The 49,921-nt window shown below is 31.7% G+C and carries 48 protein-coding genes and 2 pseudogenes; 21 read left to right on the top strand and 29 right to left on the bottom strand.

The features are described from left to right. From OU788_RS04925 to trxA, 5 genes and pseudogenes are all read right to left on the bottom strand, one after another. Positions 1–509: pseudogene (locus OU788_RS04925) on the bottom strand (hypothetical protein); the annotation flags it as partial. Between the two features lie 116 nt (positions 510–625). After that, complete coding sequence (locus tag OU788_RS04920) at positions 626–1,963, bottom strand: deoxyguanosinetriphosphate triphosphohydrolase (protein WP_274634123.1); 1,338 nt, start codon at positions 1,961–1,963, stop codon at positions 626–628. Positions 1,964–2,143: 180 nt separating this feature from the next. Continuing rightward, positions 2,144–4,453, bottom strand: a complete 2,310-nt coding sequence (locus OU788_RS04915) for a ribonucleoside-diphosphate reductase subunit alpha (RefSeq protein ID WP_446751477.1) — start codon at positions 4,451–4,453, stop codon at positions 2,144–2,146. Between the two features lie 173 nt (positions 4,454–4,626). Further along, positions 4,627–5,598 carry a ribonucleotide-diphosphate reductase subunit beta gene (locus tag OU788_RS04910; RefSeq protein ID WP_274634122.1) on the bottom strand — a complete coding sequence of 324 codons (972 nt, stop codon included), beginning with the start codon at positions 5,596–5,598 and terminating at the stop codon, positions 4,627–4,629. Between the two features lie 311 nt (positions 5,599–5,909). Next, complete coding sequence (gene trxA / locus OU788_RS04905) at positions 5,910–6,269, bottom strand: thioredoxin (RefSeq protein WP_274634121.1); 360 nt, start codon at positions 6,267–6,269, stop codon at positions 5,910–5,912. Positions 6,270–6,408: 139 nt separating this feature from the next. On the opposite strand from trxA, the gene OU788_RS04900 reads away from it, so the two are divergent. The 5 genes from OU788_RS04900 to OU788_RS04880 all read left to right on the top strand — a co-directional run bounded on the left by OU788_RS04900 (position 6,409) and on the right by OU788_RS04880 (position 13,288). Next, the gene (locus OU788_RS04900; protein WP_274634120.1) at positions 6,409–8,568 is read left to right on the top strand and encodes a prolyl oligopeptidase family serine peptidase; all 2,160 of its coding nucleotides are present in this window, start codon (positions 6,409–6,411) and stop codon (positions 8,566–8,568) included. Positions 8,569–8,680: 112 nt separating this feature from the next. After that, complete coding sequence (locus OU788_RS04895) at positions 8,681–10,759, top strand: M13 family metallopeptidase (protein WP_274634119.1); 2,079 nt, start codon at positions 8,681–8,683, stop codon at positions 10,757–10,759. Between the two features lie 136 nt (positions 10,760–10,895). Then, positions 10,896–11,309 carry an ATP-dependent zinc protease family protein gene (locus tag OU788_RS04890; protein ID WP_274634118.1) on the top strand — a complete coding sequence of 138 codons (414 nt, stop codon included), beginning with the start codon at positions 10,896–10,898 and terminating at the stop codon, positions 11,307–11,309. A gap of 107 nt (positions 11,310–11,416) precedes the next feature. Next, positions 11,417–12,289, top strand: a complete 873-nt coding sequence (gene rimK, locus OU788_RS04885; protein ID WP_274634117.1) for a 30S ribosomal protein S6--L-glutamate ligase — start codon at positions 11,417–11,419, stop codon at positions 12,287–12,289. 63 nt (positions 12,290–12,352) lie between these two features. Next, on the top strand, positions 12,353–13,288 hold the full coding sequence (locus OU788_RS04880) for an ABC transporter ATP-binding protein (RefSeq protein WP_274634116.1): 936 nt from the start codon (positions 12,353–12,355) through the stop codon (positions 13,286–13,288). 186 nt (positions 13,289–13,474) lie between these two features. On the opposite strand, the gene OU788_RS04875 is transcribed toward OU788_RS04880, so the two are convergent. Next, entirely contained in the window at positions 13,475–13,924 is a 450-nt protein-coding gene (locus OU788_RS04875; protein ID WP_274634115.1) for a 3-oxoacyl-ACP synthase, read from the bottom strand. Between the two features lie 25 nt (positions 13,925–13,949). Next, on the bottom strand, positions 13,950–15,059 hold the full coding sequence (locus OU788_RS04870) for an NAD(P)/FAD-dependent oxidoreductase (protein WP_274634125.1): 1,110 nt from the start codon (positions 15,057–15,059) through the stop codon (positions 13,950–13,952). A 138-nt stretch (positions 15,060–15,197) separates the two neighbouring features. On the opposite strand from OU788_RS04870, the gene OU788_RS04865 reads away from it, so the two are divergent. The 5 genes from OU788_RS04865 (at position 15,198) to dcm (ending at position 20,184) form a co-directional block, all read left to right on the top strand. Further along, the gene (locus OU788_RS04865; protein ID WP_274634114.1) at positions 15,198–15,611 is read left to right on the top strand and encodes a hypothetical protein; all 414 of its coding nucleotides are present in this window, start codon (positions 15,198–15,200) and stop codon (positions 15,609–15,611) included. 101 nt (positions 15,612–15,712) lie between these two features. Next, positions 15,713–16,648, top strand: coding sequence for a hypothetical protein (locus tag OU788_RS04860; RefSeq protein WP_274634113.1), 936 nt, complete (start codon positions 15,713–15,715; stop codon positions 16,646–16,648). A gap of 284 nt (positions 16,649–16,932) precedes the next feature. After that, the gene (locus OU788_RS04855; protein WP_274634112.1) at positions 16,933–17,688 is read left to right on the top strand and encodes an SDR family NAD(P)-dependent oxidoreductase; all 756 of its coding nucleotides are present in this window, start codon (positions 16,933–16,935) and stop codon (positions 17,686–17,688) included. Between the two features lie 3 nt (positions 17,689–17,691). After that, positions 17,692–18,831: an ATP-binding protein gene (locus OU788_RS04850; protein ID WP_274634111.1), complete on the top strand. Its 1,140-nt coding sequence runs from the start codon at positions 17,692–17,694 to the stop codon at positions 18,829–18,831. An 81-nt stretch (positions 18,832–18,912) separates the two neighbouring features. Next, entirely contained in the window at positions 18,913–20,184 is a 1,272-nt protein-coding gene (gene dcm, locus OU788_RS04845) for a DNA (cytosine-5-)-methyltransferase (protein WP_274634110.1), read from the top strand. Here the strand turns inward: dcm and OU788_RS04840 are convergent. The 3 genes from OU788_RS04840 to OU788_RS04830 form a co-directional block, all read right to left on the bottom strand. Continuing rightward, positions 20,130–20,840, bottom strand: coding sequence for a PmeII family type II restriction endonuclease (locus OU788_RS04840; protein ID WP_274634109.1), 711 nt, complete (start codon positions 20,838–20,840; stop codon positions 20,130–20,132). The genes dcm and OU788_RS04840 overlap by 55 nt on opposite strands. Positions 20,841–20,879: 39 nt before the next feature. Beyond that, positions 20,880–21,611 (bottom strand): sulfite exporter TauE/SafE family protein, encoded by a 732-nt coding sequence (locus tag OU788_RS04835; protein WP_274634108.1) that lies wholly within the window; start codon positions 21,609–21,611, stop codon positions 20,880–20,882. 290 nt (positions 21,612–21,901) lie between these two features. Beyond that, positions 21,902–22,243 (bottom strand): hypothetical protein, encoded by a 342-nt coding sequence (locus OU788_RS04830; RefSeq protein WP_342454907.1) that lies wholly within the window; start codon positions 22,241–22,243, stop codon positions 21,902–21,904. A gap of 343 nt (positions 22,244–22,586) precedes the next feature. Between OU788_RS04830 and OU788_RS04825 the strand changes: the two genes are divergently transcribed. Next, a complete protein-coding gene (locus tag OU788_RS04825; RefSeq protein ID WP_274634107.1) occupies positions 22,587–22,967 on the top strand; it encodes an ankyrin repeat domain-containing protein in 381 nt (126 codons plus the stop codon). A 79-nt stretch (positions 22,968–23,046) separates the two neighbouring features. Here the strand turns inward: OU788_RS04825 and amaB are convergent, their stop codons facing one another. Continuing rightward, positions 23,047–24,588 carry an L-piperidine-6-carboxylate dehydrogenase gene (amaB, locus tag OU788_RS04820; protein ID WP_274634106.1) on the bottom strand — a complete coding sequence of 514 codons (1,542 nt, stop codon included), beginning with the start codon at positions 24,586–24,588 and terminating at the stop codon, positions 23,047–23,049. Between the two features lie 111 nt (positions 24,589–24,699). On the opposite strand from amaB, the gene OU788_RS04815 reads away from it, so the two are divergent. Continuing rightward, positions 24,700–25,752 carry an isoaspartyl peptidase/L-asparaginase family protein gene (locus OU788_RS04815; protein WP_274634105.1) on the top strand — a complete coding sequence of 351 codons (1,053 nt, stop codon included), beginning with the start codon at positions 24,700–24,702 and terminating at the stop codon, positions 25,750–25,752. Here the strand turns inward: OU788_RS04815 and OU788_RS04810 are convergent. From OU788_RS04810 to OU788_RS04795, 4 genes are read right to left on the bottom strand one after another with little or no spacing between them, the layout of a single operon-like run. Further along, complete coding sequence (locus OU788_RS04810) at positions 25,749–27,125, bottom strand: outer membrane beta-barrel protein (RefSeq protein WP_274634104.1); 1,377 nt, start codon at positions 27,123–27,125, stop codon at positions 25,749–25,751. The two genes, OU788_RS04815 and OU788_RS04810, sit on opposite strands and share 4 nt — an antisense overlap. Continuing rightward, positions 27,126–27,626 carry an RNA polymerase sigma factor gene (locus OU788_RS04805; RefSeq protein WP_342454908.1) on the bottom strand — a complete coding sequence of 167 codons (501 nt, stop codon included), beginning with the start codon at positions 27,624–27,626 and terminating at the stop codon, positions 27,126–27,128. A gap of 43 nt (positions 27,627–27,669) precedes the next feature. Continuing rightward, positions 27,670–28,074, bottom strand: a complete 405-nt coding sequence (locus tag OU788_RS04800) for a hypothetical protein (RefSeq protein WP_274634103.1) — start codon at positions 28,072–28,074, stop codon at positions 27,670–27,672. 22 nt (positions 28,075–28,096) lie between these two features. After that, entirely contained in the window at positions 28,097–28,792 is a 696-nt protein-coding gene (locus OU788_RS04795) for a hypothetical protein (protein WP_274634102.1), read from the bottom strand. 75 nt (positions 28,793–28,867) lie between these two features. Between OU788_RS04795 and OU788_RS04790 the strand changes: the two genes are divergently transcribed. From OU788_RS04790 to OU788_RS04780, 3 genes are all read left to right on the top strand, one after another. Then, entirely contained in the window at positions 28,868–29,842 is a 975-nt protein-coding gene (locus OU788_RS04790) for a LuxE/PaaK family acyltransferase (RefSeq protein WP_274634101.1), read from the top strand. A gap of 128 nt (positions 29,843–29,970) precedes the next feature. Then, positions 29,971–31,617, top strand: coding sequence for a glycerol-3-phosphate dehydrogenase/oxidase (locus OU788_RS04785; RefSeq protein ID WP_274634100.1), 1,647 nt, complete (start codon positions 29,971–29,973; stop codon positions 31,615–31,617). A gap of 88 nt (positions 31,618–31,705) precedes the next feature. Next, positions 31,706–32,197 (top strand): hypothetical protein, encoded by a 492-nt coding sequence (locus OU788_RS04780; RefSeq protein ID WP_274634099.1) that lies wholly within the window; start codon positions 31,706–31,708, stop codon positions 32,195–32,197. 79 nt (positions 32,198–32,276) lie between these two features. Here the strand turns inward: OU788_RS04780 and OU788_RS04775 are convergent, their stop codons facing one another. The 3 genes from OU788_RS04775 to OU788_RS04765 all read right to left on the bottom strand — a co-directional run bounded on the left by OU788_RS04775 (position 32,277) and on the right by OU788_RS04765 (position 35,519). Beyond that, positions 32,277–33,545: an MFS transporter gene (locus tag OU788_RS04775; protein ID WP_274634098.1), complete on the bottom strand. Its 1,269-nt coding sequence runs from the start codon at positions 33,543–33,545 to the stop codon at positions 32,277–32,279. A 3-nt stretch (positions 33,546–33,548) separates the two neighbouring features. Beyond that, a complete protein-coding gene (locus OU788_RS04770; RefSeq protein ID WP_274634097.1) occupies positions 33,549–34,208 on the bottom strand; it encodes a hypothetical protein in 660 nt (219 codons plus the stop codon). Positions 34,209–34,523: 315 nt separating this feature from the next. Next, positions 34,524–35,519, bottom strand: coding sequence for an NAD(P)H-dependent glycerol-3-phosphate dehydrogenase (locus OU788_RS04765; protein ID WP_274634096.1), 996 nt, complete (start codon positions 35,517–35,519; stop codon positions 34,524–34,526). A gap of 97 nt (positions 35,520–35,616) precedes the next feature. Here OU788_RS04765 and dut point away from each other — a divergent pair, with 97 nt between their 5' ends. Then, positions 35,617–36,048 carry a dUTP diphosphatase gene (gene dut, locus OU788_RS04760; RefSeq protein WP_274634095.1) on the top strand — a complete coding sequence of 144 codons (432 nt, stop codon included), beginning with the start codon at positions 35,617–35,619 and terminating at the stop codon, positions 36,046–36,048. Positions 36,049–36,150: 102 nt separating this feature from the next. Here dut and recA read toward each other — a convergent pair whose 3' ends face one another. Continuing rightward, positions 36,151–37,158 carry a recombinase RecA gene (gene recA / locus OU788_RS04755; RefSeq protein WP_028891613.1) on the bottom strand — a complete coding sequence of 336 codons (1,008 nt, stop codon included), beginning with the start codon at positions 37,156–37,158 and terminating at the stop codon, positions 36,151–36,153. 116 nt (positions 37,159–37,274) lie between these two features. On the opposite strand from recA, the gene OU788_RS04750 reads away from it, so the two are divergent. Then, a complete protein-coding gene (locus OU788_RS04750; protein ID WP_274634094.1) occupies positions 37,275–37,850 on the top strand; it encodes a pseudouridine synthase in 576 nt (191 codons plus the stop codon). Between the two features lie 164 nt (positions 37,851–38,014). On the opposite strand, the gene OU788_RS04745 is transcribed toward OU788_RS04750, so the two are convergent. The 4 genes from OU788_RS04745 to OU788_RS04730 all read right to left on the bottom strand — a co-directional run bounded on the left by OU788_RS04745 (position 38,015) and on the right by OU788_RS04730 (position 40,808). Continuing rightward, complete coding sequence (locus OU788_RS04745) at positions 38,015–38,455, bottom strand: GNAT family N-acetyltransferase (protein WP_274634093.1); 441 nt, start codon at positions 38,453–38,455, stop codon at positions 38,015–38,017. After that, on the bottom strand, positions 38,455–38,886 hold the full coding sequence (gene rpiB, locus OU788_RS04740) for a ribose 5-phosphate isomerase B (protein WP_274634092.1): 432 nt from the start codon (positions 38,884–38,886) through the stop codon (positions 38,455–38,457). Before rpiB ends, OU788_RS04745 begins: the two co-directional genes overlap by 1 nt. 765 nt (positions 38,887–39,651) lie before the next feature. Further along, the gene (locus OU788_RS04735) at positions 39,652–39,819 is read right to left on the bottom strand and encodes a hypothetical protein (protein WP_170141618.1); all 168 of its coding nucleotides are present in this window, start codon (positions 39,817–39,819) and stop codon (positions 39,652–39,654) included. Positions 39,820–39,887: 68 nt separating this feature from the next. After that, positions 39,888–40,808: a diacylglycerol/lipid kinase family protein gene (locus tag OU788_RS04730; RefSeq protein WP_274634091.1), complete on the bottom strand. Its 921-nt coding sequence runs from the start codon at positions 40,806–40,808 to the stop codon at positions 39,888–39,890. Positions 40,809–40,926: 118 nt separating this feature from the next. Between OU788_RS04730 and rnr the strand changes: the two genes are divergently transcribed. From rnr to tatA, 3 genes are all read left to right on the top strand, one after another. Next, positions 40,927–43,122 carry a ribonuclease R gene (gene rnr / locus OU788_RS04725; protein ID WP_274634090.1) on the top strand — a complete coding sequence of 732 codons (2,196 nt, stop codon included), beginning with the start codon at positions 40,927–40,929 and terminating at the stop codon, positions 43,120–43,122. 121 nt (positions 43,123–43,243) lie between these two features. Next, complete coding sequence (locus OU788_RS04720) at positions 43,244–43,888, top strand: head GIN domain-containing protein (protein WP_274634089.1); 645 nt, start codon at positions 43,244–43,246, stop codon at positions 43,886–43,888. 33 nt (positions 43,889–43,921) lie between these two features. Beyond that, positions 43,922–44,116, top strand: a complete 195-nt coding sequence (gene tatA / locus OU788_RS04715) for a twin-arginine translocase TatA/TatE family subunit (protein ID WP_274634088.1) — start codon at positions 43,922–43,924, stop codon at positions 44,114–44,116. Between the two features lie 56 nt (positions 44,117–44,172). On the opposite strand, the gene OU788_RS04710 is transcribed toward tatA, so the two are convergent. Both OU788_RS04710 and OU788_RS04705 read right to left on the bottom strand, forming a co-directional pair. Then, positions 44,173–44,490, bottom strand: coding sequence for a heavy metal-binding domain-containing protein (locus OU788_RS04710; RefSeq protein WP_274634087.1), 318 nt, complete (start codon positions 44,488–44,490; stop codon positions 44,173–44,175). Between the two features lie 2 nt (positions 44,491–44,492). Beyond that, positions 44,493–45,419: an SPFH domain-containing protein gene (locus tag OU788_RS04705; RefSeq protein WP_274634086.1), complete on the bottom strand. Its 927-nt coding sequence runs from the start codon at positions 45,417–45,419 to the stop codon at positions 44,493–44,495. Positions 45,420–45,534: 115 nt separating this feature from the next. On the opposite strand from OU788_RS04705, the gene OU788_RS04700 reads away from it, so the two are divergent. Further along, positions 45,535–45,933, top strand: a complete 399-nt coding sequence (locus OU788_RS04700; protein ID WP_274634085.1) for a DoxX family membrane protein — start codon at positions 45,535–45,537, stop codon at positions 45,931–45,933. A gap of 143 nt (positions 45,934–46,076) precedes the next feature. Here OU788_RS04700 and OU788_RS04695 read toward each other — a convergent pair whose 3' ends face one another. From OU788_RS04695 to OU788_RS04680, 4 genes and pseudogenes are all read right to left on the bottom strand, one after another. Continuing rightward, entirely contained in the window at positions 46,077–46,934 is an 858-nt protein-coding gene (locus tag OU788_RS04695; RefSeq protein ID WP_274634084.1) for a class I SAM-dependent methyltransferase, read from the bottom strand. 119 nt (positions 46,935–47,053) lie between these two features. Beyond that, positions 47,054–48,933: pseudogene (mnmG, locus tag OU788_RS04690) on the bottom strand (tRNA uridine-5-carboxymethylaminomethyl(34) synthesis enzyme MnmG). A gap of 29 nt (positions 48,934–48,962) precedes the next feature. Next, on the bottom strand, positions 48,963–49,379 hold the full coding sequence (gene ybeY / locus OU788_RS04685; protein ID WP_274634083.1) for an rRNA maturation RNase YbeY: 417 nt from the start codon (positions 49,377–49,379) through the stop codon (positions 48,963–48,965). 2 nt (positions 49,380–49,381) lie between these two features. Continuing rightward, a partial coding sequence (locus OU788_RS04680; RefSeq protein WP_274634082.1) for a hypothetical protein occupies positions 49,382–49,921 on the bottom strand: 540 nt, incomplete at its 5' end.

The raw sequence follows: 49,921 nt of genomic DNA, 5'->3' as shown, positions 1-49,921 counted from the left end.
AAATTTTGAGGGATTCCTACTCGAACCCATCTTGACGCTGAATTAGAAATTTTGGTATTTTTCCATAAACCACCACTTACTCCTCCTGCGAAAACAGTTTCGTTAGTAGTGTCGTTCGGGTCAAAAATTAACGCTCTCGTTCTTCCTCCAACATTATCTGGTCCTCGTTCTACCCAAGCATTATCAGCATCACCAGGAACTTTACGTCCTATTCTACGTTTATTTAGCTCTTCTTGAAGTTGATAAACGTTTTCTTTATGAGTTCTTCCCGTATTAGGGTTTATTTCACTCAAATACTTTTGTTCAAAATAAGCATTGGGAGGTAATCCTTGTGACTTTCTCTTCTTTTTTAGAAGTTCTCCCGTTTTTTGAAAAGGGTGATTTTGTAAAAATTCTGCATGCTGTTTTCTTAGTTTATCAATCTCTGTTTCATTGATGTCTGTAACCTTAAAAACAACACCACATATAGCTATTATTAAAAAGCTAAAAAAAAATATTTTTTTATTCATAATAAAGTGGTTAATGACTAGTATAACAGGCAGTTTTTACTTTACCCTAACTGTTTTTAACAATAATATGTTAAACCCGTTAAATTTCAATCAAAAAACCAACTATTTAACATTTTCTAACTAACATTTCCCATTAATTTTCTGTGTAATCGAATAGCATATCCGTCAGACAAGCCTGCAATGTAACTACACACTTGCATAATTCTGTCATATAAATTTTCTCTCTCTTGTTGATATTCCTCTGGAAGTAAGTTCAATACCAACTTATCGTAGTTTGACTGTTTGTTTTCAAACTTATTGTTGAGTGCAGTTACAAAAACATCTAGTAAATCAGCAATGATTTTATAGCCAGCTACCTCTTTTTCAACTACTTCTTTACTTCGATAAATTTTATCAACACTTATTTTGATGATATCGTTAATCTGTGCTTCGTATTTACACTTGTCTAACAAACCTTTATCAAAAGTTCCGTTTAAAATAGCCTCTTCGTTATCTAAAAAGATGGTAACAGCTTCATTTATTAACACGCCAATTGCTAAAGCACGCAAATAACTTACACGATCTTTTGGATGTTGTAATGAATGGTATTTTTTACTATCAATCGTATCTTTTACCAACTTAATCATGTATTCTAAGGCATAATCTTCTTCAATTAAGCCAAGATTTATTCCATCTTCAAAATCAATAATTGTGTAGCAAATATCATCCGCAGCTTCTACCAAATACGCTAATGGATGACGGTAATAAGAAATTCCTTCAGATTCTTTTTTTAACAAACCTAAATCTTCAGCAATCTCAGAAAAAGCAGGTTTTTCCGACTGAAAGAAACCGTATTTTTTATCGACAATATGTTTGGTTGGTTTCTTTGGAAGACTCTCTTTTGGATACTTTAAAAACGCTCCTAAGGTTGCATACGACAAACGTAAACCTCCTTCAATACCTTCTCTGCTTTCTGTAAGGATTTTAAATCCGTTGGCATTCCCTTCAAAATCAATCAAATCTTGATATTCTAAATCGGTTAGTTGCTCTTTATATTGAAGTCCTTTACCTGTTTTAAAATACTCTCCAATGGCCTTTTCTCCTGAATGACCGAATGGCGGATTCCCAATATCGTGCATTACCGATGCCGCAGCTACAATCGCTCCAAAATCGTTAAAGGTATATCCTAACTCTTTTAAATTTGGATGGCGCTCTAATAGCTCCTTTCCTACTCTACGACCTAAAGTTCTACCTACAACAGAAACCTCTAAACTATGCGTTAAACGTGTATGAACGAAATCAGTTTTAGATAGCGGAATTACCTGTGTTTTATCTTGTAAGCTACGAAAAGCCGATGAAAAGATAATTCTATCAAAATCTACCTCAAAACCTAAACGGGTTTCGTCTTGTTTTGCACGTTCACGTTTTTGGGTATCACCAAAACGTTTTAAAGAAAGGAGTTGTTCCCAGTTCATTATCAAATAAATTTTTTCGAAAATACAAAAAAGAGAAGCCTTTCGACTTCTCTTTATCACTTTTAATTTTGCTTCGACTGCGCTCAGCAATCTTTAATGAATAATTAAAACTAATTCTTAAGATCCACACATTAAACAATCGTCTGGTCCCTCAGCGTTTTTAGAAGCTTCTACCATCGCTTATTTAGAAGCTTCTACCATCGCTTTAAATTCATCTGTACTCATTGGCTTGTCTTCTTCTTTCTTTTCTACATTTAACGTGAATTGCTTCGCGTTTACTGCAGATTTTGTACGTAAATAGTACATTCCTGTTTTTAATCCAGATTTCCAAGCGTAGAAGTGCATTGACGTTAACTTAGCAAAGTCTGGATCTTGCATAAATAAGTTTAACGATTGAGATTGATCGATAAAATATCCTCTATGACGTGCCATATCAATAATATCTTTCATACTCATTTCCCAAACCGTTTTATATAAATCTTTTAAATCTTGTGGAATAGCATCAATATGTTGGATAGATCCGTTTGCACGCATGATATCTTCTTTCATATTATTATCCCATAAATCTAACTCTACTAAATCTTCTAATAAGTGTTTGTTTACCACAATAAACTCACCTGATAATACTCTACGAGTATAAATGTTAGAAGTATATGGTTCGAATGCTTCGTTGTTTCCTAAAATTTGAGAAGTAGATGCTGTTGGCATTGGCGCTACTAATAATGAGTTACGAACTCCGTGTTTTTTCACTTCTTTACGCAACTTCGCCCAATCCCAACGACCACTTAATTCATCATCGTTAATTCCCCACATATTGTGTTGGAATTCTCCTTGCGACATTGGTGATCCTTCAAATGTTGAATAAGCTCCTTTTGCTTTTGCAACTTCCATAGATGAAGTAACTGCTGCAAAATATAAGGTTTCAAAAATTTCTTGGTTTAATTTCTTAGCTTCTTCTGAAGTAAATGGTAAACGTAACATGATAAAAGCATCTGCTAACCCTTGAATTCCTAATCCTACCGGACGGTGACGGAAGTTTGAGTTTTCAGCTTCTTTTACTGGGTAGTAGTTACGATCGATTACAGTATCTAAATTACGTGTAACTTTTTTAGTTACTTCAAATAATTTTTGGTGATCGAAGAATTTGTTTCCGTTTTCATCCTCTGCAACAAACATTGGAATTGCAATCGATGCTAAGTTACATACTGCTACCTCATCTTCCGCAGTATATTCCATAATCTCAGTACATAAATTTGAAGAACGGATGGTTCCTAAATTCTTTTGATTTGATTTACGGTTTGCTGCATCTTTATATAACATGTACGGAGTACCTGTTTCAATTTGTGATTCTAAGATTTTCTCCCATAAATCACGTGCTTTGATCGTTTTTCTACCTTTACCAGCAGCCTCATATCCTGTATACAAACGCTCAAACTCTTCACCATAAGTGTCATATAAATGAGGACATTCGTGTGGACACATTAACGTCCATTCACCATCTTCCTGCACACGTTTCATGAATAAATCAGATATCCACATAGCATAGAATAAATCACGCGCACGCATTTCTTCTTTACCGTGGTTCTTCTTTAAGTCTAAGAAGTCATAAATATCAGCATGCCAAGGCTCTAAATACATTGCAAAAGAACCTTTACGCTTTCCTCCTCCTTGATCTACATAACGAGCAGTATCGTTAAAAACACGTAACATTGGTACAATACCATTTGATGTTCCGTTAGTACCTGCAATGTATGATCCTGTTGCACGAATATTGTGAATAGATAAACCTATACCTCCTGCAGATTGAGAAATCTTAGCTGTTTGTTTTAACGTATCATAGATTCCATCAATACTATCGTCTTGCATTTGTAATAAGAAACAAGATGACATTTGTGGTTTTGGCGTACCTGAGTTAAATAAGGTTGGTGTTGCATGGGTAAAATATTTTTTACTCATCAATTCGTATGTAGCAATTGCCTCATCAATATCTTCTTTATGAATACCAATAGCAACACGCATTAACATTTGTTGTGGACGCTCAACAATGTTTCCGTTTAACTTTAATAAATAAGAACGCTCTAATGTTTTAAAACCAAAATAATCGTAGTTAAAATCACGACTGTAAATAATTGTTGAATCTAATTTATCCGCATTATCCATGATGATTTTATATACATCATCAGCTAATAATGGCGCTGTCATTGTTTCAGAAAATGACTTCTTAGTATTTTTATGTAAGTTAGATACGGCAATTCTTGCTGCTAGTTTTGCATAATCTGGATGCGCGGTTGTCATTGTTGCAGCTACTTCAGCCGCTAAATTATCTAATTCAGAAGTAGTTACCCCATCATACAATCCCTCAATAACACGCATTGCTACTTTAACCGGATCAACGATATTGTTTAATCCGTAACACATTTTTCTAACCCTTGCTGTGATTTTATCGAACATCACAGGCTCTTTTCTGCCGTCTCTTTTTACTACATACATATTGATATTGGTTTTTAGTTGGTTAATAGCGTCGCCAAAACATCCTTAGTTAGGCAACTTGTAAAATGTTAATTTTAATTTGTTTCTTGTTGAAACGATATATAAGCTAAAGCACGTTTACTGTGCTTTAGCTGAGTAATACTGCATATAGGGGAACAGCAGCTTATTGGTTCCTAAAAATCTGCATCAAAGCTGATGCTTCCTGTACCTCCTGATTTTACTCCGGCTTTTTGGTACTCTGATACTCTTTTTTCGAAGAAATTAGTTTTTCCTTCCAAAGAAATCATTTCCATGAAATCAAATGGGTTAGTAGACTCGTACTCTTTTTCACATCCGAATTCTAAAAGTAATCTATCGGTAACATACTCTAAATACTGAGTCATTAACGTTGCGTTCATACCAATTAAACTTACTGGAAGTGATTCAGTAATAAACTCTCTTTCAATATCTAAAGCAGAAATAATGATTTCTTTAATTCTTTCTTTTGGCACCTTGTTTACTAAGTGATTGTTGTGTAAGTGTACCGCAAAATCACAGTGCATACCTTCATCACGAGAAATTAACTCGTTAGAGAAGGTTAACCCAGGTAATAACCCTCGTTTCTTTAGCCAGAAAATTGAACAGAATGATCCTGAGAAGAAAATTCCTTCTACCGCAGCAAAAGCAATTAAACGCTCAGCAAACGAATCAGATTCGATCCATTTTAATGCCCAGTCAGCTTTCTTTTTAATGGCAGGAAAAACATCAATTGCCTTAAACAACCTGTCTTTCTCCTCTTCATCTTTAATGTAGGTATCAATTAATAATGAATAGGTTTCAGAATGAATATTTTCCATCATGATTTGAAAACCATAAAAGAACTTTGCTTCTGAATACTGAACTTCATTTACAAAGTTTTCTGCTAAATTTTCATTTACAATTCCGTCAGATGCTGCAAAAAATGCTAAAACGTGCTTAATAAAGTAACGCTCATCATCTGTTAACTTGGTGTTCCAGTCGTTTAAATCTGAATGTAAATCAATTTCTTCTGCAGTCCAAAAACAAGCTTGTTGCTTTTTATACCACTCCCATAAATCGTTATGTTGGATTGGAAAAATTACAAATCTGTCTTTATTTTCTTGTAAAATTGGTTCAATAGATGCCATGCTTTTTTTAGCTCTTTTAGTGTGTTATTTTTTTCTCGCTTTGAGGGAGAAACAAAGATTGAAAAAATTGCTAAAAATTGAAAGCTTTACTTATTCACAAATCCCTTGAAGTTTTTAACAAAATGGATTTTTTTGCTGATTTTAACAAAACCAACTCCTGTCATAAAAAACTTAAAAACAAACACTTAAAAACCAAAAAATCGCTTAAACAGTGATACTCACTGAGTTTCTTGTTTGGTGTTTACACATAAAAAAAGTGATGCTAATTGCATCACTTTTTAACTTCTCCTTTTAGTGTAAAAAAGAAGGGCTTATTTTTCAACCTTTAATACATCTGCAATTATTTGTTCTATCTGTTTTTTTGGCAACGCTCCATGAGCCATTTGTGGGTCTTCTCCTACTGGACAAAATAACATTGATGGAATGCTTCTAATACCAAAAGCAGCTGATAATTCTTGATCAGCTTCTGTATCTATTTTATAAATATTGATTTTTCCTTCGTACTCATTACTCAACTCTTCTAAAACAGGAGCCAAAGCTTTACATGGCCCGCACCAATCGGCATAAAAATCAATAATTGCTGGAATTTCTCCTTCAAACTTCCACTCTTTATTCTCTTCATAATTAAAAACCTTCTTAAAGAATGTTTCCTTATTTAAATTCTCTGTCATGTTTATCTATTATATTTATGTAAAGGTAGTCGTTTTTATTTCAATAACTTTCAGTGGCATTTTTGTTAAATTCATCTTAAAAAGAATTGTTGTCATCGTTTTTCTTCTAAATTTGATCCAATTAACCAATTTTTAAATCATGAAAAGAATCCTTCTTCCCATTATTTGTGCAGGAGCTATTTTAGTTTCTTGTAAAGAAGAAAAACAATCTAAAAACGATATTAGTGTGAATTACCCTGAAACAGCTAAAAAACCTGTGATAGATGAATACTTTGGTACCAAAGTAACTGACAACTACCGTTGGTTAGAAGATGATAGAAGTGCTGAAACTGAAGCTTGGGTAAAAGCTGAAAATGAAGTTACCTTCGATTATTTAAGTAAAATTCCTTACCGCGAACAATTAAAAGAACGTTTATCTGAATTATGGAACTACGAAAAAGTAGGAACGCCATTTAAAGAAGGAGATTATACTTATTTCTATAAAAATGACGGATTACAAAACCAATACGTTATCTATAGAAAAGATAAAGACGGGAAAGAAGAAGTTTTCTTAGATCCTAACACTTTTGCTGAAGACGGAACTACATCATTAGGGTCAATCAGTTTTACTAAAGATGGAAAAACAGTAGCTTACGCTATTTCTGAAGGAGGAAGTGATTGGAGAAAGGTAATTGTAATGGATGCTGAAACTAAAGAAATTAAAGGAGATACTTTAGTTGATGTAAAATTCTCTGGAATTGCTTGGAAAGGAAACGAAGGTTTCTACTATTCTAGCTACGATAAACCAAAAGGAAGTGAGTTATCAGCAAAAACTGATCAACATAAATTATATTATCACAAATTAGGAACTCCTCAAAGTTCTGATGAAGTTATTTTTGGAGCTACTCCAGAACAAAAGCACCGTTATGTAGGTGGTTACTTAACTGAAGACAATAAATACCTATTAATTTCTGCTTCAACTTCAACTTCTGGAAACAAGTTATTCATCAAAGATTTAACGGATCCAAATAGCAAGTTAACCCCTATCATTGATAATTTTGATAGCGATACTGGTGTAATAGACAGTAGAGGAAGTAAATTATATTTAGTTACTAACTTAAACGCTCCTAACAAAAAGATTGTTACTGTTGATGCTTCAAACCCAACACCTGAAAACTGGGTAGACTTTATTCCTGAAACAGGAAATGTATTATCTCCTTCAACTGGAGGTGGATATTTCTTTGCGAAATATATGGTAGATGCTGTTTCTAAAGTAGTACAATACGATTTTGACGGAAAATTAATCCGTGAGGTTAAATTACCAGGCGTAGGAACTGCTGGTGGTTTCGGTGGAAAAACTGAGGCTAAAGAGTTATATTTCTCTTTCACAAACTACAACACGCCAAGTTCTTCTTACAAATTCAATCCAGAAGACGGAACGTATGAATTATACTGGAAACCTGCTATTTCTTTCAACGCAGATGATTATGAAAGCAAGCAAGTATTCTACACTTCAAAAGACGGAACAAAAGTTCCTATGATTATTACTTATAAAAAAGGACTAGAGTTAAATGGTAAAAACCCTACTATTTTATATGGTTATGGTGGATTCAACATTTCTTTAACTCCAAGTTTTAGTATTGCTAATGCTGTTTGGATGGAGCAAGGTGGTGTATACGCTGTACCAAACTTACGTGGTGGTGGAGAGTACGGTAAAAAATGGCACGATGCAGGTACGCAGTTAAAAAAGCAAAACGTATTTGATGATTTTATTGCTGCTGCTGAATACCTAATTAAAGAAAACTATACTTCTTCTGATTATTTAGCAATTAGAGGTGGTTCAAACGGAGGATTATTAGTAGGAGCTACGATGACACAACGTCCTGATTTAATGAAAGTAGCGTTACCTGCTGTTGGAGTATTAGATATGTTACGTTACCACACCTTTACAGCTGGAGCTGGTTGGGCTTATGACTACGGAACTTCTGAACAAAGTGAAGAAATGTTTAACTACTTAAAAGGATATTCACCAGTACACAACGTAAAAGAAGGTGTTCAATATCCTGCAACAATGGTAACTACAGGTGATCATGACGATCGTGTAGTACCTGCACATAGTTTTAAATTTGCTGCTGAATTACAAGACAAGCAACAAGGAAATAACCCTGTATTAATCAGAATTGAAACAAATGCGGGTCACGGTGCAGGAACTCCTGTAGCTAAAACTATTGAGCAATATGCTGATATTTTCGGATTCACTTTATTCAATATGGGGTTTGAATCGTTACCAAATGCTCAAAAATCAGAAATAAAGAGTTAAAAACTGTAACACTTTTATAAAAACACACTCTTATTAGAGTAAATTTACTACCTCGAGGAAAAAACCTCGAGGTAGTTTGTTAAATAAAAGATTCATTTAAAAACCACAAAAAATGAAAACCATTCACAAAATGTTGTTTACAACTGCAGTTGCTTCTTTAGGAGTTGTGGCTTGTAAAACAGACAAAAAGCCTGAAGAAAAAGTACAGGCAATTGTTTTAGAAAACATGGATACTTCGGTACAACCAACAGACGATTTCTTTAGATATGTAAACGGTTCTTGGGTTGATAAAACTGAAATTCCAGCTGATGAAACTTCTTGGGGAGGATTCAATCAATTAAGAAAAACCACTACCAAAGATGTCTTAGCCATCTTAAACAAAGCGATTGAAGAAGGAAACTTCGAAAAAATAAAAGATGCTGAAGGAAACGAAATAGATTCTGATCAAGAAAAAGCGGTAAACTACTACGAAACTATCATGGATACCGTAGCTAGAAACAACGCTGGTAAAGCACCTTTACAACCTTTTCTTCAAAAAATTGAGGAAATTAAAGACTTAAACGACGTACAAACATATATTACCAACATGGCTCCTTACGGTGGTGGTGGTTTTTACGGTTTTGGGGTATTTAACGACCTTAAAAACAGTAGCATGAATGCTGGTTATATGGGCGCTGGTGGACTTGGTTTATCTAGAGACTACTACGTAGACGAAAAAGTAAAAGACAAACTTGAAAAATATCAAGTGTTTGTAGCAAAAATGTTACAAGAATTTGGTGATGATGAAGCAACAGCTAAGAAAAATGCAGCAACTATTGTCGCTTTTGAAAAAAGTTTAGCTGAGCCAATGATGACTAAAGAAGAGCGTAGAGATACTCGTAAAATGTACAACCCCATGACTATTGCTGAATTAGCTGAATTAGCTCCAGTAATTGATTGGGAAGCGCATTTAAAAGGAATTGGTGTTGAAAATATCGAAAAAGTTATCGTTACCGATCCTAAATACTTCAAAGCTATGAACGAAGTATTAAAAAATGCTCCTATTGAAGATGTTAAATTAGTATTACGTTGGAATGCAATTAACAACTCATTAGGTTTATTATCTACCGATTTAGAAAAAGCTAATTGGGAGTTTTATAGCAAAGAAATGCGTGGAGCTAAACAACAAAAACCAAGAAATGAGCGTGCTTTAGCTAATTTAAACGGTGCAATAGGTGAAGCTTTAGGTAAATTATATGTTGACGAGAAATTCCCGCCAGAAGCAAAGCAAAAAGCTAAGGAAATGATTGATAACGTAATGTTAGGTTTTGAAAAACGTATTGCGCAATTACCTTGGATGAGTGCTGAGACTAAAGAAAAAGCTTTAGAAAAATTAAGCAAATTAACTGTTAAAATTGCATATCCTGATAAGTGGAAAGATTACACTACTTTACAAGTAAAAGGATTAGAGCAAGGAGGTACATACTTTGACAACGCCGTTAACGTTCGTAAATGGAACTTTGAAAAAGATATAGCTAAATTAGGTAAAGAAGTAGATAGAACTGAATGGGGAATGTCTCCTCAAACAGTAAATGCTTACTTTAACCCGGTAAACAATGAAATCGTTTTCCCAGCAGCAATTTTACAACCTCCTTTCTATAACTACAAAGCTGATGAAGCTGTAAACTATGGAGGAATTGGAGCAGTTATTGGTCACGAAATTTCACACAGTTTTGATGATTCTGGTGCTCGTTTCGACGGTGATGGAAACTTAAAAAATTGGTGGACTGAAGAAGATTCAGAAAAATTTAAAGAAGCTGGTTCTAAATTAATCAAACAATTTAGTGACATTGTTGCTATTGACAGTATGAACTTAAATGGTGAATTTACCTTAGGTGAAAACATTGGTGATTTAGGTGGTGTACAAGCTGCTTATGAAGGATTACAAATTTTCTTAGAAAAAAATGGTCGTCCTGAAAACATTGATGGGTATACTCCTGAGCAACGTTTCTTCCTTTCTTGGGCAACAATTTGGAGAACTAAAGTACGTGATGAGGCTTTAAAAAACCAAATCATGACAGATCCACATGCTCCTGGAAAATACAGAGCCTACATGCCTCTTAAAAATGTTGATGCTTTCTATGAAGCATTTGATGTGAAAGAAGGAGATAACATGTACTTAAAACCAGAAGATCGCGTTAGAATTTGGTAAATTCAACAAAAAAAATAAGTACCTTTAAACCAGTGTGTAAGCACTGGTTTTTTTTTTTATTTTTAATAAATAGATAATTTGGTATTGCGTATTTCAAAAAATAGTAAGTAATTCGCCTTCCTTAACTTTTTATCTTATGAAACTAATAGGAAGAGTTGAAAAAATATCCTTTTTAAACTGGGAAATTGAAGATTTGCCTGCTAAAATAGATACAGGTGCCTATACTTCTGCGATACATTGTAAGCATATTAAAGAAAAAGATGGCGTGTTAGAATTTATATTATTGTGTCCGAAAACAGAAAAATACAATAATAAATTGCTACAAACCAACAAGTATCAAGTTAAAAGTATACGGAGCTCAAACGGTAAAAAACAAAAAAGATATGTGGTATCAACATCTGTTGTTTTTTTCGATAAAAAATATAAAATAAAGCTATCTTTATCTGATAGAGGTAAAATGACCTATCCAGTTTTAATTGGTAGAAAATTTTTAAATAAAAAATTTATCGTTGATGTTTCACAAAAAAACATCACGTCAAAAGAAAAATAAAATGAAACCTGCGTAATTTAAATAATCATTAAATAAAATATTTGCTTGATTATTTTCATTAAGAAAGGTTATATTATGACTATTAAAAAAACAGTAAAAACAAACACATGAAAATTGTTGTTCTTTCTAGAAACTCAAAATTATATTCAACAAAACGTTTAGTAGAAGCAGGAGAAAAAAGAGGTCATCAAATGCTAGTATTAGATCATACAAAATGTGATTTAATTATTGAAAAAAGAAAACCAGCTATTGTATACAACCATGAGCTTATAACTGATGTAGATGCTATTATACCTCGTATCGGAGCCTCAGTTACTTTTTATGGTACTGCTGTAGTACGTCAATTTGAAATGATGAAAGTTTTTTCGGTTGTAGAGTCACAAGCCTTAGTAAGATCTAGAGATAAATTAAGCAGTTTACAAGTGTTATCTAGAGCAAATTTAGGGTTGCCAAAAACTGTTTTTACCAATTATTCTAAAGACACTTCTGAAATTATAAAAAAAGTAGGAGGTGCTCCTTTAATCATTAAATTACTAGAAGGAACACAAGGATTAGGAGTTGTATTAGCTGAAACAAAAAAAGCTGCTGAATCGGTTTTAGAGGCGTTTAACGGCCTTCAAGCTCGTGTAATCGTTCAAGAATACATTAAAGAAGCAAAAGGAGCTGATATTCGTGCATTTGTAGTTGATGGTGTGGTTGTAGGTGCTATGAAACGTCAAGGTAAAGAAGGTGAATTTAGATCGAATTTACACAGAGGTGGAACCGCTGAAATCATAGAATTAACTGATGAAGAAGAAAACGCTGCTTTAAAAGCTGCTAAAGCAATGCGATTAGGTGTTGCGGGTGTAGATATGTTACAGTCAGATAGAGGTCCGTTAATCTTAGAAGTAAACTCTTCTCCTGGTTTAGAAGGTATTGAAAAAGCCACAGGAAAAGATATCGCCAAAAGTATTATTCGCTTTGTTGAAAGAAGCGCTTAAAAATATAAACCGATACGAAAGTGTCGGTTTTTTGTTTCCTGCTAATCCGTTACTTTTGCATTTATGCTACAAGTAAACAATATTTCATTTACCTATCCTTCAAAAGAAAAAACCTTAGAAAACATCCATTTCACCTTACAAAAAGGAGAACATTTGTGTGTTATGGGTGAAAGTGGTTGCGGAAAATCAACTCTTTTAAAAATCGTTTATGGTTTGTTAGATGTTGATAAAGGAGATTTATTTTGGAATGATACTCAAATTTTAGGCCCAGAACATCACTTGGTTCCTGGAATGGAATTTTTCAAGTACGTAGCACAAGATTTTGATTTAATGCCGTTTACCTCTGTAAGTGAAAACATTAAAAAATTCCTCTCACGATTTTACCCTAAAGAAGCAGAAGAAAGAACTCAAGAACTTTTAGAAGTTATTGAAATGACAGAGCTTGCCAACGAAAAGGTAAAAAATTTAAGTGGTGGTCAGCAACAACGAGTATCTATTGCTAGAGCATTAGCCAAAGAACCTGAGTTGTTATTGTTAGATGAACCTTTTAGTCAGATAGATAATTTCAAAAAAAACTCGTTACGTAGACGATTATTCGCTTACCTAAAAAAGAAAAACATCGCTTGTATAGTAGCTACCCACGACGGAAACGATGCTTTATCTTTTGCCGACAACATGATGGTAATCCGAAATCATCAAGTACTTGCATATGGCAGTCCTTCTAACTTATACCAACATCCTAAAGAAAAATATGTGGCTTCGTTATTTGATGATGTAAATGAAATTTCAATTAACAATCAAACCATGTTGTTATACCCAAATCAACTACAAATTGTTGATGAGCCTTCCAATTTAAAAGGAACTGTGGTAAAATCTTATTTTAAAGGAGGATATTGGTTGATAGAAGTAGTTTACGATAACCAATCGATTTTTATAAATCATCAAGAAAATATTGAGGAAAAAACAACAGCCTTTTTTAAATTAAAAAAGGCTGTTTAAACCAATAATAACTATCTCATAATTATTACTCAACTATCTTAAAATAAATTTGTTTCTTAAAAAAATACACTCTTACCGTATTAAACACCAAAAGATAAAAGTGTATTGTAGTTTCTCTTTCTATTCTTGGTTATAACAACCTTTCCTGCATATAAAACAATTAGGTTTTAATTTACCCTACTTTTTTTAGAAAATTTTTTTAATCGTGTTTTTCGCTCCATTAAAATCGAAGCTTTCTCCTACTTTTTTTCCTAAAATTAGCTTTCCAATAGGTGAAGAAGGTGAGATAGCGAAGTATTTTTTATTATCAACCGTTAGTAAACCTACACTCATACTGATAAAATAATTTGTAGTAGAAGTTTCCACCACGCTGCCCAAACAAGCTGCTTCTGAAGTAATATCTATTTTCAATTTTGCTAAAACTTCTTTCATTTGAGCTATTCCACTAAGTTGTTGACTTGCTTTTTCCATTTCTAACTGAAGCATTGCCCGTCCTGTTTCATGTTTATCTCCAGCAGAACTTTTTATTTCAGATTGCAAGCTTTTTTGATGAGAAGCTATTGTTTCTTCCACCGTTTGTAAACGCTTATCTACATACGACTCACATTGTTTATATAATTCTTCTTTTATACTCATTCTTTTTATTTCAGATGAAATAGTGTTAATCTAAAAGTTCCGCAAGCTCCTTCCCTACCAAACTACCTATAGCAACTCCCATTCCTCCTAAACGAACACCACAAAATACATTGTTAGAAAGCTGCTTTATAATCGCTTTTTTCTGATTTCCAACTCCCATTATTCCACTCCATCTATGCTCTATTTTAACTTCTGTATTTGGTAAAATAGTTGTTTTTAAAATTTCTTCTAATTTGTTTTGGATAATTGCTGTTTGCCCAAAATCAGTAGTTTCTTCACCTTTAAAATCGAGATTTCTACCACCTCCAAACAAAATTCTATTATCAATATTTCTAAAATAATAATAACCTTTATCTAAATGAAAAGTTCCTTTGATGTGTAAATTTTTAATCGGCTTTGTAATTAATACCTGTGCTCTAGCGGGTTGCACGTTTTCATTCAACAGTTGATTGGCAAATCCGTTAGTTGCAAAAAATAATTTTTTAGTGTTAAATGTAATTTGGTTGGTTTCAACCTCAACTTGTTCGTTGTTTTCAATAAAATTTTTAACCTGAATATTGTTTACGATTTTAATTCCTGAAGACACTACTTTTTCTAACAATTTAGCAGCCATTTTTCCAGTATCTAGCTGTCCTTCAAACTGATTAGTTATATACTGTTGATGAATGTTTTGAAAACCAAACTTATTGTCATCAACCTTAAAAACTTCCGAAGAAAATAAGGGTTTTAATAATTCATTTATCTTCGATTTCTGTGCTAAACACGATTCGTACAATTCTGTAGTTAAAAATAATTCGTATCCTTTATTTTGCTGAAAATCGATGTTTTTATCACCTAAAGTTGTTCGTAACAACTGTAATCCTTCCCAACGTTTTTTTACCAAACTAACAACTTCTTCTTCAGTATGTGTGTTTAAATCATCTATGAGTTCAGATAAACTTCCAAAGCAGGCAAAACCAGCATTTTTAGTGCTAGCTCCTTGAGGTAACATTCCTTTTTCTAGAATTAGAATTTTTGCTTTTGGATGCATTTTTCGCAACTGTAATGCACAATTCAATCCTACAATTCCACTACCAACTACAGTAAAATCTACAGTTGTAAACCACTCTTTTAGCTCCCAATAACTGAAATTCAACATCATATAAATCTGATTATATTTGTGACTTGGCACATTCCTTGAATGTCTAAATTTAAACATTAAAAAAGTAATTCTATGAAACTAATCGGAATCTTAATTTTAGCTTTTAGTCTAACACAATGCGCAAGTGTAAAAATGGAAAATAATCATCCTTTTAAAATAGAATCAGCAAGTTATTCTCACGTTACAGGAGGTGTAAAAGGCAGCTATAATTCTACTAATTTAATTATCAATTTTACTGCTAAAGAGCCTGTTGATTTTCAAAAAGTATATTTTCAAAACAGAATAACTAATGCAGTAATAGAGCAACATAACGATAAACAATATATTGCTGCACGTTATAAAACCTCATCAGATGAAGATAGAAAAGACTTGATTTTACATGCAGATCCTAAAGAGGAATTTGGTAATACACCTAATGATCTTACAGAAAAATTTCCTTTTGAATTGAAAGAAAATGAAGCGATGGTTTCGTATACAATTGGTGATAAAATTCACTATGTAAAAGTGGAAAATATCGAAAAGAAAAAAAAGATTTTTATGCAGTAAATCTGTTAAACGTAACTATCAAAAACACCTCTTTTGGAGGTGTTTTTTATTTTTGGCACGTAATTTGGAAACTCATAAGCATAACCATAAAACGAAAGCTTATGAAACGTATAAAATTACTTTTATTACTACTTGTTGGTAGCGTAACACTTACTTCATGTGTTGTAAGAAATGAAATTGTACATGATGGATTTGGAGATGATGGTTTTTCATTACGTCAATATATTTCGAGTTATGATTTATGGTATGTAGATTATCACAAAACAACAGGTACAGGCGATGTTCCATTTTTATCAAGAGCGTTTACCATTTCCTTTTTAAACGGAACCATGTATGCAAACAACAATATTGTTGATATCGGTCATACAGGAAACGGTTTAGGAATTGCAGTTGGAAGCTACGGAACTTATGGAACTGTATTAGAAACTCGACACGATATAGATGGATATTTTGAATTTGAGGTAGTACAACTTTCAGATAATAGAATTCGAATTGATGATTTATCACAAAATGTGAGTTACTATTTGGTTGGATACCAAAGAAATGAATTTGATTATGACATGTTGTTCTATGATAATATTGAATACTTTTTACAAGAGTATATAGCCTGGGAAAAAACTGGAGAATCTGTAGCAGGAATTAACAACCCTTTTGATTATGAAAATTACTTACAGTTTACTCCAGAAAATGATGTAACATTCTATTCATCTCACGATCCTTTTGGCACAAATGTTGCTAATATTAATTGGAATTTTAAGGGAAGTTATGTAGTTCGTAATGTTCAAGGCGAACAGAACTTAAAATATTTAACACTTAATTATGATAACGGAGATACTGAAGAATTTGACTTAACCGTTATTAATGATGGTGAGATAGAACTGTATCAAGTAAATTCTCAAAGAACCTATGTTTTTTCTGGTAGAGGATTTATACAATACAAAAAAGGTGAAAGTACCACTAGTACTAAACCAGCTGTAAGGAATAGCGGTAGAAAACGTACTAAGATAGAAAGAGAAACATTTCCGAAAAGGAAGTAAAAATAAAGTTTGGTTAGTTGATTTTTGGTTGGTGTAGTAGCCAACTAAAAGGATCGCGTTTTTTCATTTTATACCAGTTCTTAATTGAAATTACACTAAATAAAAAGTAGGTATTTTTTGTTTAGACGAGAAAGAAAATCAAGGCATAGCCATAGCTATGGTTTTATTTTATTTTGAAGTATAAACGGAAAAGAATAATTTTTTATCGTATAATTTTAATGGAGAAGTGGTATTAATAGTTGCTTAACATAAAAAAGGTTACCTTTATACAAAACAAAAAAACCATGCAACAAACTGCTTTAATTACAGGAGCAACCTCAGGTATTGGTAAGGCAACCGCTCAACTTTTTGCTAAAAATAACATCAACTTAATTATTTGTGGCCGACGTATTGAAAAGCTTCAACAACTTCAACAAGAACTATCTCAGTTTACTAAAGTACATATACTTCAATTCGATGTTCGTTATAACGATGAAGTTAAAAAAGCAATCAACAGTTTACCTAATGAATTTAAACATATAGACATTCTTATTAACAATGCCGGTAATGCGCACGGACTAGACAGCTTCCAAAATGGAAATATAGACGATTGGGATGCTATGATTGACGGAAACGTAAAAGGACTTTTATACGTTTCAAAAGCTGTGATTCCTCAAATGGTTGAACGCAACAACGGGTTTATCTTAAATATCGGTTCTATTGCAGGAAAAGATGTATATCCTAACGGAAATGTGTATTGTGCTTCAAAGTTCGCTGTAAACGCTTTAAATAAAGGAATGCGCATCGATTTAAACCAACATAACATTCGTGTGTGTGCCATTCATCCAGGTTTGGTAGAAACTGAATTTTCTGATGTTCGTTTTAAAGGAGACACTGAAAGAGCCAAAACCGTATACCAAGGTTACAAAGCACTACAACCTGAAGATATAGCAGATATTATTCATTTTGTTGTTACACGCCCATATCACGTTAATATTGAAGATTTAATCGTATATCCTACAGCACAAGCTAGCGCAACTATTGTGAATAAAAATGCTTAAGTCGTGATTAACAAACGTCTTTTAATTAAAAACTTACTGTCTCATAACGATGAGAATAGTTTTTATGATAAAAAACAAAAGTTATCCTTAGGCTCTAAAGAAGGAAAAGCTAAATTTATAAAACACATTTGTGCACTTTCAAACTCCAATCCAAACAATAACTCATACATTGTTATTGGTATTGAAGATGAAGAAAACACCATTATTGGTGTAGATTTTTACGACGATAGCAAAATTCAAAATCTGGTTAACGCTTATTTAAATAATCCTCCTAAAATAGAATATGAAAACGTTCCTTTTCCTCGTTTGCAGCGTCATAAAGTAATAGGGTTGGTAACTATATATCCTAACAACTCTATTACGTCTTTGGCAAAAAACGCATGGAAATATAGTAAAGGAGCAGTGTTTTACCGTAGAGGAAGTAACTCAATACCTGTAGAAGGTAGTTTTAAACTTAGAAACAACAATAAAGCAATTGTTGAAGCTATTGAAAAAAATGCCAATAACAATATTAAACTCACACTTGACGGTGTTTTCGATTTTATCAACCGACATAAACCAGAATACAATCCGAGATACAAAGTATTTAATGAGCAATTCGTATTGTGTTGGGCAGGAAAAAGAAAACTAATTAACAACGAAGAGTTTTTTACACGAGTAGATATTGAATTAGTCAACGAACAAGTTCGTTTATTTTTTTCTTCGTTAGATGATGTACAAATCAGTTATAACGAGCAATCATTTATTATTACCGAATACATTGTATTAGGTATTGATAAAACCGAAAAACGTTATCCATTAGAAAAAACCATCATCAATTTTAAAGACAACGGAAAACACGATATTATTACCGAGTTTTTGTTTAAACCACCACAATACGATAAAAATATTTTACAGCATATTTACAATAATAACAACTGTATTGTCGCAAAAATTATAAAAAATAAACCGCTTTCGGTTACTGAACATGAAGATGTATTCAGGCTTCCTACCTCCTACTTAATTTGCTATTTAAACGGATTTTTAAACGCTCCGTTACAACTTAAAAAGGCAAAAAACTATATTAAAAATCTAGAAGATAAAACCACCTATATCAAATACAAAGAAGCGATGCGTGTGCTAAGGAAAGTGAAGTATAGTTAAGAATGTAAAAGATTATTTCTCACTGTTTTTTTATGTAGATTTTTATCTTAAATTTGTAACCAATGTATAAGGTTATATAATATGGTTACAAAAGGTTATTATTCAATTTCAGAAGCAGCAGATGTATTGGGTAAAAGTAAAGAAACTTTACGAAGATGGGATAGAGAAGGAAAATTAAATGCTGTTCGCGAACCTATGAGTAACTATCGTGTTTATAAAAAAGAAGAGATTAACGCTCTTATAGAACCGCTGATTACTGAAATAGATGAAAGTATTGATAATACTGAAGAACCTCTTAAAGAATATAAAGTACTAGAGTTATTTGCTGGAGCTGGTGGTTTAGCAATCGGTTTAGAACAATCAGGAATAAAATGTGTAGCTCTTAATGAAATTGATAAATGGGCCTGTGAAACCTTAAGAAAAAACAGACCTCACTGGAATGTTTTAGAAGGTGATATTAAATCTTTCAATTTTGAAAGCTATAAAAATAAGGTTGAAATTGTTACAGGAGGATTTCCTTGTCAAGCTTTTAGCTATGCCGGAAAAAAATTAGGGTTAGAAGATGCTAGAGGAACTTTGTTTTACGAATTTGCAAGAGTTGTTCAAGAAGTTAATCCTTTAATTTGTATTGGTGAAAATGTAAAAGGATTACTTTCTCATGATAAAGGAAAAACACTACAAGGAATGATTTCTATCTTAGATGAAATTGGATATAATGTAGTGCCTGTTCAAGTTTTAAAAGCAATTAATTATAACGTTCCGCAAAAAAGAGAACGATTAATTTTGGTTGGTGTAAGAAAAGATATAAATATTAATTACGAATACCCTACTCCCTACAATACCATTTACAATTTATCAGACGCCCTAAAAAAAGGACGATTATATGATAAAGACGTACCTAAGTCTCCTGGTTCAAAATATCCTGAACATAAAAAAGAAGTATTAGATTTAGTTCCTCAAAAAGGTTATTGGAGAGATTTACCTATAGATATTCAAAAAGAATATATGGGTAAAAGCTTTTATTTAGGAGGAGGAAAAACCGGAATGGCAAGAAGAATTGGTTGGGATGAACCTTGCTTAACCCTTACTTGTAGCCCCGCACAAAAACAAACCGAACGTTGCCACCCAGAAGAAACGCGTCCATTTACAGTTAGAGAATATGCTCGTATACAAACTTTTCCTGACAGTTGGGAGTTTGCAGGTTCTGTTTCTCAACAATACAAACAAATTGGAAATGCTGTACCTTGCAATTTGGGTAAAGAAATAGGCTATTCTATAATTAAGTTTTTAAATAAATACTATTCAAAATCGAACAAATCAGATGCTTCAATTTCTTTAGCTAACGCCATATAACCTTGTTTGAAAAAACCTTCTGTATCTAAATTTAAAGTCATCAAATCTAAGTTTGAAACTAACTTATTGTAAAAGTTTGGAAAGCCTGTAAGTCTATGCCAAAACTCTTCACCAATAATTACAGGAAACAATTCATCTATTTTTCGATAATGTTGACTTAATTGATCTTCTTCTCCATAAAGAACACCTAGTATTAAATCTGAATTATTTAAATCCATTGAATTCGTTCTTGCCAAATTAGTTACCGTAGTGAATTTTTTAAGCAAAGGACTCACATCTTCAGAATTAATTGTGTTTGGCCCTGATTTAAGCTGACACCATTTTCGTCGTCCATCAACTTTATCTGTAAACTCAATATCCATTCCTTTGATTAAAGAACCTTCTGCCAAATTTAACTCGACAAACATGTTTTGAATTCTTGTTCCAAATGAGGTATTAATAGAAGTTCCCAAAACTCTAGGATAGTACAATGCTTTAGCAATTCCTATTGCAGTAAAATCATTCTCAAGTATTTTTGATAAATACTTAACTACAATAGGGTTTATCTTGTATGATTTAAGTTTAGAGTGTGTTTTTAAAGAGCTAATTTTATGATTTTCAAATATTTTCTCTTCAAAATACGCTGTAATAACTTCTAAAAGTTCTTTTTCATTCATTTTCAAATATACTTTAATTTCTATGAGTTTTAAAACATACTACCTCAACACCAACTGAACAATCGTTACTATCCCAATCAATAAAATAAAAGACAACGACAAGGTTCTAAATTTAGACTGTGGTATATAGGCTAGTATTTTCTTTCCGATGAATGTACCTACTATACCGATGACAAATAAAAAAGGCACATATTTTAAGTCATGATCATGAATATAGCCGTTTTGGTAATACACAAAAGTTCTTGAAAAATCGATCATAAAATCAATAAAAGCAGAAGTTGCTATAAACACACTCTTTTCTAAATTAAAAGCTGCCATAGTTAACCCTCTTATAGCTCCTCCTGTACCTAATAATCCTGCTGAAAACCCTGAGAGAGTGCCACCTACAATGGCATTTTTTCTGTTAGGAGAAAAAGAAAATTTACTTCTAATCAGGAAAAAAGCACTAAACGCTACTAAAAAAATACCTAAAAATATTTCTAAATACGTACTGTTTAAATATTTTGATAATACACCTCCTAAGATTACAAAAATCACAGAAGGAACTCCTATGTTTATCAACAACTTCTTATCTAATCCTTTTTTGAATAAAAAGATTTTACTCACATTACTCGATAAGTGAAAAATAGCAGTTAAACCTAACACAGAATAAAAATCGAAATAAAAATTTCCTAACGGAACAAAGAAAACAGAAGAACCAAATCCACCAATTGTTCCAATAATTTCAGCTACTAAAGCTAGTAGTAAAAAAATAAAGTTAATATCTTTCATTTGTACCTTTTAAGTAACGAAGGTACTTGGTTTTATATTAAGAATCAATCTATGTTTTGAGGTAAAAAATAACCCTTGAAATTATCAAGGGTTAGAATTTTATTGCGTTTTTTTACTTTCCTCCATTTAAGGTTTCTTGCCAATCTTTAAGCTCTTGCCATTTTCCTTCTGAAGCTAGCTGAGCTTGTTTTGGCCATGAATCTGGTTTATGAATTTTATAACGATTTCCTCCACTATTTAATACCTCTTGGCATTTTTCTACAGAGGTTTCTCCTAATATTTTCCAAGTGTCAATTCCAAAATTGTGAAAAAGACTTTAGACTTTCTATTTTTGGTCCAATACCTTCAACTATTTTCAAGTCGTTTTCTTTTATCTTTTTACCAAAAATTTTCTTGACTAGTGCGCTGTCAAAAGAAGTTTCTATACCTGTTCTTGCTAGTTTTAAATCTGTTTCAAGATTTGAGTTATTCTCTCTACAAGTTCGTAAACTAGCCTCTAGTTTAGCAATCTTATTTTTCAAAAGAACAATCTCGTCGTTTTTTATGTTTTTGCTGGATAGCTTTCCAATTAAATAGCCTAAAAAAGCAGTAATAAGTCCTACTATTAATGGAATTAAAAGACACAAATTCATAGTTTCTGGTTTAAGTTTATTTTAGTTAGTTATTATTTTTTTTCATAAAATATTTCTTCTTGCACCTTTCCATTTGTATTGTACTGCTTCTCACAACATAAATACCAACATAACAAAGTACCTATTGTAATGGTTAAAAAAACACCGAATAAATATGTTGACCGTTTACTCATCAATCCCTTTAATTTATTGATTGTTAATTTATTAAAAATAATTTAAATCTATTAAGAGATTTTTAAGAGCTTATCTTAAATAATTGTTAAGTGTATGTTTTTGATGAAACGTTATGTTTTAATAGGCGTCTTTTAGCTGTAACCTAATCTTAAAATAAAAACATAACATCATGAAAAAATTTGTATTAACTGCTTTAGCAATCGCCTTATCTTTTGGAACTATTACTGCATCAACTTCTTTTGAAGCTCCTGTAAAAACGACTATTGAAAGTCCTGATGTAAGTACTTTTTGTAAATTAATTAGAGCTGGAAATTTTGAAGCTGTAAAAGCAATGGCTGATAATGGAACAGATATTAACAGAAAGTCTGTAGGATTAACTCCTTTAATGTTTGCTGCTAGATATAACAAAGCAGATATTGTTCAATTATTAATTGATAGCGGAGCTAAATTAAAAGTAAAATCAGAAAGAGGATATACTGCCTTAGAATATGCTAAAATGTCAAAAGCACACGAAGCCTATAAAATTATTGCTGCTGCTTTAGAAAAATAGTATAACCACCAACTTAGTTAAAAACAAAAAGTCTCATCAAAATGATGTGACTTTTTTATATTTTGAAAACTGTGTTTTCTTATAAATCGAACTTAATTCCTTGTGCTAAAGGTAACTCATCAGAATAGTTTACGGTGTTTGTCTGACGACGCATGTATACTTTCCAAGCATCAGATCCAGACTCACGTCCACCACCTGTTTCTTTTTCACCTCCAAATGCTCCACCAATTTCAGCACCAGAAGTACCAATATTAACGTTAGCAATACCACAATCAGATCCTGCGAATGATAAGAATTTTTCAGCTTCTTTCATTTCACTTGTCATAATTGAAGAAGATAATCCTTGCGCTACTCCATTTTGTAATTCAATAGCATTTTCAACATCTCCTGAATACTTCATTAAGTATAAGATAGGAGCAAATGTTTCATGCTGAACGATTTCATAATGGTTTTCAGCTTCAATAATTGCTGGTTTAACGTAACAACCACTTTCATATCCTTCTCCTTCTAAAACGCCTCCTTCTACTAATACTTTACCTCCTTCAGCTTTTGCTTTTTCAATAGCAGCTAAATACGTATTTACAGAGTCTTTATCAATTAATGGTCCAACGTGATTATTTTCATCTAATGGATTTCCAATCTTAATTTGACCATAGGCTCCAACAATAGCATCTCTTACTTTATCATATACAGATTCGTGGATGATTAAACGACGTGTAGATGTACAACGTTGACCACAAGTACCTACAGCTCCAAATACAGCACCTGGAACCACTACTTTTAAATCAGCAGTTGGAGTAATGATAATTGCATTGTTTCCTCCTAATTCTAATAATGATTTACCGAAACGCTCAGCAACTTTAGTACCAACAATACGTCCCATTCTTGTAGAACCAGTAGCAGATACTAAAGGAATACGAGTATCTTCAGTAATGTATTCACCAACTTTATAATCTCCATTAACAATACAAGAAATTCCTTCTGGTAAATTGTTAGCTTTTAAAACCTCAGCTATAATATTTTGACAAGCTACAGAACATAAAGGAGCTTTTTCAGATCCTTTCCACACACATACGTTACCACAAATCCAAGCTAATGCTGTGTTCCAAGACCAAACAGCAACAGGGAAGTTAAATGCTGAAATAATACCAACTACTCCTAATGGATGCCATTGCTCTCTCATTACATGTCCTGGTCTTTCTGATGGAATTACTTGTCCGTTTAACTGACGAGATAAACCTACAGCAAAATCACAGATATCAATCATCTCTTGAACCTCACCTAAACCTTCTTGGTAAGATTTTCCCATTTCATAAGAAACTAATTTACCTAACGGTTCTTTTAATTCTCTTAATTTGTTTCCAAATTGACGAACGATTTCTCCTCTTTGCGGTGCAGGTACAGATCTCCACTCTTTAAAAGCTGCAGTAGCAGTGTCCATCACCTTATCATAATCTTCACGAGTACTTGCTACTACCTTACCAATTAACTTACCATCAACTGGTGAATAACTTTCAATAATTTCTCCGTTTGCGAAGTTTACTGAACCTGTTGAAGTTCCGTTGTTTATATCTTTTAAGCCTAATTGAACTAAAGCTTCTTTAATACCAAAATCTGCCATGTTTTATATTGTAATTTTAGTTTTTTAAATTTAAAGCTCAAAACTACGAATAATTTTACAATTAATAAATTAAACAAAAACAACTCTGTTTGTTTAAAAATTAACAAAATCATGAAAAATATTTTCTACTGTCTTGCTTTAATCTTCCTACTATTTTCTTGTAATCAACCTAAAACAACTTCCAAAGAACAAAATAATACTCCTACAAACGAGTTTGCAATTATTATTCATGGTGGGGCTGGTACAATTCTGAAAAAAAACATGACTCCTGAAAAAGAAGCTGCTTATAAAGCTAAATTAGAAGAAGCTGTAAGAACGGGGTATGAAATTTTAAAAAATGGAGGCTCTAGTGGAGATGCTGTTGTAAAAACTATTCAGGTAATGGAAGAATCTCCCTTATTTAATGCAGGAAAAGGAGCTGTGTTTACGCATGAAGAAACTAACGAGTTAGATGCTTCTTTTATGGATGGAAAAACCTTGAATGCTGGTGCTGTGGCAGGTGTAAAAGATATTAAAAGCCCTATTGAAGCTGCTAGAAAAGTAATGACAAACTCTGATCATGTGATGCTTTCAGGGGCTGGTGCTTCTCAATTTGCTAAAGAACAAGGGTTAGAAATCGTAGATCCAAGTTATTTTTATACTGAGAATCGTTTTAAATCTCTACAACGAATTAAAAATAAAGAAAAAACAGCATTAGATCATGATGATAAAGAAGCTGCCTTTTATGATGCTGATATTAAAAACAGTAAATATGGTACTGTAGGTTGTGTTGCTCTAGATAAAGAAGGAAATATTACTGCGGGTACTTCTACTGGCGGTATGACTAACAAACGTTGGGGACGAATTGGAGATTCTCCTATTATTGGTTCGGGTACCTATGCAAATAATAAAACTTGTGGTGTTTCTTCAACTGGTTGGGGTGAATACTTTATAAGATCTCAAGTAGCGTATGATATTTCTGCTCAAATGGAATATCAACAAAAATCATTAAAAGAAGCTACCAAAGATGTTATTCAAAATAAATTAACCAAGCTCGGTGGTACTGGTGGTGTTGTAGCTCTTGACAAAAACGGAAATATGTCTTTTGAATTTAATACCGCTGGAATGTACAGAGCTTCAATGAACGATAAAGGTGATTTGGTTGTTAAAATTTATGCAAATTAAAACTGATAATTTATACCTGTATAAACACCTATGAAATAAGGCTGAAACCCATTTGAATCATTTTTAAATGTATTTAACTGGGTTTTTAGCATTGGATTAATATTTATAGACCATTTTTTACCCAATTGGTAATTTAAATCAACACCTAAGTTTCCACTAAAATTAATTGAGTTTAAGTTATTGGCTTCGCCAGAAGTAGAAAAATTCGTGGTATTAAGAGTTACATCATTTTTATTTAAAAACAACGAACTAAAACCAACTACTAATTCTGTTTTAAGCTTTTTCCCTTCTAAGAAATTGTATTTTATTTGTACTGGAACCTCAACATATCCATATTTTTGATTTAACTCTCCATCAAGGCTTCCTCTACTTATGGAAATGGAATTAGAACTAAAACTTTCTTGAGATACATCATTTAACGCATAATTTTCACCTGAGCTGAAAACTACATTTGCACTACTTGATGTTACAGGATTAACAGCTACATTGGTGTTAGAATACCCCATTTCTTGTAAATGAATTCCTGATTGAATTGCCCATTTTTTATTTAATTGATACGCTACTTGAACTCCATACGAATAACTTGTATTTCCTTTTGTTGAGTTTGATAAACTCGCATCTATTGGAGATGATTCAGAAAATGAATTAGAGTTTAAAACTGCTACTGTAGGTGATACAGACCAAGACTTCGTTTTGGACTTTTCTTTTGTTTCTTCCACCGATTTCTCATCAACAAAGGCTAAAAAATCTTTTTTAGGAGTAATTTTTTGTTTTACACTATCATTTTTTTTGTTTGATTCTTCTTGAGCATTTTCAGTAATAACTGGCAAGCTATTTTCAAGCTTGCCAGTATTTTCTTCTTTCACAACATGGTTTTTAGAGAATAAAGACCCTTCAACAACTCCATTCTCTGTGTTGCTATCTTTTTCTTGTAGCTCATTTTTACTAATCTTCACAACATGATTAGCGACTAAAACTTCATTCGTATGAAGTTTTTCTTTCAATACTTTTTTCTTTTTCGTTTCTTCTTTTACTATATGTGTTTCTTCTAAGTTTTCTTTTATTGGTTCAGTTAATAAAATATCTTTTAGTTCTTCTTTTTTATTTTCTTCAGGTGTTGATGATTCTGATTCAACAATTACTGAGTCTGTTTTTTCTAAATTGTCTTGTTTATCAATATAAGGATACAATAAAAGTCCTAAAACTAATATGGCTGCAACTCCGCCAGAAAACCACCAAATAGGAAGCAAACGATTCTTTTTCTTCTTTTTTAACTTACTTTCAATTCCGTTCCACACACTATCGTTCGGAGTTACCTCCAAATCTTTAAGTCCTTCTTGAAAAAGTCTATCGATGTTTTTATCTTCCATCATTTATGCCTTTTGCGCTGTTGCTTGATACACTTCTACCTCTTTTTTTAGCAATTGTCGTGCTCTTGATAAATTAGATTTGGACGTTCCTTCTGTAATATTCAGTAACGACGCTATTTCTTTATGCGAATAATTATCTAAAACATACAAGTTAAAAACCAAACGATACCTATCTGGTAAATTTTGAATTAACCGTAACAATACATCAACATTTACACTTTCTGTTTCTAATACAACTTCTTCTTCTAATTCCTCATTAATTCCTTCCGACACTAATTGTAAAGGTGATTTCTCTCTATACTTTTGTAAAGCAGTATTTATGGTTATTCGCTTCATCCATCCTTCAAAAGAACCTTCATTATTATATTGAGGTATCTTTTTAAAAATGGTTAAGAAACTGTCTTGCAATGTATCTTCTGCATCTTGATAATTTCGAGAATACTTTAAACAAAGCGCAAAAAGTTTACCAGAAAATAACTGATAAACTTGAGCTTGAGCTGTTATATTTTGACGACAGCATTCTTGTATGAGTTTCTCTAAATTGATGTTACAAATTTACTGGAATTACCACTTCTTCATATACATCTTCGTCTTCGTCATTTTTACCTTTCCAAAACTTGAAAACATAATCTTCTCGTTGACTTGCTTCAACAGTAAAAACATATTCTTCTTGTCTTGTTTCTTGAGTACAGGCACCATCAAGACTAACTATCGCTGTACCAGCAACTATTCTTGTAGTATCTACCTTCTGGTAGTACAATCCGTCAAAAGCATAACAACTATTAGGTAGTGTATACTTAATTTTTATGGTATCTACCTCCCCGAAGGTAAAACTCTCTGGAGTTTCCGCACTGTCAACCTTTAAAAACTCATATCTAAAATTCGGTCCGTCATCATCCAAACAAGAATAAAAGGTAAACACACTTAAAAAAAGAACTAAAATTTTCTTCATGATCTAAAATTTATTGGGGTTATTAATATTTTAAAACTGGGTAATTATTTTGGCATTCTACACTAACAGGTTCCTGAGCAATATCACAAGTAGATACAATATTCCACTTGATGTTGTATTGTTTTTCTGCCTCTGAATAAACAGCTACTTTTTCTAAAAAAGCTTCTGTATCTATAGTTGTAGTATAGGCTATATATCCTTTAGGACCTCCACAGGCTTTAGAACCATAGGCTGTATAAGCCCAACTACTTGAGTCTGTACAAGACACACTATATGCTAAATTTTCTATCTCAGTAAACAAATCTATTAACTCTCTATGGTCTTTTTCTTGTTCGGTAAGTTCTCTTTTTATCACTAATTTTTTATTGGTTAACGATTGTATTCTCCAATTAAAATTACCAAGATAGCTTTGTGTTGATACTTCAATTAATGTTTCGTCTGAAATATTCCACGTACCATCTATATTAAAAAAACTTAATGGAGGTGTACCACACCAACCAGAAGTTCTTTCAACAAACTTTCCATTTTCTACAAAAGAAACTCCGTATTCTTTATCTGGTAAACTCCCAACTCTAGTTAATATCAACTCTTCATTTTTATATTCAGCTTTAGACCAGTGTCCCACTAATAAATTATCTGGATCTACAACTAGATTATTATTCTCACTACAAGAAATAAGACCCAAAACTGTAACTAAAACAATTGCTATCTTTCGCATAATTTGTTCATTTATCTACTAGATGAAAAAAAATTAAAAAGGTTGCGTGGAATACTTGTATTTTTGTGAACGTTTATGAAAAGTACCGTTTTTAACATACAATCTACTGAAGATTTCACGAATACAGCACTACAGGTTTTTAAACATCAGTTTGCTAACAACAAGGTATATCGTTCTTTTTGTGATTTAATCTATGTTCATCCTTCTGATGTTCATACTGTAGACCAAATTCCGTTTTTACCTATTCAGTTTTTTAAAACTCGCGAAGTGCTTTCATCTGCTGATGAAATTCAAGAAACTTTTACCAGTTCGGGAACAACGGGAAGTACAACTAGTAAACATTTAGTAACTGACTTATCATGGTACGAAACCAGCTATCTAAAAGGTTTTGAACATTTTTACGGAAACATCGAAGATTATGTTGTACTAGCTTTGTTGCCGAATTATTTAGAACGAAAGGGTTCTTCTTTAATTTATATGATTGATGATTTAATCAAGCGTTCTCAACATACTGAAAGCGGATTCTACCTCAACAATCTTGACGAGTTAGCTCAAAAACTTAAGTTTCTGGATACCCAAGGAAAAAAAGTACTTTTAATTGGTGTTTCATTTGCTTTGTTAGATTTAATTGAACAATATGAATTCAACCTTTCTAATACTATTATTATGGAAACTGGTGGTATGAAAGGGAGAAGAAAAGAACTTATTCGAAACGAATTACACACCATTTTAAGTAACGGATTTGGAATACAAAATATTCATTCTGAATATGGAATGACAGAATTGTTAAGCCAAGGATATTCGAAAGGAAATGGTATTTTTAACTGTCCGCCTTGGATGCAAATTTTAACTCGTGATACTGAAGATGCTTTGACTATTTTGCCAAAGGGAAAATCTGGCGGAATTAATGTAATCGATTTAGCAAACTACAATTCTTGTTCTTTTATTGCTACACAAGATTTAGGAAAAGTATACCAAGACAATAGTTTTGAAATTATCGGTCGTTTTGATAATTCTGATATTAGAGGTTGTAATCTAATGGTTTTATAATTTTTGTCAATTCTAGTTGATTTCACGATTAAAATGAGTAAAATTTATATCAAAATTAAAAAATTCAACGCTTTTTTTATTCTCTTTCAGTTCTTTTTATTCTTACTTTTGGTAGATAAAAAACATCTATGAACAATTTTTCTTTTTTTAACCGAGCTAATATTCAGCAAGAACTACAAACAACGGAGTTCGATATTTTAGTAATTGGTGGCGGAATAACTGGAGCGGGTATTGCTTTAGATGCGGCTTCTCGAGGTATGAAAGTTGCCCTTATTGAAAAAAATGATTTTGCTTCTGGTACTTCTAGTAAATCAACCAAACTTATTCATGGTGGATTGCGATACCTTAAACAATTCGATTTTTGGTTGGTAAAAGAAGTAGGTACCGAGCGTGCCATTGTTCATAAATTAGCAGCTCATTTAGTGGTTCCTGAAAAGATGATTTTACCACTTATTGAAGGCGGAACCTACGGTTCGTGGTTAACCTCTATCGGATTAAAAGTTTACGATGTGTTGGCTTCTGTTGAAGGCGATGATAAACGTAAAATGCTTACCAAAAATGAAGCGTTAGAAAAAGAGCCTTTGTTGCCAGAAAGTATTTTAAACGGAGCAGGTTTTTATGCTGAATATCGAACCGATGATGCGCGCTTAACTATAGAAGTGTTAAAAACAGCCAGTCAATACGATGCTCAAATATTAAATTATACGCATGCAGATGAATTTATTTATGAAAATAAACGTGTGGTAGGTGCTAAAGTAACCGATGTTTTTACCAAAGAAAACTACGATATCAAGGCGAAATATGTTGTAAATGCAGCTGGACCTTGGGTAGATGAATTACGTCAAATAAATAACTCTAAAATTGGAAAACGTTTACACTTAACCAAAGGAGTGCATTTAGTAGTTCCACATGAAAAATTGCCTGTAAAACAATCCGTTTATTTTGATATTCCTGATGGTCGTATGATGTTTGCTATTCCTCGTGGAAAAGTAACCTATTTCGGAACTACTGATACCAATTATCAACAAGACAAAGATTCAGTAGAAACCTCAATGGTAGATGCTTTGTATTTGATTGAAGCGGTTAACAATATGTTTCCTGATATTCATTTAACAATAGATGATATACAATCTTCATGGGCAGGATTACGCCCTTTAATTCATGAAGAAGGAAAATCAGCTTCAGAATTATCTCGTAAGGATGAAATTTTTGTGTCTGACACCAAGTTAATCTCTATCGCAGGAGGAAAATTAACAGGCTACCGAAAAATGGCTGAACGTATTGTAGATATCGTTGCTAAAAAAATGAAACGTCGTTTTGAAGTAGATTTCGACCCTATTCAAACTGAAGAAATTGTATTGGCTGGTGGACCATTTCAAAACTACAAATCGGTAAAATTATATGGCAATCAGATTTATAAACGTATAAAACCGTTTGGTTTCACTGAAAAAGATGCTAATTATTTAGTGCATAACTACGGAAAACAAACTGAACTTATTTTAGATAAATTTGATGAGTTAGAGGAAGAAAACCTTGAAAGACGCTTATTACAAGCTGAAATTTGGTTTACTACCAAACACGAAATGACTTGCACACCTACCGACTTTTTTATGAGAAGAACGGGGCGTTTGTTTTTTGATAAACCTAGTGTTGATATTCATAAAAACTTTGTAATACAAGAGTTTTCTAAACGCTTTAATTGGGATAATGATACAACTTTATTGCACGAAAAAGAGTTGGAAGAAAAGATAAGCTTAACAGTAAAATTTAACTAGTTTCTTACCCTCTAAATTATCTTAGAATTTTATCTTTGGCGATCTAAAATCCTACCAAAAAAAGGTTAGTACAATTATTTTAAGTAGCATGAAACAAGTTGTAGTCGTATTCTTTTTATTAACCAGTTTTATAGTAAAAAGCCAAACCAATATTATTTCTAGTTCTGATTTTAACAATATTAAAATCAATAATATCACTTTAGGTGATTTAAAAAAAACGCTTGGAAAACAAGCTAAGATAGAATCGCTACTTGGTGCTTCTAATTCTTATGAAGATAACGGGTTTTACTATTACTATAAATTCAATGGATTAAAAATTGATTTTTCTACCTCAGGAAGAAAACCTTACATCGAATCATTTGATGTTTTAAATAGTGAAGCTAGTTTTACCATAAAAGGTATTACAGTAACTGTGGGAGACCCTATTAGTAAATTAGGTACTATTGATTTTAGTACTGGTAGAAATGGTGATAAAAGTATTTTATATGCTGAATGTGATAGTTGTGATGTTTTTATAAATATCGATTTCGATCAAACAACAAAAACAATTACAAAAATCAACTATTTTGATATGTCTTAATTGACTAAATAATGATATAAAAAACGCCCAGAAACTGAGTTTCTGGGCGTTTTTTTATTTATGTAAGTAAAATCTATTATTACTCTATTTTCTCATGCGCTTCCAAATCTTTCGTCAAATCTAATTTTCGAAGTGTTGGATTTAAAATTCCTGTTGTTACAACCGTAATTAAAGTCATAGTTCCACCAAAAACTACAGCGGTTACCGTTCCCATTAACTTTGCTGTTACACCACTTTCAAAAGCACCTAATTCGTTAGAAGACCCAACAAACATAGAGTTTACCGAGGCTACTCTACCACGCATGTGATCGGGTGTTTTTAATTGTAAAATCGTTTGACGAATAACCATTGAAACCCCATCGGTAACTCCACTAAAAAACAGTGCTACGATTGAAATCCAAAAAACAGAAGATAGTCCAAAAACTATAATACAAACTCCAAAGCCAAAAATAGCTGCTAAGAGCTTCATTCCGGCATTTCTACTGATAGGTATGTAAGCAGTTATTAACATCGTTAAAAACGCACCTACAGCAGGTGCAGCACGTAAAACACCAAATCCTTCAGGACCTACTTTTAAAATATCTTGTGCGTATACAGGTAACAAGGCTACAGCTCCACCAAATAATACCGAAATCATATCTAACGTAATGGCTCCTAAAATCGCCTTTGTTTTATACACGAAACGCACTCCTTCTTTTAAACTTTTCATGACAGGTTCGCCAATCTTCGGATTTAAAATTGGTTTCTTTTTGATAAAGAATACAGTTAAAAATGATACAGAAACCAATCCGAAAACAATACATAACGACCAATGTACCCCAATCCAAGAAATGGTTAAACCTGCAAAAGCAGGACCTAATACCGAAGCTATTTGCCACGTAGAACTACTCCATGTTGCTGCGTTTGGATATAATTTTTTCGGAACAATTAAGGCGATTAATGAGAAAATCGTTGGTCCGAAAAACGAGCGTAACAATCCGCCAAAAAATACCAATGCATAAATGGCATACAGAATAGTTTTTTGTTCCCATCCTTCAACAAAACTAGGTAGGGTTAAAAAGAATAAACCTAAACTTATGAGCGAAAACAATCCGATACACAAAGCGAGCAAGTTTCGTTTCTCTTTTTGATCAACTATATGACCTGCAAACAAAGCCATAGACACTGCTGGAATTACTTCCATCAACCCAATGATACCTAATGACAACGGATTTTTTGTGATACTGTACACCTGCCACTCAATAATGATAAATTGCATAGACCAAGCAAATACCAGAGCAAAGCGAACTAAAAGAAAAATGTTGAATTCTTTAATTCTGAGGGAAGCATAGGGGTCTTTTTTTGCCATGGATTAATTCAATTTCAAATCCATTAAAATGGCAAATGTTTCATTTACATCACGTTCTTTTACCACGATGGTCATTTCATGAGTGGTAGATATTACCTCTTGAACAGCAATATTTGCCCAAGCAAATTGCTTTAAAATAAAGTAATAAATTCCTGATTGATCTAAGTTATCTTTTGGAAGCTTTAACGTGATTGATGCTAAATCGTTCACATTATTAATTAATGTTTCTTTCTTAAAAATTTCTTCAACAAATGGCTGTAAATTTTTACTGGTAACAATGTTGGTTTCAAAAATTCCTTGTGAAACAGTTAAGAAATAGTCATTACTATCAGCAGACTTGCTTAAAATTTTAGCAATTTCTCTAAGTAATGAAGTGGTATTTTTAAATGTAAAGTCGCATAAATCAGAACGTACAATTACATCACCTAAATTTAAGGCAAGTCGCTTAATATTTTTACGAACTCTCAATTCATTCGCTGGTGATAGCCTATTAATTGCCATCATTACCGCACCAACTTTTATATCTTTCTTTAAAAGCTTTGAAACTTCAGGTAAGATTTCTCTTGCCAATGAAGATACATTTATCAACTTTTCATTTAAAGCCTCTTCTATAAAAGGCGTTTTTCTGATGGTAATTTCAACAGCTTCTTGAATTGTTTTCATCTGTTAATTTTTATTTTTTTTATAGTCAGATGTAATTCGCCAATAATCTTTTTTAAAAGGATGGTAAGATTTGTTATGGCTCATTTCATAATTGTTTAGTTTTAAACTAAAAGTAATAAAAATATAATAATCAGTAATTTTATACCACTACTTATTTTTCATCAAAAATTTAACAAAAATATTTACTAATCAGATTTTTAAATTAAATTTGTTATTATTTTTCTATACAAAACCTACAAACAACTCAACTATAGAAGTGATTGATGAGGCTTCTTAATTCATTTTAAGAAGGATTATTTGTACAAATGCAAACAACTAATCTAATCTATTTGTTAACTTTAAAAACTCATCTTTCGCTTCTTTTTTGTCATATAAGACATTATATACAGCGTTTATAATTGGAGTTTTTGCACCGTTATTTTGATTAATTTGATATGCGCTTTTAGTGGCATAATATCCTTCTGCAACCATACTCATTTCTAACATCGCAGATTTTACCGTATAGCCTTTACCTATCATATTTCCAAACATTCTATTTCTACTAAATGTAGAATATCCTGTAACTAACAAATCACCTAAATATGCCGAATTGTTAATATTTCGCTTCATTTTATGAACCTTTTTAATAAAACGTTTCATTTCACGAATTCCGTTACTCATTAATACTGCTTGAAAATTATCTCCATAGCCTAAACCATGAGCTATTCCTGCGGCAATAGCATAAATATTTTTTAACATCGCTGCATATTCAGTACCAATAATATCATCAGAAATTTTAGTTTTAATATAACGTCCTGAAATAGCTTCACTAAGTTTTTTTGCCTTTTCTTGATCTTGGCAAGCCAATGTTAAATATGATAAACGTTCCATCGCTACTTCTTCGGCATGGCAAGGACCTGTAATTACTCCTATATTTTCATACGGAACATTGTAGCTTTCATGAAAATACTCGCCAACAATCAATCCAGATTCTGGAACAATACCTTTAATTGCAGAAAACACAACTTTATTTTCTAACGAAACAGACAGTTTTTCTAACTCTTTGTTTAAAAATGCTGATGGAACGGCAAAAATTAACACATCATAATTTTCAACAATATAATTCATATCATCAGACAAATCGAGTTGTTCTGGATGCAGTTCTGCAGAACTTAAATAATTAGGGTTGTGTTTGTTGCGTTTAATATGTTCAATAGCATACACACTACGCATATACCAACCAATAGTTTCTAAATTTTCTGATAGCATTTTAACAATAGCAGTTGCCCAACTTCCTCCTCCTAATACAGCTATTTTAGTTTGATTGCTCATAAGTAGTATTTGTTTGTAGTACAAAATTAAGAAATCTATAAACTACTCTCTAATCTTAAACCTTATTATATTTGAATTTTAAAAATTATTGAAACATATGAACGTACAAATTATAAACAAATCCAAACATCAAACTCCTACATATGAAACCGAAGGTTCTGCAGGAATGGATTTACGCGCTAATATAAACGAAGCAATTATTTTAAAACCTTTAGAAAGAGCGATTATTAAAACCGGTTTATTTATTGCGCTTCCTGTTGGTTATGAAGCTCAAGTTCGTCCGCGTAGTGGACTCGCAGCTAAAAAAGGAATTACCGTATTAAATTCTCCTGGTACAGTTGATGCTGATTATCGTGGTGAAATTGGAGTGATTTTAGTAAACTTATCTAACGAAGATTTTGTAGTAAACGATGGTGAGCGAATTGCTCAATTAGTTATTGCAAAACACGAACGTGTAAACTGGCAAGAAGTAGAAGTTTTAAACGAAACTGAACGTGGTGCTGGTGGTTTTGGTAGTACAGGAGTTTAAAATATTTTTTACTATTTAAAATTTTTGAAATAAAAAAGCAGCTGTTCTTTAACAAGAACAGCTTTTTAAATAGTAATAGTTTGAACTTTGAATTTAAATTACTTATTCTTGATTTTCAATAGCTTCTTTAATTTTATTTTCTAGTTCGTCCATTAATTCAGGATTGTCTTTAATAACACCTTTTACAGCATCTCTACCCTGACCTAATTTTGTGTCTCCGTAACTAAACCAAGAACCACTTTTCTTTATAATTCCGTACTCTACACCAATATCTAAAACTTCACCAACTTTTGAAATTCCTTCTCCATACATAATATCAAATTCTGCTTGTTGGAATGGTGGAGCTACTTTATTTTTTACAATTTTAACTTTCGTACTGTTACCAATTACCTTGTCGCCATCTTTAATTTGAGTTCTCTTACGAATATCTAAACGAACCGATGCGTAGAATTTTAATGCATTACCACCCGTTGTAGTTTCAGGATTACCGAACATTACACCAATTTTTTCACGTAATTGGTTAATGAAAAATACCGTACAGTTGGTTTTACTAATCGTTCCTGTTAACTTACGTAAAGCTTGCGACATTAAACGTGCATGTAATCCCATTTTAGAATCTCCCATTTCACCTTCAATCTCAGATTTTGGTGTTAAGGCAGCTACAGAGTCAATCACTACAATATCAATAGCTCCAGAACGAATTAAATTATCAGCAATTTCTAATGCTTGCTCTCCGTGATCTGGTTGAGAGATAATTAAGTTATCAACATCTACTCCTAAGCTTTCAGCATAAAAACGGTCGAAAGCATGTTCTGCATCAATAAAAGCAGCAATACCTCCTGCTTTTTGAGCTTCAGCAATTGCATGTATCGTTAAGGTTGTTTTACCTGATGATTCTGGTCCGTAAATTTCAATAATTCTTCCGCGAGGATAACCTCCAACTCCTAAAGCTAAATCTAAGCCTAAAGAACCCGATGAAATAGCATCTACATCTTCTACTTGGCTATCTCCTAACTTCATTACGGTTCCTTTACCGTAGGTTTTATCTAACTTATCTAGTGTAAGTTGAAGCGCTTTTAATTTCGCTTCTTTTTCTTTATCTGCTGCCATAAATCGTGCTAATTATTTTAAGTAATAAGAATGGCTAAGTTATGAAAAACTAACTTTAATTCCCCATCTTTTTTATGTTACATTTTGTAATATTGTGCTTCTTAAAAAAAGAAAAGATGTCAAACCATCGTCACTTCATGATTTACAAACCTTATGGTTTTTTATCACAATTTATTACTAATCAAAAAAAGGGAGGAAAACATAAATTATTGGGTGAATTGTATAATTTTCCCGAAAAAACAATGGCTGTTGGTAGATTAGATGTAAAGTCGGAAGGTTTATTGTTATTAACAACAGATGGAAAAGTAAGTGATTTTATTACTACCAGAGGTGGAGTTGAAAAAGAATATTACGTTCAATTAGATGGTGCTATTACTGCGGAAGCTATTGAACAATTACAAAACGGTGTTGAAATTGGTTTTGAAGGAAAAAAATACATGACTAAACCTTGTAAAGTCGACTTAATTGACACTCCTGATTTACCAGAACGTTCTAAAAAAATTCGCGATGCTCGTCACGGTCCTACTCCTTGGATATCTGTTACCTTAACCGAAGGAAAATTTAGGCAAGTACGTAAAATGACCTCGGCTGTTGGGTTTCCTACACTTCGATTAGTACGAGTTCGTGTAGGTGATATTTTATTAGGAAATATGCAAGTTGGTGAGGTTAAAGAGGTTGGAGAGTTACTGTAACTTAAGTTACTTTTTAAAAAATATTATTGTTGTAATTTTATCACTATGAACAATAATTCAAACACATTTATATACATCATAGCAGGAATTATTATACTGCATTTTTTAGTAGGTTTTGGATATCTACTTTATAAAATGAATAAGAAAGAGAAAGATAACTAAATTTACTTCCTCACCATTCTTATATGCGGAATTCCATCTTCTAAATAACCTTCACCTACTTGTTTAAATCCGTGAGATTCATAGAATTTTTGTAAATAGGTTTGTGCAGAAATGGTAATTGTGGTTTCATTGTAGTTATCAACAATAGCTTTGATAGATTCTTTTATCAAATCGTGTCCATAACCATATTTACGTTCATTTTCCTTTACTACCACCCTACCAATACTAGGGGTATCAAAATATTCACCACTGTTAAATAATCGTGTATATCCAACTATTTTTCCTTCTTTTACACCTAAAACATGCAACGCTTTTAAGTCTTTTCCATCAATATCTTGATATACACAATCTTGTTCAACAACAAAAACTTCAGAACGTAATTGCAAAAGCTCATACAGTTCTGAAGTTGTTAATTCTTGAAATGTTTTAATCGTAATATTCATTAACAGCAAGCTATTTTTTCAACTCTATTAGCGTGACGCCCACCTTCAAATTCAGTTGATAAGAATATTTTTACAAAACCTAAGGCTTGTTGTAACGATACAAAACGAGCTGGAATCGTTAAGATATTAGCGTCGTTGTGCTGACGTGTTAATTCTACCAATTCATTATTCCAACATAAAGCGGCACGTACTCCTTGGTGCTTATTAGCGGTCATTTGCGCTCCGTTACCACTTCCACATAAAATAATACCCATTTCAGCTTGTCCTGTCTCTACAGCTTCTGCAGTTGGGTGAATGGTATCTGGGTAATCCATACTATCAGTATCATTGGTACCAAAGTTGATTACTTTATGTCCTAATTCTTCTAAAAGTTTAATAATTTCAAACTTATACTCGGTACCTGCATGGTCATTTCCTACAGCGATTGTCATAATTTGTTGATTTTAATTCAGTTGTGAGTTACAAAAATACAGTTATTAACGGTTATCAACAGTAATTAACAATGCTTTTTTTTAGTATTCTTAATAACCTCTTTAAAATTAAGGGGTTAAACTATATTATCTAATTGTTAAGAACTAATAGTATATTCTGAAAAGAAAATTTGATTTTCTAAATATTTTTTACAATACAAGAACAAGAATTAATTATGCAACTTTTTTTTTGAGATTTTAATGAACATTTATCAACATAAAATTAACCCTTTTTTTACATTTAAAAATAAATTAACTATTCATAAAATTTAGTGAATTGCTGTTTATAACTTTTGTTAATAACTCTATTTTATAATTGATTTTAAAGATTTTATTTAGCTAATAACTTGTTTATTTATTTTAATAAGTCACTTCACCAAAAATAAAATCCACTTTTTATTCCACATATTAACACGCTATAATAACAATCATTTCTTTTTTTAAATTTTAAAAATCTTTTTTATTAATAATATTATATGTTGATAACAGTTTTTTTGAAATTCTAGATTTTGCTTTTCTGAAGATCTATTTTAGTTATGACGTATTTGTGATTATTAACTTAGAAAGCTTTCTTAAGTTTCTTTTGATTGAAATAAAGCTGAGAGAAGGAATTCTTTTCTTTCTCGTTTGTAGGGTAAAATTCCGAAAATTAAGCTGTGTAAGCTACTATTGTTTATAAGTACTGATAAGTGTGTAATTGAAGATTATTTGACTATCGCTCTGCTATTAAACGGCTTTTTTAGCAGCTTTGATAAGGTAAACAGAGTCTTTTGCTTTTACTACTTCTGTAGGATTCTTTTCGTTTAAAGTCGTATTAATGCTTACTACAGTAACGATAATTCCTGTAATAAATATGAAAATAAATAGTGCTATTATTTTGCGTAAGCTTTTCATTTATAACGACTTTCTTTTATTATAAAGACGTATAAATTTAAGATATGTTACAATTCTCTTAAGTTTTTTTAACTTTTTAACGGAATAACGATTTTAATAGCTTTTTTAAACATCGTTACTTTTACTGAGCCCTGACCTATTAACTCTCCATCTGCCTCAATATAAGGTACATCTGTAGTATTTTTTGGAGTTATTAACAGTGAGTTTGATAGATGTGTTTCTACCTTTTTATGTTCTACTATTTTTCCGTTGTACAACTTTTTAATATTGAATAATAAATCTATTAATGAGAAGTTTTTAGCAATAGTAATATCAAATAAACCATTACTACTATTTTTATAATCAGTTAATTGCATTCCTCCTCCAGAAAATTTACAAATTCCGAATAAGGTCATTAAGCATTTAGTTTCAATAATTTGATTGTTAACTTCTATAGTAAATTCAGTTTTTTTATAAAGTAACAAACCTGCTATTCCGCTTAATAAGTAAGCAATATGTCCGAATCTTTTTAGTTTATTCAACTTATTAACAACATATCCGTCATAACCTATTCCTGCTACATTAAAAAAGTACGAAGAGGTGTTTTTTAACTCTAAATAACCAATATCTTGATGTATTTTTTTTTCTTGTTTAATATAACTAATAGCTTCTTTTATATTTTTTGAAATATTATAGGTTTTAATCCAATCATTCCCGGTTCCTAACGGAATAACAGCTACTGTAATTTCTTGACTATCAATGGTTTTTTGAGACATTATACCGTTAATAATATGATGTAAAGTACCATCACCACCTACCGAAATAATTTTTTTAAATCCTTCATTAATAGCATTTTGAACTAACGCTATTTCATGTTTAGTATGTGTAGTTTGTGCATATTTAAAAGGAATTTTTTGAGTTGTTAATTCTTGTTGAATAGTATTCCATATTTTATTAAAATTACCTTTTCCTGCAACAGGGTTTACAATTACAAACCATGAATCACTCATATACATACTTTTAAATAAAAAGTTGAAATGTACAAAATGAATTTATAACAGTTATTTAAAATCATTAACGTTATTTTTTTACGTACTTTGGTTGAAAATTAAATAAGACGAAAGATTAATGACTAGAAAGAAAAAAATCTACAAAAAAAAGGGAAAGGTAATTAAAGATCTTACCCGAAACATTTTCAAAATACTTAACGAAGACAGCAAAAAGAAGTACAATTATAAACAAATTGCTGCTAAAATGGGAATATCAGATACCGATGGAAAAACTCAAATTATTCAAAAATTAGCTGAGCTAACATCTCAAAAAAAGATAAAAGAAGTAGATAGAGGAAAATTTCAGATTAATGAAGATCGTAAATACTATGTAGGAACCTTAGATGTAACATCTAACGGAAATGCTTACTTTATTTGTGATGATTTTGAACACGATATTTTTGTACCTTCAGTAAATTTAGGTAAAGGTTTACATAACGATACTGTTAAAGCCTATGTATACAATAAACGCAGAAGTAACAAACAAGAAGCAGATGTTGTTGAAATTATAGACAGAGCAAAAACTGAGTTTGTTGGAGTTTTGCAAATGAATAAAAACTTTGGTTTCGTAGTACCCGACAGTAACAAAATGTATGCTGATATTTTTATTTCACAGAGTAAATTAAATGGTGCTGAAGATGGAGACAAAGTAGTTGCAAAAATCACCGATTGGCCAGAAAATTCTAAAAATCCATTCGGAAAAATTACGCAAGTACTAGGTAAACCAGGAGACCACGATACTGAAATTCATTCTATTTTATTAGAATATGGTTTACCGTATGAGTTCCCAGCTGAAGTTGAAAAAGAAGCTTCAGAATTACCAATAGAAATCACTCAAGAAGAAATTGCGAAGCGTAGAGATATGCGTGGTGATTTAACGTTTACTATTGATCCAAAAGATGCTAAAGATTTTGATGATGCTTTATCATTTACCAAACTAGAAAATGGAAATTATGAAATAGGAATCCATATTGCAGATGTTTCACATTATATGCAACCCAAAACTATTTTAGATGATGAAGCTTATGATCGTGCAACATCAGTATATTTAGTTGATAGAGTGGTGCCAATGCTACCAGAAATGTTAAGTAACGGAGTTTGTTCTTTACGTCCAAATGAAGAAAAATTAACATTTTCAGCTGTGTTTGAAATGAATGAAAAAGCACAAGTTGTCAACCAATGGTTTGGAAGAACGGTTACTTATTCTGATAAGCGTTTTGCTTATGAAGAAGCCCAAGCGATAATAGAAACAAAAGGAAATATTATTCCAGAAGATGTTTCGTTAACAGGTACAGCTTATGTAGTTGATGAAAATATTGTTGAAGCTACGCTTAAATTAGATGAATTAGCTAAGAAAATGCGTAAAAAGCGCATGAAATCAGGAGCTATTTCTTTCGATAAAATTGAGGTGAAGTTTCATTTAGATGAAAACGCAAATCCTACAGGGGTATTCTTTAAAGAAGCAAAAGATGCTAATAAATTAATTGAAGAATTTATGTTATTAGCGAATAAAAAAGTAGCTGAATTTATTGGATTGTCAGGTGGAAGACCAAGTAATAAAACCTTTGTATATCGTGTACACGACGAACCTAATGTTGAAAAATTAGCTTCTTTACAAAACATTGTGAGTAAGTTTGGATACAAGATTAATACAGAAACAAGACAAAAAACTTCTGATAGTTTAAATAAGTTATTATCTGATGTTCACGGTAAAGGGGAAGCGAATATGGTAGAAACCTTAGCCATTCGTTCCATGAGTAAAGCAGAATATACTACGCAAAATATTGGTCACTACGGTTTAGCTTTTGATTATTATAGTCACTTTACTTCACCAATTCGTCGTTATCCTGATGTAATGACACATCGTTTATTACAGCACTATTTAGATGGTGGTAATTCTCCAAAAGCTGAAGTATATGAAGAAAAGTGTAAACATTCTTCAAAAATGGAAGAATTAGCTTCTAAAGCCGAAAGAGATTCTATCAAGTACATGCAAGTAAAATACATGCAAGATCACAAAGATGAAGAATTTGAAGGTGTTGTTTCTGGTGTTACTGAGTGGGGAATTTATGTTGAGATAAAATCAAATAAATGCGAAGGTATGGTGCGTATTAAAGACATAAAAGATGATTACTATATTTTTGATGAAAAACAATACGCTGTGGTTGGTCAGTCGACTAAAAACATGATTCAATTAGGTGATGAAGTTGTAGTGAAAGTGAAACACACTGATTTAGAGCGTAAACACCTTGATTTTAATTTGATTTCATATTAAAATACTATTTTAAACAATAATTTTCAATATTTGTCTTTATTGTATTGGTATAATTATTGTTTTAAGACAATAAACTAATGGATTTATTATGAAGAATTTAGTATGTATAAGTTTGTTTTTGATGACTGTTATAGCGTCAGCACAAACAACGTTGACTAAAGAATTAGGTAGCTTTTATCAAGTAAAAGTGTACAATGGTATCGATTTAGAATTAGTTAGATCTAACGAATCTAAAATTGTTGTTACTGGTGAAAAAACTGATAAAGTAAAGATCAAAGTTGAAGGATATACGTTAAAAGTATTATTAAAATTTCCTGAAACTACTGCCGATGGAAAGGTAAAAGCAACCTTGTATTACAAAGAAGACATTGATGTAATTGATGCTAATGAAGGTGCTACTGTAACGGGTAAAGATATTCATCAGCAAAAAGTTGAAATAAAGGCTCAAGAAGGAGCTTTTATTAATCTTTCAGTTAAGGTTAAGCATTTAAAGGTAAAAAGCTCTTCAGGAGCTGTTATTAGGCTTTCTGGAAGTACAAAGAACCAAAATGTTGATGCAGATTTAGGTGGTATGTACCACGGATATAAATTATCAGTAGAAGAAATGACTATTGTTAAAGCAGGTTCTGGATCTAAGGTAGAAGTACAAGCTGGTGAAACTTTAGACGCAAAAGTATCGTTTGGTGGCTCTATTTTTTACAAAGGAAAACCAGAAGTTTTTAGAGATAAAAAAGTAATTGGTGGTGTAATTGAACACAGAGGTTAATTTTGTATCTTTGTAACGCAAAATTTAATAAAAATGAATTTACTTACTATATTTTTAGGAATACCAGGAGGATATCAAATCGTAATTGTTTTAGTTGTTATCCTATTATTGTTCGGTGGAAAAAAGATTCCTGAGTTAATGAAGGGCTTAGGTTCTGGTATAAAAGAGTTTAAAGATGCTAGTAAAGCTGATGAAGATACTACCGATAAAGTAGAAGATAAGAAATAAGTATATATTTATCAATAAAAAAAACCGAAACATTTACGTTTCGGTTTTTTATTTGCTTATAGTTTTATGGCGGTTCCAGAGGCTGTTACCATTAACATACCTCCGCTTCCACCTACGGTTTCGTAATCTAAATCGATTCCAACTATTGCATCAGCTCCTAGTCTTTGAGCTCTTTCAGTCATTTCTTTTATAGCTATTTCTTTCGCTTCTCTCAGCACTTTTTCATAAGAACCAGACCTACCTCCTACAATATCTCTAATACTTGCAAAAAAGTCTTTAAAAACGTTTGCACCTATAATTGTTTCACCAGAAACAATACCTAAATATTCTTTTGCTGGTTTATTTTCTAACGATGGTGTGGTAGATAATATCATAATTATTCGTTGTCTTTATCTTTTTGTGCTTTTTTCATAGCCTCTCCAATTTGATTACTAGCGGTAAAGCTTGCTACCATATCATTTAACATATTACTTCCTACTTGTGGTGAATTAGGTAATAAAATTAAGTTACTATTTGTTTCTTCCCCTAATGATTGTAAGGTATCATAATGTTGTGTTACTACAATTAAAGCAGATGCTTCTTGACTATTAATACCTACACGGTTTAAAACTTCAACAGACTCTTCTAAACCACGAGCAATTTCTCTACGTTGATCTGCAATACCTTGTCCTTGTAAACGTTTACTCTCAGCTTCAGCTTTTGCTTTTTCAACAATTAATATACGTTGTGCATCACCTTCATATTGCGCCGCTACTTTTTCACGTTCAGAAGCATTAATACGGTTCATAGCCGCTTTAACTTGTGCGTCAGGATCAATATCGGTAACTAAGGTTTTAATGATGTCATATCCGTAATCAGACATTGCATCGTTTAATTCAGATTTTACCGCAATTGCAATGTCATCTTTCTTAACAAATACGTCATCTAAGCGCATTTTAGGTACTTCTGCACGAACAACATCAAAAACATACGAAGTAATTTGATCGTGCGGATAATCTAGCTTATAAAAAGCATCATATACCTTATCGCGAATAACTTTATACTGTACAGAAACTTTTAATTTAACAAATACATCGTCCAACGTTTTTGTTTCAACTATTACATCTAATTGTTGAATTTTTAAACTTAATTTTCCTGCAATTCTATCAACAATCGGAATTTTTAATTGTAAACCAGAGTGACGAATGCTTTGAAAGCGCCCAAAACGTTCGATAACTGCTGCAGTTTGTTGTTTTACAATGAAGAATAATGATAAGAATACAAGAATTCCGACAACAATAAGCGGATACATATAAAATGTCATAGTTTTAATTTTTTAAATGTTAGTAATTTTTTGTTAAAGATACTATTTATATGACGAACTTTTTTTGAATTGTTACAGTCCATTTTAAAATATATATTTGTAAAAAATCAACTTTATGGAACTTATACAACAAAGCATAACAGAAATCTTATTATTACTTTTTTTAATCGTTACTTTTTTACAATCTGGAATAGATAAGGTAAGCGATTGGAAAGGAAATTTATCTTTTATAAAAGATCATTTTCAAAATTCACCATTAAAAAATTCAGTACCACTATTATTAGCTATTATTTTAGTTTTAGAATTGTTAGCAGGTGCTTTAATGTTTGTAGGAATTTTCCATTTAGCAACTACAGGAAATAATACCTATGCTTTAATTGGAGCAGAATTATGTGCATTAACTTTAATCTTTTTATTAATTGGTCAACGATTAGCAAAAGATTATGCAGGGGCAATGACATTAGCAGTTTACTTTTTAATAGCCATTTTTGCAGTGTATTTATTAAATAGTTAAATCTTATATTAACTTAAATGTTTAATAATTTTAATTTATTAAAAAACCTCTTAAAAAATCAATTTTAAGAGGTTTTTTATTTTTCTTAAGGTATTTCTATGTTTTATTATTTTAAATAGAAATAAACACCATTAAATTAAGTTTTATTTGTTTTTTAGGATATAAATCAAAGAAGAATACTCTCCGTTACTTTTTGCTTTTAAATTTGATTGTAAACCAACCAAAAATGCCTTTATAGGTTGTGATTTTTTTGTTTTGTATTTTTCTGATAAAAGTGAAACATAATATGAATCAAATTTCATTGGAAGTATTTTTTCAACATTCATATCAACTAAAGAAAATAGTTTTGAAATTGCTGTTTTTGAAAAATGCCACAAATGTCTTGGAACATCATAAGCTGCCCAAAACTCTTTATAATATTTTGCATCGTAACTTTTATGATTAGGAACAGCAATAATTAATACTCCGTTTGGTTTTAATAATTTTTTTAATTGTTCAATATATTCAACCAAATTAGGAATATGTTCTAAAACATGCCAAAGCGTAATTACATCAAATTGGTTATTTTCAACTTGAGTTAAATTTTCGTGTAAAATTATATTTTTAGTTTCAGCAAATTCTCGCGCTTTATCTGATGGTTCTACACCTGTAATTTTCCAACCACCATTTTTACATACCTTTAAAAAATCACCTGTACCCGCTCCTACATCTAAAATAGATTTTCCTTCTGTTTTAAATGAGTTAATCAATTTAAGTTTTTTCTTAAGGGTATGGTTTTTTACTATTTGATAAACTTTATCGAATAGAGATTTTTTACTATCTGTATGTGAAATGTAATTTTCACTTAAATAATATTTATCTAAGTTGTTTGGAACAGGAGAAGTTACAAGCATATCGTAAGCTTCGTTTTTCATTACTTCATAACTCTCCTCTGAAACTGTATAATCTATACAGTTTAAAAAAGGTTTTAAGTTCTTATAGAACTCTTTTTCTGTAATCAAATTTTATGTGTGTTGAGTGTTCCATGTGGAACATTGGTTTTTGGTTAAACAATTATACATAAAAAAATAAAACGTTCCACATGGAACATTTTATTTTTTATGGTTCTAAATACGGTAAGTTATCTTCCCATGTATACAAGTAACACAGAAATATCACTTGGTGATACTCCACTTATTCTACTTGCTTGAGAAATGGATGTAGGTTGTATTTTAGATAATTTTTCTCTAGCTTCAAACGATAAAGATTTTACTTTGCTGTAATCAAATGTTGAAGGAATAGGAATATTCTCTAATCTGTTTAATTTATCAGCATTGCTTTTTTCTTTTTCTATATAGCCAGAATATTTTAAATGAATTTCTACTTGTTCAATAATTTCTTGATCAATATTATTCTCTTGAATATAGTTTTCTAGTTTATCTATTGATCTAAAATCAGTAAAACTTAACTGAGGTCTCGCAGCAATTTTAAACAATTTCATTGACTGATTAATGGTTGCTAAATTTTTACTTTCTAAAATCGGATTTATCTCTTCTTTTGTAATGCTTAAATCACTAATAAAATCGATAAGGTTTTGTGTTTTGTTTTTCTTCTCTTCTACTCTATCCATTCTTTCTTGAGAAGCTAATCCTAATTTATACGATTTTTCAGTTAATCGTAAATCAGCATTATCTTGTCTTAAAAGTGTTCTGTATTCAGCACGCGAAGTAAACATACGATAGGGTTCTTCAGTTCCTTTGGTAATTAAATCATCAATTAAAACACCTATATAAGCTTCACTTCTTTTTAAAATGAAAGGCACTCTTTTTCTTGAACTTTTAAAGCGGCATTTACACCTGCCATTAAACCTTGTGCAGCTGCTTCTTCATAACCTGTCGTTCCGTTTATTTGACCTGCAAAAAACAAGTTGTTAATTAACTTCGTTTCTAAGTTATGTTTTAATTGTGTTGGTGGAAAATAATCGTATTCGATTGCGTATCCATATCTAAAAAATTTCACATTTTCAAATCCAGGAATAGAACGAATGGCTTTGTCTTGAATATCTTCAGGAAGTGATGTAGAGAATCCATTTACATATATTTCTACCGTATTCCATCCTTCTGGCTCAACAAAAACTTGGTGACGTTCTTTCTCTGCAAAACGATTAATTTTATCTTCTACGGAAGGACAATAACGTGGTCCTGTAGATTTAATTCTACCGTTAAACATAGGTGAACGATCGAATCCTTCACGAAGTAAATCATGCACTTCAGGATTGGTATAGGTTAAATAACAAGAACGTTGTTTAGTTAACGGTTTTGTAACCGGTAAATACGAGAATTTTTCTGGATTATCATCTCCTGGTTGCTCAGTCATTTTAGAATAATCTAAAGAGCGTCCATCTACACGAGGAGGTGTTCCTGTTTTCATTCTACCAGCTTCAAAACCTTTATCTACTAAATCTTCAGTAATACCTGTAGAAGCTCCTTCTCCTGCTCTACCCCCACCAAATGTTTTTTCACCAATATGAATCAATCCATTTAAAAAAGTACCTGCGGTAACGATTACAGTTTTAGCTTTTATTTCTAAACCTAAAGCAGTTTTTACACCTGTGATAGTATCTCCATCAAACAACAATCCGTTAACAGAATCTTGGTAAAAATCTAAATTTTCTGTTTGCTCTAACATTGTTCTCCAGCAGTCTGCAAATTGCATTCTATCTGATTGTGCTCTCGGACTCCACATAGCAGGACCTTTCGATTTATTAAGCATTTTAAATTGAATTGCAGTCTTATCAGTTACAATACCACTATAACCACCAAGGGCATCAATTTCACGTACTATTTGCCCTTTTGCAATCCCTCCCATAGCAGGATTACAACTCATTTGAGCAATGTTTTGTAAGTTCATTGTAATTAACAAAGTGTGTGCTCCCATATTTGCACTTGCTGCCGCTGCTTCGCTACCAGCATGTCCACCTCCTACTACAATTACATCGTATGTTGTATTAAATAAACTCATTTTTCAATTCAGTTCCACGTGGAACGATTTTAATTTTTATCTAAAATTTCTAAACATTCATTTTCTTTCGAACGCATTAGTTGCTTCTCTTCTTCTGTCTTATCCTTGTATTTCATGTAATGTAAAATACCGTGAATAATTACGCGGTGTAATTCGTTTTCAAAAGAAACATTAAACTCTTTAGCATTCTCTTCTACCCTTTCTACAGAAATAAAAATATCACCTCCTACTAATTTACCTAACGTATAATCGAAACTGATGATATCGGTTAAAGTATCGTGCTGTAAAAACTCAACATTTATTTTGTGTAAATATGCATCATCACAAAAAATATAGTTGATTTCTCCCAGTTCAAAACCTTCCTTTTCAATACACGTTTCTATCCATTTAGATGTGTTTTCTTCATTGTGTAATTGAAACTCGGTTTCGTAATTAAAACTAATCATAATTATAAAGTGTTAGTTTGAATGATAAAACCTTTATTTTTTTTAGAATAGGCTATAAACCTAAAACTGTTTTCAAGAAAACAACTTGATTCCTGTTTGTAATCTTGAATTTCTTCAAGCTTATCTATATACTCTTTTTTATCTACTTCTTTATATAAAGTTTTAGTTTTAGTGTTTGAGATAACTTCATTTTGATTGTTTATTACAAATTCAAAATATCTTTTTTCCTTAGGTATGTCGTATGTGTTAAAATGGAAATCATTTGGTTGTGTAGGTCCAAAACCAGCAGGTGCATTAAATTGGATTTGTTGATGCATCATATGCATATGCATCATCCGATGATGCCACCACCAATTATAATGATAAGAATATTCAATATTAACATAATCAACTCGAACTTTAAGATTACCATCTTCAGTATTATTAATAGTTAATGTAGTGTTGTATTTGCTTTTTCCTGCAGCTTTTAGAAAATCATCAAAACCTTTGAAATTATGCTTTTGAACTAATTGTTGAGTTAATGATTGATCTAGTTTAATAGT

Source organism: Tenacibaculum sp. L6, assembly GCF_028823685.1.
Classification (GTDB): Bacteria; Bacteroidota; Bacteroidia; order Flavobacteriales; family Flavobacteriaceae; genus Polaribacter.
This window is presented reverse-complemented; position numbering and strand designations above follow the sequence as displayed.

Excerpts from the sequence above, each read along its gene's own strand:
- OU788_RS04920 (WP_274634123.1), bottom strand. The coding sequence starts at position 1,963 with ATGAACTGGGAACAACTCCTTTCTTTAAAACGTTTTGGTGATACCCAA.
- OU788_RS04915 (WP_446751477.1), bottom strand. The coding sequence starts at position 4,453 with ATGTATGTAGTAAAAAGAGACGGCAGAAAAGAGCCTGTGATGTTCGAT.
- OU788_RS04910 (WP_274634122.1), bottom strand. The coding sequence starts at position 5,598 with ATGGCATCTATTGAACCAATTTTACAAGAAAATAAAGACAGATTTGTA.
- trxA (WP_274634121.1), bottom strand. The coding sequence starts at position 6,269 with ATGACAGAGAATTTAAATAAGGAAACATTCTTTAAGAAGGTTTTTAAT.
- OU788_RS04900 (WP_274634120.1), top strand. The coding sequence starts at position 6,409 with ATGAAAAGAATCCTTCTTCCCATTATTTGTGCAGGAGCTATTTTAGTT.
- OU788_RS04895 (WP_274634119.1), top strand. The coding sequence starts at position 8,681 with ATGAAAACCATTCACAAAATGTTGTTTACAACTGCAGTTGCTTCTTTA.
- OU788_RS04890 (WP_274634118.1), top strand. The coding sequence starts at position 10,896 with ATGAAACTAATAGGAAGAGTTGAAAAAATATCCTTTTTAAACTGGGAA.
- rimK (WP_274634117.1), top strand. The coding sequence starts at position 11,417 with ATGAAAATTGTTGTTCTTTCTAGAAACTCAAAATTATATTCAACAAAA.
- OU788_RS04880 (WP_274634116.1), top strand. The coding sequence starts at position 12,353 with ATGCTACAAGTAAACAATATTTCATTTACCTATCCTTCAAAAGAAAAA.
- OU788_RS04875 (WP_274634115.1), bottom strand. The coding sequence starts at position 13,924 with ATGAGTATAAAAGAAGAATTATATAAACAATGTGAGTCGTATGTAGAT.
- OU788_RS04865 (WP_274634114.1), top strand. The coding sequence starts at position 15,198 with ATGGAAAATAATCATCCTTTTAAAATAGAATCAGCAAGTTATTCTCAC.
- OU788_RS04860 (WP_274634113.1), top strand. The coding sequence starts at position 15,713 with ATGAAACGTATAAAATTACTTTTATTACTACTTGTTGGTAGCGTAACA.
- OU788_RS04855 (WP_274634112.1), top strand. The coding sequence starts at position 16,933 with ATGCAACAAACTGCTTTAATTACAGGAGCAACCTCAGGTATTGGTAAG.
- dcm (WP_274634110.1), top strand. The coding sequence starts at position 18,913 with ATGGTTACAAAAGGTTATTATTCAATTTCAGAAGCAGCAGATGTATTG.
- OU788_RS04840 (WP_274634109.1), bottom strand. The coding sequence starts at position 20,840 with ATGAATGAAAAAGAACTTTTAGAAGTTATTACAGCGTATTTTGAAGAG.
- OU788_RS04835 (WP_274634108.1), bottom strand. The coding sequence starts at position 21,611 with ATGAAAGATATTAACTTTATTTTTTTACTACTAGCTTTAGTAGCTGAA.
- OU788_RS04830 (WP_342454907.1), bottom strand. The coding sequence starts at position 22,243 with ATGAATTTGTGTCTTTTAATTCCATTAATAGTAGGACTTATTACTGCT.
- OU788_RS04825 (WP_274634107.1), top strand. The coding sequence starts at position 22,587 with ATGAAAAAATTTGTATTAACTGCTTTAGCAATCGCCTTATCTTTTGGA.
- amaB (WP_274634106.1), bottom strand. The coding sequence starts at position 24,588 with ATGGCAGATTTTGGTATTAAAGAAGCTTTAGTTCAATTAGGCTTAAAA.
- OU788_RS04815 (WP_274634105.1), top strand. The coding sequence starts at position 24,700 with ATGAAAAATATTTTCTACTGTCTTGCTTTAATCTTCCTACTATTTTCT.
- OU788_RS04810 (WP_274634104.1), bottom strand. The coding sequence starts at position 27,125 with ATGATGGAAGATAAAAACATCGATAGACTTTTTCAAGAAGGACTTAAA.
- OU788_RS04800 (WP_274634103.1), bottom strand. The coding sequence starts at position 28,074 with ATGAAGAAAATTTTAGTTCTTTTTTTAAGTGTGTTTACCTTTTATTCT.
- OU788_RS04795 (WP_274634102.1), bottom strand. The coding sequence starts at position 28,792 with ATGCGAAAGATAGCAATTGTTTTAGTTACAGTTTTGGGTCTTATTTCT.
- OU788_RS04790 (WP_274634101.1), top strand. The coding sequence starts at position 28,868 with ATGAAAAGTACCGTTTTTAACATACAATCTACTGAAGATTTCACGAAT.
- OU788_RS04785 (WP_274634100.1), top strand. The coding sequence starts at position 29,971 with ATGAACAATTTTTCTTTTTTTAACCGAGCTAATATTCAGCAAGAACTA.
- OU788_RS04780 (WP_274634099.1), top strand. The coding sequence starts at position 31,706 with ATGAAACAAGTTGTAGTCGTATTCTTTTTATTAACCAGTTTTATAGTA.
- OU788_RS04775 (WP_274634098.1), bottom strand. The coding sequence starts at position 33,545 with ATGGCAAAAAAAGACCCCTATGCTTCCCTCAGAATTAAAGAATTCAAC.
- OU788_RS04770 (WP_274634097.1), bottom strand. The coding sequence starts at position 34,208 with ATGAAAACAATTCAAGAAGCTGTTGAAATTACCATCAGAAAAACGCCT.
- OU788_RS04765 (WP_274634096.1), bottom strand. The coding sequence starts at position 35,519 with ATGAGCAATCAAACTAAAATAGCTGTATTAGGAGGAGGAAGTTGGGCA.
- dut (WP_274634095.1), top strand. The coding sequence starts at position 35,617 with ATGAACGTACAAATTATAAACAAATCCAAACATCAAACTCCTACATAT.
- recA (WP_028891613.1), bottom strand. The coding sequence starts at position 37,158 with ATGGCAGCAGATAAAGAAAAAGAAGCGAAATTAAAAGCGCTTCAACTT.
- OU788_RS04750 (WP_274634094.1), top strand. The coding sequence starts at position 37,275 with ATGTCAAACCATCGTCACTTCATGATTTACAAACCTTATGGTTTTTTA.
- OU788_RS04745 (WP_274634093.1), bottom strand. The coding sequence starts at position 38,455 with ATGAATATTACGATTAAAACATTTCAAGAATTAACAACTTCAGAACTG.
- rpiB (WP_274634092.1), bottom strand. The coding sequence starts at position 38,886 with ATGACAATCGCTGTAGGAAATGACCATGCAGGTACCGAGTATAAGTTT.
- OU788_RS04735 (WP_170141618.1), bottom strand. The coding sequence starts at position 39,819 with ATGAAAAGCTTACGCAAAATAATAGCACTATTTATTTTCATATTTATT.
- OU788_RS04730 (WP_274634091.1), bottom strand. The coding sequence starts at position 40,808 with ATGAGTGATTCATGGTTTGTAATTGTAAACCCTGTTGCAGGAAAAGGT.
- rnr (WP_274634090.1), top strand. The coding sequence starts at position 40,927 with ATGACTAGAAAGAAAAAAATCTACAAAAAAAAGGGAAAGGTAATTAAA.
- OU788_RS04720 (WP_274634089.1), top strand. The coding sequence starts at position 43,244 with ATGACTGTTATAGCGTCAGCACAAACAACGTTGACTAAAGAATTAGGT.
- tatA (WP_274634088.1), top strand. The coding sequence starts at position 43,922 with ATGAATTTACTTACTATATTTTTAGGAATACCAGGAGGATATCAAATC.
- OU788_RS04710 (WP_274634087.1), bottom strand. The coding sequence starts at position 44,490 with ATGATATTATCTACCACACCATCGTTAGAAAATAAACCAGCAAAAGAA.
- OU788_RS04705 (WP_274634086.1), bottom strand. The coding sequence starts at position 45,419 with ATGACATTTTATATGTATCCGCTTATTGTTGTCGGAATTCTTGTATTC.
- OU788_RS04700 (WP_274634085.1), top strand. The coding sequence starts at position 45,535 with ATGGAACTTATACAACAAAGCATAACAGAAATCTTATTATTACTTTTT.
- ybeY (WP_274634083.1), bottom strand. The coding sequence starts at position 49,379 with ATGATTAGTTTTAATTACGAAACCGAGTTTCAATTACACAATGAAGAA.